The 57,671-nt window shown below is 62.2% G+C and carries 48 protein-coding genes (2 of these 48 only partly in view); 29 read left to right on the forward strand and 19 right to left on the reverse strand.

The genetic code is table 11. The features are described from left to right. Together JJB74_RS11985 and JJB74_RS11990 are read right to left on the reverse strand one after the other, a co-directional pair. A protein-coding gene (locus tag JJB74_RS11985) for a sigma-54-dependent transcriptional regulator family protein (protein WP_200592100.1) crosses the window boundary here: on the reverse strand, nt 1-200 show its 5' end (the start). It extends 1,006 nt beyond the left edge of the window; the window shows 200 of its 1,206 coding nt (coding positions 1-200); it begins with the start codon at nt 198-200; its stop codon lies off the left edge, out of view. Between the two features lie 18 nt (nt 201-218). Next, entirely contained in the window at nt 219-3,683 is a 3,465-nt protein-coding gene (locus JJB74_RS11990; RefSeq protein WP_234484125.1) for an EAL domain-containing protein, read from the reverse strand. A gap of 146 nt (nt 3,684-3,829) precedes the next feature. Between JJB74_RS11990 and JJB74_RS11995 the strand changes: the two genes are divergently transcribed. From JJB74_RS11995 to JJB74_RS12005, 3 genes are all read left to right on the forward strand, one after another. Then, entirely contained in the window at nt 3,830-4,261 is a 432-nt protein-coding gene (locus JJB74_RS11995; RefSeq protein WP_200592102.1) for a hypothetical protein, read from the forward strand. 68 nt (nt 4,262-4,329) lie between these two features. Continuing rightward, nucleotides 4,330-6,060, forward strand: coding sequence for a methyl-accepting chemotaxis protein (locus JJB74_RS12000; protein ID WP_200592103.1), 1,731 nt, complete (start codon nt 4,330-4,332; stop codon nt 6,058-6,060). Between the two features lie 168 nt (nt 6,061-6,228). After that, a complete protein-coding gene (locus JJB74_RS12005) occupies nt 6,229-7,968 on the forward strand; it encodes a tannase/feruloyl esterase family alpha/beta hydrolase (RefSeq protein WP_234484126.1) in 1,740 nt (579 codons plus the stop codon). A gap of 167 nt (nt 7,969-8,135) precedes the next feature. On the opposite strand, the gene JJB74_RS12010 is transcribed toward JJB74_RS12005, so the two are convergent. Then, a complete protein-coding gene (locus JJB74_RS12010; protein ID WP_200592105.1) occupies nt 8,136-9,236 on the reverse strand; it encodes a DUF2272 domain-containing protein in 1,101 nt (366 codons plus the stop codon). 238 nt (nt 9,237-9,474) lie between these two features. Between JJB74_RS12010 and JJB74_RS12015 the strand changes: the two genes are divergently transcribed. The 4 genes from JJB74_RS12015 (at nt 9,475) to JJB74_RS12030 (ending at nt 14,619) form a co-directional block, all read left to right on the forward strand. After that, nucleotides 9,475-9,774, forward strand: coding sequence for a hypothetical protein (locus tag JJB74_RS12015; RefSeq protein WP_200592106.1), 300 nt, complete (start codon nt 9,475-9,477; stop codon nt 9,772-9,774). 292 nt (nt 9,775-10,066) lie between these two features. Next, nucleotides 10,067-11,536: a glucose-6-phosphate dehydrogenase gene (zwf, locus tag JJB74_RS12020; RefSeq protein ID WP_200592107.1), complete on the forward strand. Its 1,470-nt coding sequence runs from the start codon at nt 10,067-10,069 to the stop codon at nt 11,534-11,536. Between the two features lie 1,241 nt (nt 11,537-12,777). Further along, nucleotides 12,778-13,008 carry a hypothetical protein gene (locus JJB74_RS12025; protein ID WP_200592108.1) on the forward strand — a complete coding sequence of 77 codons (231 nt, stop codon included), beginning with the start codon at nt 12,778-12,780 and terminating at the stop codon, nt 13,006-13,008. A gap of 66 nt (nt 13,009-13,074) precedes the next feature. Beyond that, nucleotides 13,075-14,619 carry a methyl-accepting chemotaxis protein gene (locus JJB74_RS12030; protein WP_200592109.1) on the forward strand — a complete coding sequence of 515 codons (1,545 nt, stop codon included), beginning with the start codon at nt 13,075-13,077 and terminating at the stop codon, nt 14,617-14,619. Nucleotides 14,620-14,738: 119 nt separating this feature from the next. On the opposite strand, the gene JJB74_RS12035 is transcribed toward JJB74_RS12030, so the two are convergent. The 3 genes from JJB74_RS12035 to JJB74_RS12045 form a co-directional block, all read right to left on the reverse strand. Further along, a complete protein-coding gene (locus JJB74_RS12035) occupies nt 14,739-16,043 on the reverse strand; it encodes an MFS transporter (RefSeq protein WP_200592110.1) in 1,305 nt (434 codons plus the stop codon). Nucleotides 16,044-16,138: 95 nt separating this feature from the next. Then, entirely contained in the window at nt 16,139-17,008 is an 870-nt protein-coding gene (locus JJB74_RS12040; protein ID WP_200592111.1) for a class II aldolase/adducin family protein, read from the reverse strand. A gap of 100 nt (nt 17,009-17,108) precedes the next feature. Beyond that, the gene (locus tag JJB74_RS12045; RefSeq protein WP_200592112.1) at nt 17,109-18,014 is read right to left on the reverse strand and encodes a LysR family transcriptional regulator; all 906 of its coding nucleotides are present in this window, start codon (nt 18,012-18,014) and stop codon (nt 17,109-17,111) included. A gap of 412 nt (nt 18,015-18,426) precedes the next feature. Here JJB74_RS12045 and JJB74_RS12050 point away from each other — a divergent pair, with 412 nt between their 5' ends. The 5 genes from JJB74_RS12050 (at nt 18,427) to JJB74_RS12070 (ending at nt 25,339) form a co-directional block, all read left to right on the forward strand. Beyond that, nucleotides 18,427-19,638, forward strand: coding sequence for an ABC transporter substrate-binding protein (locus JJB74_RS12050; RefSeq protein ID WP_200592113.1), 1,212 nt, complete (start codon nt 18,427-18,429; stop codon nt 19,636-19,638). Nucleotides 19,639-19,817: 179 nt separating this feature from the next. Next, the gene (locus JJB74_RS12055; RefSeq protein WP_200592114.1) at nt 19,818-20,087 is read left to right on the forward strand and encodes a hypothetical protein; all 270 of its coding nucleotides are present in this window, start codon (nt 19,818-19,820) and stop codon (nt 20,085-20,087) included. 371 nt (nt 20,088-20,458) lie between these two features. Next, nucleotides 20,459-21,511, forward strand: a complete 1,053-nt coding sequence (locus JJB74_RS12060; RefSeq protein WP_200592115.1) for a glycosyltransferase family 4 protein — start codon at nt 20,459-20,461, stop codon at nt 21,509-21,511. Next, entirely contained in the window at nt 21,508-23,676 is a 2,169-nt protein-coding gene (locus JJB74_RS12065) for an amylo-alpha-1,6-glucosidase (protein WP_200592116.1), read from the forward strand. Before JJB74_RS12060 ends, JJB74_RS12065 begins: the two co-directional genes overlap by 4 nt. A gap of 139 nt (nt 23,677-23,815) precedes the next feature. Further along, nucleotides 23,816-25,339, forward strand: coding sequence for a multicopper oxidase domain-containing protein (locus JJB74_RS12070; protein WP_407672341.1), 1,524 nt, complete (start codon nt 23,816-23,818; stop codon nt 25,337-25,339). Nucleotides 25,340-25,390: 51 nt separating this feature from the next. On the opposite strand, the gene pdxA is transcribed toward JJB74_RS12070, so the two are convergent. From pdxA to JJB74_RS12085, 3 genes are all read right to left on the reverse strand, one after another. Further along, complete coding sequence (pdxA, locus tag JJB74_RS12075; protein ID WP_200592117.1) at nt 25,391-26,386, reverse strand: 4-hydroxythreonine-4-phosphate dehydrogenase PdxA; 996 nt, start codon at nt 26,384-26,386, stop codon at nt 25,391-25,393. Between the two features lie 34 nt (nt 26,387-26,420). Next, on the reverse strand, nt 26,421-27,716 hold the full coding sequence (locus JJB74_RS12080; RefSeq protein ID WP_200592118.1) for a four-carbon acid sugar kinase family protein: 1,296 nt from the start codon (nt 27,714-27,716) through the stop codon (nt 26,421-26,423). Between the two features lie 365 nt (nt 27,717-28,081). Continuing rightward, nucleotides 28,082-29,071 carry a LysR family transcriptional regulator gene (locus tag JJB74_RS12085; protein ID WP_200592119.1) on the reverse strand — a complete coding sequence of 330 codons (990 nt, stop codon included), beginning with the start codon at nt 29,069-29,071 and terminating at the stop codon, nt 28,082-28,084. 343 nt (nt 29,072-29,414) lie between these two features. On the opposite strand from JJB74_RS12085, the gene araD1 reads away from it, so the two are divergent. From araD1 to JJB74_RS12165, 16 genes are all read left to right on the forward strand, one after another. Further along, nucleotides 29,415-30,410, forward strand: a complete 996-nt coding sequence (araD1, locus tag JJB74_RS12090; RefSeq protein ID WP_200592120.1) for an AraD1 family protein — start codon at nt 29,415-29,417, stop codon at nt 30,408-30,410. 54 nt (nt 30,411-30,464) lie between these two features. After that, a complete protein-coding gene (locus JJB74_RS12095) occupies nt 30,465-31,148 on the forward strand; it encodes an amino acid ABC transporter permease (RefSeq protein ID WP_200592121.1) in 684 nt (227 codons plus the stop codon). 9 nt (nt 31,149-31,157) lie between these two features. Beyond that, a complete protein-coding gene (locus tag JJB74_RS12100) occupies nt 31,158-31,808 on the forward strand; it encodes an amino acid ABC transporter permease (protein WP_200592122.1) in 651 nt (216 codons plus the stop codon). Beyond that, nucleotides 31,792-32,526: an amino acid ABC transporter ATP-binding protein gene (locus JJB74_RS12105; RefSeq protein ID WP_200592123.1), complete on the forward strand. Its 735-nt coding sequence runs from the start codon at nt 31,792-31,794 to the stop codon at nt 32,524-32,526. Before JJB74_RS12100 ends, JJB74_RS12105 begins: the two co-directional genes overlap by 17 nt. Nucleotides 32,527-32,555: 29 nt before the next feature. Beyond that, the gene (locus tag JJB74_RS12110) at nt 32,556-33,362 is read left to right on the forward strand and encodes a transporter substrate-binding domain-containing protein (protein ID WP_200592124.1); all 807 of its coding nucleotides are present in this window, start codon (nt 32,556-32,558) and stop codon (nt 33,360-33,362) included. 152 nt (nt 33,363-33,514) lie between these two features. Next, nucleotides 33,515-35,047, forward strand: a complete 1,533-nt coding sequence (locus JJB74_RS12115) for a UxaA family hydrolase (RefSeq protein ID WP_200592324.1) — start codon at nt 33,515-33,517, stop codon at nt 35,045-35,047. Nucleotides 35,048-35,118: 71 nt separating this feature from the next. After that, a complete protein-coding gene (locus tag JJB74_RS12120) occupies nt 35,119-36,294 on the forward strand; it encodes a fumarylacetoacetate hydrolase family protein (RefSeq protein WP_200592125.1) in 1,176 nt (391 codons plus the stop codon). 50 nt (nt 36,295-36,344) lie between these two features. Continuing rightward, complete coding sequence (locus JJB74_RS12125) at nt 36,345-37,280, forward strand: 2-hydroxyacid dehydrogenase (RefSeq protein ID WP_234484128.1); 936 nt, start codon at nt 36,345-36,347, stop codon at nt 37,278-37,280. A gap of 76 nt (nt 37,281-37,356) precedes the next feature. Next, nucleotides 37,357-39,096: an IlvD/Edd family dehydratase gene (locus JJB74_RS12130; RefSeq protein ID WP_200592127.1), complete on the forward strand. Its 1,740-nt coding sequence runs from the start codon at nt 37,357-37,359 to the stop codon at nt 39,094-39,096. 87 nt (nt 39,097-39,183) lie between these two features. After that, nucleotides 39,184-40,368 (forward strand): alpha-hydroxy acid oxidase, encoded by a 1,185-nt coding sequence (locus JJB74_RS12135; protein WP_200592128.1) that lies wholly within the window; start codon nt 39,184-39,186, stop codon nt 40,366-40,368. Nucleotides 40,369-40,482: 114 nt separating this feature from the next. After that, the gene (locus tag JJB74_RS12140) at nt 40,483-41,418 is read left to right on the forward strand and encodes a DMT family transporter (RefSeq protein WP_200592129.1); all 936 of its coding nucleotides are present in this window, start codon (nt 40,483-40,485) and stop codon (nt 41,416-41,418) included. A 39-nt stretch (nt 41,419-41,457) separates the two neighbouring features. Next, nucleotides 41,458-42,399, forward strand: coding sequence for a dihydrodipicolinate synthase family protein (locus JJB74_RS12145; protein WP_200592130.1), 942 nt, complete (start codon nt 41,458-41,460; stop codon nt 42,397-42,399). 3 nt (nt 42,400-42,402) lie between these two features. Further along, complete coding sequence (locus JJB74_RS12150; protein ID WP_200592131.1) at nt 42,403-43,341, forward strand: 2-dehydro-3-deoxygalactonokinase; 939 nt, start codon at nt 42,403-42,405, stop codon at nt 43,339-43,341. Nucleotide 43,342: 1 nt separating this feature from the next. Further along, complete coding sequence (locus JJB74_RS12155) at nt 43,343-44,014, forward strand: 2-dehydro-3-deoxy-6-phosphogalactonate aldolase (protein ID WP_200592132.1); 672 nt, start codon at nt 43,343-43,345, stop codon at nt 44,012-44,014. Nucleotides 44,015-44,025: 11 nt separating this feature from the next. Beyond that, on the forward strand, nt 44,026-44,214 hold the full coding sequence (locus tag JJB74_RS12160; RefSeq protein WP_200592133.1) for a hypothetical protein: 189 nt from the start codon (nt 44,026-44,028) through the stop codon (nt 44,212-44,214). Nucleotides 44,215-44,514: 300 nt separating this feature from the next. Next, nucleotides 44,515-44,817 (forward strand): DUF4148 domain-containing protein, encoded by a 303-nt coding sequence (locus JJB74_RS12165; protein ID WP_200592134.1) that lies wholly within the window; start codon nt 44,515-44,517, stop codon nt 44,815-44,817. Nucleotides 44,818-45,020: 203 nt separating this feature from the next. Here the strand turns inward: JJB74_RS12165 and JJB74_RS12170 are convergent, their stop codons facing one another. Together JJB74_RS12170 and JJB74_RS12175 are read right to left on the reverse strand one after the other, a co-directional pair. Continuing rightward, nucleotides 45,021-46,361 (reverse strand): M20/M25/M40 family metallo-hydrolase, encoded by a 1,341-nt coding sequence (locus JJB74_RS12170; protein ID WP_200592135.1) that lies wholly within the window; start codon nt 46,359-46,361, stop codon nt 45,021-45,023. Between the two features lie 138 nt (nt 46,362-46,499). Continuing rightward, complete coding sequence (locus JJB74_RS12175) at nt 46,500-47,141, reverse strand: 3'-5' exonuclease (RefSeq protein ID WP_234484129.1); 642 nt, start codon at nt 47,139-47,141, stop codon at nt 46,500-46,502. Between the two features lie 216 nt (nt 47,142-47,357). Between JJB74_RS12175 and JJB74_RS12180 the strand changes: the two genes are divergently transcribed. Then, nucleotides 47,358-48,122, forward strand: coding sequence for a transporter (locus JJB74_RS12180; RefSeq protein ID WP_200592136.1), 765 nt, complete (start codon nt 47,358-47,360; stop codon nt 48,120-48,122). Nucleotides 48,123-48,185: 63 nt separating this feature from the next. Here the strand turns inward: JJB74_RS12180 and JJB74_RS12185 are convergent, their stop codons facing one another. From JJB74_RS12185 to JJB74_RS12220, 8 genes are all read right to left on the reverse strand, one after another. Beyond that, a complete protein-coding gene (locus JJB74_RS12185) occupies nt 48,186-49,625 on the reverse strand; it encodes an acetamidase/formamidase family protein (RefSeq protein WP_200592137.1) in 1,440 nt (479 codons plus the stop codon). 88 nt (nt 49,626-49,713) lie between these two features. After that, a complete protein-coding gene (locus JJB74_RS12190) occupies nt 49,714-50,112 on the reverse strand; it encodes a RidA family protein (RefSeq protein ID WP_200592138.1) in 399 nt (132 codons plus the stop codon). Then, a complete protein-coding gene (locus JJB74_RS12195; RefSeq protein WP_200592139.1) occupies nt 50,109-51,707 on the reverse strand; it encodes an amino acid ABC transporter permease/ATP-binding protein in 1,599 nt (532 codons plus the stop codon). The genes JJB74_RS12190 and JJB74_RS12195 overlap by 4 nt, the downstream gene beginning before the upstream one ends. Nucleotides 51,708-51,725: 18 nt before the next feature. Beyond that, entirely contained in the window at nt 51,726-52,673 is a 948-nt protein-coding gene (locus JJB74_RS12200) for an ABC transporter substrate-binding protein (RefSeq protein ID WP_234484130.1), read from the reverse strand. A gap of 419 nt (nt 52,674-53,092) precedes the next feature. Then, complete coding sequence (locus tag JJB74_RS12205) at nt 53,093-54,082, reverse strand: isopenicillin N synthase family dioxygenase (protein WP_200592140.1); 990 nt, start codon at nt 54,080-54,082, stop codon at nt 53,093-53,095. Between the two features lie 77 nt (nt 54,083-54,159). Continuing rightward, on the reverse strand, nt 54,160-54,873 hold the full coding sequence (locus JJB74_RS12210; RefSeq protein WP_200592141.1) for an SDR family oxidoreductase: 714 nt from the start codon (nt 54,871-54,873) through the stop codon (nt 54,160-54,162). A 58-nt stretch (nt 54,874-54,931) separates the two neighbouring features. Continuing rightward, nucleotides 54,932-56,116: an ABC transporter substrate-binding protein gene (locus JJB74_RS12215; RefSeq protein WP_200592142.1), complete on the reverse strand. Its 1,185-nt coding sequence runs from the start codon at nt 56,114-56,116 to the stop codon at nt 54,932-54,934. Between the two features lie 132 nt (nt 56,117-56,248). Further along, a protein-coding gene (locus tag JJB74_RS12220; RefSeq protein ID WP_200592143.1) for a branched-chain amino acid ABC transporter ATP-binding protein/permease crosses the window boundary here: on the reverse strand, nt 56,249-57,671 show its 3' portion. Its footprint extends 1,148 nt past the window's final position; only the last 1,423 of its 2,571 coding nucleotides appear in the window; its start codon lies beyond the right edge, outside the window — the gene reads right to left on this strand; the stop codon is at nt 56,249-56,251.

The following is a 57,671-nucleotide window of genomic DNA, read 5'->3' on the forward strand; positions in this document are numbered from 1 at the left end:
AGGTTGCCTTCGCGCTCAAAGAGTTCTTTCGCCTGGGCCGAGGTGAGTTCCCTGGCCTGCATGATGAAGGGGCTGGCGCCGACCTGGTCGCAACGCTGCCACGCGCGCTGGATCGACTCCCGCAGCACATCGCGCGGAATTTTCCTTGTATAGACGTAGTGGTTCCAGACATTCTTGGTCGAGTGCTGGTCAGTTTGCATACGTTCTCCCGCGGCGACTCACTGGCTGTGCCCGGTGTTATTCATACCCTGTGCAGGCGTGGAGGCGGCGGGCGTGTTCATCGTGCACCATTCGAAGAATGCATTTCCGATCATCGGACGTCCGATGAAATAGCCTTGCGCCTGATGACAACGCTTTTCGCGGAGAAAGGCGAGGTCCTGCTGCGTTTCAACGCCTTCCGCAACGATTTCCAGATTCAAGGTGTGCCCCAATGCGATGATCGCTTCGACGATGGGAGGGCCGGCTCCGCCGCCTTCGATGCCTTTCACGAAGGAGCGATCGATTTTCAGCTTGTCCAGCGGGAGCCGGGCGAGCTGGCTCAGACTGGAATAGCCGGTGCCGAAATCGTCCAGGGCGACCGAGAGCCCGACCTCCCGCAATATCGAGAAGGTCTTCACCGACTCATCGATGTCCTTGATCAGGGCGCTTTCCGTCAGTTCCAGGGAGATGAGACCGGGATTGACGCCGGATTCACGCAGGATGTTCAGAAGCGACGGAAGGAAACCCTGATGGCGGAACTGGATCGGTGAAACGTTGATCGCGACGGTAATGGCGGGAAGACCGTCCGCCTGCCATTGCACGACCTGCTTGCATACCTCTCCGAATACCCAGCGGCCCAGGGACTGGATGACGCCGACCGACTCGGCAATCGGGATGAACAGCTCGGGTCCGATGGGATCGCCATCGGGCTGTGGCCATCGCAGCAATGCTTCGGCGCCGCGTACGCTGCCGGTATGCGTATCGACGATGGGCTGGTAGACGAGCTGAAAGCCTTGGCCTTCCACGCCGCGGCGCAAGCGTTGCTCGATGGACAGCGTCCGGCGTTCCAGAGGCGTCGGTGCGCCTGTATAGAAATGGAAATTGTTCCTGCCGGCTTCCTTGGCCTGGTACATCGCCATGTCGGCATGCTGGATCAGCGCGTCGAGAGACTGTCCATCCTGCGGGAACAGGCTGATGCCGATGCTCGGCGCACAGTACAGCTCGCGCTCGCCCACCCGGTACGGCTTCTTGAGTTCTTCGAGCAGATGGTCCGCGGCGCGCCCGGCGTCCGAGGCTTCCGAGAGGTCCGCCAATACCGCCAGGAATTCATCACCCGCCAGGCGCCCCACCATGTCCTCGGCGCGCGACGAGCTGCGCAGTCTCGCCGCTACCTGCTGCAGCAACTGGTCTCCGATTCCGTGTCCGAAACTGTCGTTGATCGACTTGAAGCGGTCGAGGTCGATGAACAGCACCGCCAGCATCTTTCTGGAGCGCCGGGTAGCGGCCAGCAACTTTTCGCCAAACTCGATCAGGCATGCGCGATTCGGTAGGCCGGTGAGCGCGTCATGATGCGCCAGGTGGCGAAAGCGTGACTCCGCTTCCTTGCGTTCGGTGATGTCGCTCGCGAGCATCACGATCCCCTCGGGGGACGGGAATATGCCGACATGCCAGCAGCGGCCGCCACGTTCGAGCTCTACCTGCGCACTTTCACGCCTGGCCATGGTTCGCTGCAGCGCCGATCTCAGCGCTTCTTCCATGTTTACCGGGAAAAACTGGGAGAGCGGCTTCTGCATCAGCGCATCGTCGTTCGTGCCGAGCCAGCTTGCCGCCCGGCCGTTCGCAAAAGTAATGCGCCACTGGCGGTCCACCGCGATGAACGCTTCGCTGACACTGTCCAGCACCATGCGCATGCGCATGCGTGCGGCTTCGGCTTCGGCGCGCAGCGTGCGTTCCTGCCGGCTGCGTTCGGCCTGATCGACCAGGATGCTTACGCGGGCCAGCAATTCGCGCGCGCTGAATGGTTTCACCAGGAAATCGTCAGCGCCAGCCTCCAGCGCATGGCTTCTCTGTTCATCGTCCGCTTTCCCGGATACCAGGATGATGGGAAGCGCGGAAACCAGCGGGTCGGTTCGTATGGCACGGACGAGGTCGAGTCCACCCATGCCTGCCATCAGAAGATCAGTGACCAATACGTCGGGTGGCCGCTCGTAAATACTTTCCAGCGCACGCGCGCCGTCGGTCGCGGTTTCGGTGCTGAAGCGTTCTCCCAGCAGGCGGGCGATGTAATGGCCAAGCTCGGCATTGTCGTCAACCACGAGAACGCGCGCTCTCTTCTGCAGCGATGGCGAAGTGTCCGGGAAGGGAAGGCTGACTGCTTCCTGCTCAAGAATCCATTCCTGCGCTTCAAGAGCATGATCGTTCTTCCGCCTGGGGTGGCTTTCCTTTTCGCCTTCGACAATGGCTGCTGGCGGAAGATGAGCTCGCCCCAAGGGTATTTCAACGCAAAATACGCTTCCTGCGCCGAGTTTGCTCTTCAATTTGACTTCGCCGCCGTGCAGCCGCGCGAATTCTTTGACCAGGGCAAGGCCTATTCCCGTACCTTGTTCACCATTGGAAGGTGCCCCGCGCGCGCGGTAGAAACGGTCGAATACTTTTGGTATATCGGCATCGGGAATACCGCTTCCCGTATCCCGGACCGAAAAATGAACACGTCCTTCTTTTTCGACAAGCGTGACTTCGATTTCTCCGTCGGAGGTGAATTTGACTGCATTGGATAGCAGATTCAGAACAATCTTTTCCCACAATTCATGGTCGACGAAAACCGCTTGATCGAGCGGTTCGCAATTGACCCGCAATTTCAGGCCAATCTGTTCCACCGCGGTCCGAAACTGATTTGCCAGCTCGGCGGTGAACGAGGCCAGATCGGTAGGCTGGAACGTCGCCGTGATGTGTCCCGAGTCGGCGCGCGCCAGCTCGAGCAGGCTGTTGACCAGCCGCAGCATGCGCCCGGCGTTGCGCCGGGCGCTGGCCACAGCTTTCTGCTGACCCTGGTCGCCATTGGACGCAGCGGAGCGCTGCAGCTGTTCCAGCGACCACATCAGCAGCGTCAGCGGCGTACGGAGCTCATGACTGACATCGTTGAAGAAATCCGTCCTGGCTTTGTCGAGTTGTTCCAGCGAAGCGTTCGCCTCGCGCAGCAGCGCATTTGCGGAATCGATCTCGCGCCCGCGTTGAAATAATTCAGTTGCCAATGCATGCGTCTGCGCATCGATCAAGCCCCGTGGCAGCTTTTCGATCAAGGCTGTTACGTCCTCGACGCGATGGATGATGGAGACGACTTCACCATAGGCGTCGAGCACCGGAACGTTTACCGGGCTCCAATGGCGCACTTCGAAACTGCCGCCAGGCAGGGGAATATCGTATCGCTGGAGCGGCATGGTGTCGGCGTGCTTTGTAGCCAGAACGCGTTCGAGAGAGGCTCGCAGGCGCGCTGTCCCGGTGCTGGACGGGTCTTCCGGATTTGCCGGAAAAACGTCGAATATGTTTTTGCCGCGAACCGCGTTCTCTTCAATGAATGTCGCCGCGCGATATGCGGCGTTAGATGTGACGATGCTGAAATCGGGGGCAAGAATCAGGCACGGCGAAGGCAAGAACTCAAAGATTTTATAGAAATCCAAATCTGGCGCTTGATCCGAATAAGCCATAAGTCACACGTAGTGTTCCTTAAAGGAACATAGACATTGCGAATGTTACCTTTGGTTCAAATTGAATGCGGTTATAAACCTTCCACGCGCAAGAGGAAAAACGTTGCGACGGTAGGTCGGATTCAGGGAATGGGATTGCAATTCCATTGCTGAATTCAAAAAGCGCTGCCCGCTTTTATGCATCGGATTTCCGTCCGGCCGCGTTGCGCCGCTCAGGCCCGCGCGCATTCATTATCGAATGCGATTCGTGTTTTTCAAAACGGCAATTTGAAGGCACGCTAGGACATCAGAAGAACGCCGACGTGATTTCTTACTTTTCCGGCTTGCCGTATTTTTTAGCGTTTAACCTGGACGGAAAATTGCACCAGAAGCCGCCGTCATGGACAGCCGTCAGCCGAAACGAATGCTTGAATCCATTCATCGCTCCGACTTCACCTGCACAGTGCGAACGCAGCAACTTGGGGAGCCGTTGCGCCGGGCTTCTGACGCGCACTGGCAATAATCCGGCTTCCATACCGGATATCGACCACATCTTGCCTGAAAGATATTTCCTAAAATCAGCATTAATGCGAAGATAGGGCGCGTTAAATTTCCTGACAGAAATTAACGGTCACAAAACTATTTTAAAGCTCTGTCCATTCGCGCCATGAAACTAACCTTCCGCAAGAAACTTTTCCTACCGCTCTTTATCAGCTGGCTTTGTCTGCTCGGCATCAGCAGCTTCAACGTCATGGACAGCAAGGCCAGGCGCTTCGAGGAAAGGCAACTGGCGCTGAAGTTTGCAACCGACGCCGGCATGTCGACGGTAAAGCGCTATGCCAGTCTGGCCGACTCCGGCAAGATGCCGCTCGACGAGGCAAAGAAGCGCGCGCTCGATGAACTGCGCGCAATGCGCTATGGCAAGGACGGCTATTACACGATCATCGATTCCACGCCGCGTGTGGTGATGCATCCGATCAAGCCGGAAATGGATGGCAAGGACATGTCCGATTTCAAGGACAAGGCCGGCACGCCGCTGTACATGAACGTCGCGAAGATTGCGAAGACCACCGGCGAAGGCTGGGTCGACTATGTCTGGCCCAAGCCGGGCGATGCGGACCAGAACCGCGTCTACCCGAAAGGCGCTTATGTGGCGACCTTCAAGCCCTGGGACTGGAGCTTCATTTCCGGCCTCTACATTGATGACCTCACCGATGCCTTCGTGCGCGACCTGTGGCAAGCGGCATTGCTGCTGGCGGTAGTCGGCGTGGCGCTGACCGCGGTGATGCTCGCGGTGATCCGCAGCCTCGGCAAATCGCTGGGCGGCGACCCGGAAGATGCCGCCACGGTTGCGCGCAGCATCAGCGCGGGCGACCTCGGCGTGGCGGTGCCCACCGCCGCCGGCGACGAAGCCAGCCTGATGGCTGCGATGAAATCCATGCGCGACAACCTGTCATCCATCGTCGGCGAAGTGCGTACCGGCGCCGATGCAATCGCCAGCGCCGCGCGCCAGATCGCGGCCGGCAATACCGACCTCTCTGACCGTACCGAACGCCAGGCCGGCTCCCTGGAGGAAACCGCATCGTCGATGGAAGAGCTTGCCGCCACCGTGAAGCAGAATGCGGACAATGCGCGCCAGGCGAATGGGCTCGCGCTGTCCGCGTCCGAGATCGCCATTCGCGGCGGCGAAGTGGTCGGCGAAGTGATCACCACCATGGCCTCGATCAACGAATCCTCGAAACGCATCGTCGACATCATCTCGGTCATCGACGGCATCGCCTTCCAGACCAACATCCTGGCGCTGAACGCCGCGGTCGAAGCGGCCCGGGCCGGTGAACAGGGACGCGGCTTCGCGGTGGTGGCTACCGAGGTCAGGAGCCTGGCACAGCGTTCGGCTTCGGCGGCCAAGGAGATCAAGGCTCTGATCGGCGACTCGGTAGAGAAGGTCGACGCCGGCGGCAAGCTGGTCGACCAGGCCGGCGCGACGATGCAGGAAATCGTTTCCAGCGTGCGCCGCGTGGCCGATATCATCGGCGAGATCAGCGCGGCAACCGGCGAGCAGACCGCCGGCATCGATGAAATCAACGGCGCCATCGGCGCGATGGACCAAGTCACGCAGCAGAATGCGGCCCTGGTGGAAGAAGCGGCTGCCGCATCGCAGGCAATGCAGCATCAGGCCGAGCGGCTGGTGCAAGTGGTGAATGCCTTCCGTAGTGGTGAGACCGTGGTGACGGCCGCGGTCGCGGCGCCGATGACGATGCCGGCGCTCGGACGGTCCGCGATGACGCGCACGAGTGCAAACCTGCCTGCCAGCCGGACGCAACATGCTGCGCTCGCCGCGCGCAAGCTGCCGGCCGCCAGCGCCGGCGCTACCGGTGCGGACTGGGAAGAATTCTGATCGGCGCGGCGCCGCAAGTCTGAACGCACGACGGGGTTTGGACGGCTCCGTCCCGGTGCGTTAAATCAATCCTGCTCTCCGGGAAGCTTCCATAATCGAAATGCTGCTGCGCTGGCGAACGCATCGCCATGCACGGCAGCATCCAGTATGGAAACGGAGACAGGAGACATGAAAAAAATCGCGATTCATCAACCGAGGCTGCTGCCGCTCGCTGCGGCAGCGCTCGCCAGTTTCGGCCTGGCCGCATGCGGCGGCGGCGACGATAACAATACCCCGGCCCAGCCGGCGCAACTGGCCATGAGCTGCGCACAGCTCAATGGCATGAACATCCCCGCTTCCTCCATCGGCCTGGCCACCACCGGCGCCACGGTGACCAGCACGCAGGTCGTGGCCGCCGCGGGCAGCGGCGCGACTGCCGTCGGCGAATACTGCAAGGTGCTGGGAGATATCAACCCGGTGGATGCGAGCGCGCCGAAGATCAAGTTCCAGCTCAATCTGCCCACTGACTGGAACAGCAAGGCGATGATGTTCGGCGGCGGCGGCTACAACGGCACGATCGCCACCGGCGCCGGCAACGTTCCTGCCGGACCGGCGGACAAGCAAATCCCTCTCGGCCGCGGCTATGCCACCTTCGGCAGCGATTCCGGCCACCAGGCCAATGCGAATGGCAGCCGTGACGGCACCTTCGGCGCCAATGATGAAGCGCTGCGCAATTTCTCCGGCGACGCGATCAAGAAGACCCGCGACGTGGCCATGGCCATCATCAAGGCGCGCTACGCCGCCACGCCGAAGAAAACCTATTTCGCCGGCGGCTCCACCGGCGGGCGCGAAGCGATCCTGGCGGTGCAGAACTGGCCGCAGGACTTCGATGGCGCCATCGTGCTGTATCCCGCGTGGAATGCGGCTGCGCTGGACTTGCAGTTCGGCCGCATCACGCGGCAGCTGGCGCAGCCCAACGCTTATCCGAGCCGCGCCAAGCGCAAGCTGCTGTACGACGCCGCGATGGCTGCCTGCGACACGCTCGATGGCGTGCAGGATGGCCTGATCAGCAACCAGGCCGCATGCAACGCGGCTTTCAATCCCGCGACCGCCACGCTCAACGGCGCGCCGCTGCGCTGCCCAAATGGCGTCGACGTCGGCGACAGCTGCCTGTCCGATGCGCAGATCGCCTCGTTCAACGTCATCAACAGCACGCTGACGCTGCCGTATGCGCTTGCCAGCGGGGAAACCACGTATCCCGGCTTCAACACCTGGGGCACCGACTTCGGCGTTCCCGGCACAAGCCCCTTGCAGCCGACCGTGCTGACGCTGTCCATGGGCACCGAGCAACCGGCCAACCCGATGCCGCCGGTGACGAGCACCACGATGCCGCCGTATGGCAGCACCTTCTGGGACCAGTGGGTGAAGTACTTCGTCACGCGCGATGCGAACTACAACTCGCTGTCGCTCGATCCGCAGGCGCCCGGACCATGGCAGAGCCGCATCGTGGCCCTGACTGGCATCCAGGACGCCAACAAGACCGATCTGTCTCCCTTCGTCGCGCGAGGCGGCAAGATCCTGATGGCGCATGGCATCCATGATGCGCTGGTCAGCACCCGCGCCACCGAGCAGTACTGGACCCGTCTGCGCAATGCGATGGGCGCCAACACGGTCACGTCCTTCCTGCGCTATTACGAGATACCGGGTTACGGCCATTCCACCAGCAGCGTCTTCAATGCCAGCTGGGATTCGGTGACGGCGCTGGAGAACTGGGTGGAAAAGGGCGTCGCGCCGACGAACCAGATCGTCGCCGATACCGCCGGCGTACCGGGCAGGACGCGGCCGCTGTGTGAATACCCGGCCTGGCCGAAGTATTCCGGCACCGGCGATATCAATAGCGCGAACAGCTATACCTGCGCGACGCAGTAAGCGCAGCGGCGCCGGCCCGGAAGCCTGACGTGAGCTTCCGGCGTCTGAGGTTCATCGTCGGGATGCGGGCCAGATCCTCGGCAAGCTCCTGACGATGAGCGAATGGCAGATCGGCGACCAGACACATCATCAGGCGCTGTAGACCGAGGCAGGCGCTGACCCTCAGCCTACCGTGCGTGCCGCGCGATGCCGCGGTCCGACGCTTCAGTGGTGTCGTCAGTCTCATGGCCCGGCTTCGCCGTGTCGGATTTCGGGTCGGGCCTAAGGTCCGGACGCAGCTTCAGCAGCACGCTCCAGTACTGCATGTTCAGATTGGCGGCTTCACAGCTCGGATCGCGCGCGCATTCACGAATGCGCGAGCTTGAACTCCGGTCCGGATCGTAGCTGCGCGACAGCAGCATCGCACTGTTGAGCTTGAGCTTGCGCCGCGCTACCGACTGCAGCACGTTGCCGCCCACGGTTTCCATCTTGCGGGCATCCGCGTCAACAAGGGTGACGACTTCACAATGCGCCGGCGCCGCAATACCGCGCAATGCCACGGCATCGCGCCATTCTGCGTAGCGCTTCAGCGGCGCGGTGCCGCGCGAATAGCACAGCAGGTCGCCAACGGCTGGCCGCGCGCTTTCGGGATCGCAAGCGACCCAGGCGTAGTCCAGCGACGGTGCAAACGCGCGCTGCACATATTTCCAGTGCGCGGCGGAATACCTGAACTGAGCGGCGCTCAGGCCGGCGCGGTCCATCACAAAGGAAATGAATGCGGCCGACCATGGCGTATCGTTCATTGCTGCGCGCACCGCTGCCTGGCGCAAAGGCTCTGCGATGTCCGCTTCGAGGTCTTCGGTTTGACGCAGCAGTTCGCCAAGCCGATAGGTCGTTGCCGCGCCGGCGTCGGCTGGCGCATCGAGCAGGCCGGGCGCGACCATGAGCATGCGGTCCTCATCCGCGCCGGGAACATGCTGCGCCAGCGTGCGCCAGTATTCCCAGACGCGTCGCCAGGCATAGCGGCCGGGTCGACTCGCGTCGCGCCGGCCGGTGCCGGGATCGAGCAGCACCGAGAACTCGGATTCAGTGGCGCCGAATTTCCACAAGCGTCCTTCGGCGTCGATGCGGTGGCCATCGAATTCCGCATATTCGCGCAGGGCAATCGCGGCGATGCTGGTGCCCAGCGGAGAGGGCGCAGTGGCGCGACACGCCGCGGTTGACGCATGAGCAGCGACGTGGCTGGCAAGCAGAAGCAGAGCGAGGGAACGTATCGGTTTCAGCGGCATCGTTTTATCGGTGGGGCAGGGCGCGTCATTATGCGTCGAATACCTCGACGGCCGGCACAAGGTCTTATGCGGGGCGTGCCGTGTCGGAAAAACTCCGTGCCGGGACAGGAACAGTCATGTATGGCGATTTGGCTTGCTCAGTGTCAAAGCCGACATCTGCCTGCGTGCGGACCGGGTTGCCGCACCGGCAATCGCATGATACTGTATGCGCATACAGTACTCGCATATGGCCAGCATCATGTCCCGACTTACCATGCAAACCGTCGCCTCCTTGCCGCAGGATTTTCCGCGCGCCGACCTGGTGCGCGAAGTCCTCTCGAACTATGAGATGTGCAGCGAACTCGTCGCGCAGATCGTCGCCGAGGTGCGCAAGGAACAGTTGCGCAGCCCGCTGATTTCCACACCGGAGATTGTCGAGATGCGGCTCGATCTGGCCCGGCGCTTTGGCTGGGGCTGTTTTCCCGGCGAGCTGGAATGGATCTTCCGCAATGTCGTGCGCGAACTGGGCTGCGATATGCCGAGCTCGCTGGTGCCATAGATGGACCGGCTCCCTCATCACGCGGGCAAGGCAGGCTCATGATGCTGCTGCTCTTTTCTGCGGGCGTCGCATTTGTCCTCATCGCCATCGGACATCGTCTTCGCAAAGGCACGCGCTCGAACCGTCGCCGGGCCTGGAAGGAAAGCGAATACTCCTGAGGCCTTGCCGCAAGCATGCGCATGCTTGCGACTTGAGCCGTCGCGGATCGCGCTATCATCGCGGTTTTCCGATTTGCCGCCAGGCGTCCACGGCGGCAAAGCCATGCGATCCAGCCCGACCTTCCAGCCATCCCATGCAAACGAAAGCCAACCTGCCGGAGACGGCGCTTCCTCTCGACATGATCATCTTCGGCGGCGCGGGCGACCTCGCGGTGCGCAAGCTCCTGCCCGCGCTGTACATGGCGCATGCGCACGGCAATCTGCCGCGCTCGACGCGCATCATCGGCGTCGGCAGGCATGAGTTCAGCCGCGAAGCGTATGTCGATTTTGTCGCCCAGCAGTCGCGCCTGTTCATTCCGCCGCAGCACATGGAGCCCGAAGCCTGGTCGCGCTTTCTCGACCTGCTCGACTATGTGGCGATGGACGCCACCGACGCCGCCGGTTACCAGCATCTTGCCGCCCGGTCGCGCGCCGGCGTGGAGCGGGTGTTTTACCTTGCCACGTCGCCGGCGCTGTTCATGGGCATCTGCGACCGGCTGGCCGCATGCGGCATGGTCGATGAAGCCAGCCGCGTCGTGCTCGAAAAGCCGCTGGGCCACGACCTGGAATCGGCACGCGAGATCAATCTCGCCGTGGGCAGGCATTTCAGCGAATCGCAGATCTATCGCATCGACCACTACCTCGGCAAGGAAACCGTGCAGAACCTGATGGTGCTGCGCTTCGGCAACGGCATACTCGAGCCGCTGTGGCGCGCGCCGAGCATCGAAAGCGTACAGATCACGGTGGCCGAAACCGTAGGCGTCGGCAGTCGCGCCGGTTTCTATGACGGCACCGGCGCGCTCAGGGACATGGTGCAGAACCACTTGCTGCAGCTACTGTGCATCATCGCGATGGAGCCGCCGGTCTCGCTCGATCCGGACGCGGTGCGCGATGAGAAGCTCAAGGTGCTGCGCTCGCTGCGGCGCATGAGCCTGGGCGATATCGCACGGGACACGGTACGCGGGCAATACACCGTGGGAGCCGTTAATGGCGAGGCGGTAAAGGGATATCTGGATGAGCCGGGCATACCGGCGGACAGCGCGACCGAGACCTTCGTCGCCTTGCGCACCCACGTCGATACCTGGCGCTGGGCGAACGTGCCATTCTTCCTGCGCACCGGCAAGCGCATGCAGAAGCAGCTGTCGCAGATCGTCATCGACTTTGCCAATCCGCCATTCTCGATCTTCCCTGATGCGCCGCGCACGCGGGCCAACCGGCTCGTGATCCAGCTGCAGCCTGAAGAATCGATACAGCTGCAGATCATGGCCAAGCAGCCGGGCAGCGGAATGAGCATGCTGCCGGTCGATCTGAAGCTTGATCTGCAGTCCGCGTTCGCGCAACGCCGCGCGGAAGCCTATGAGCGTCTGCTGATCGACGTGGTGCGCGGCAGACTGACGCACTTCATGCGCCGCGACGAACTGGAAGCGGCATGGTCCTGGGCCGATCCGATACTGGAAGGCTGGCGCGAGCTTGAAGAAAAGCCGCTGCGCTATACCGCGGGCAGTTGGGGGCCGGATGCCTCTTCGGGTCTGCTCGCGCGACAGGGCATGGCCTGGCACGAATGAGCGCGGCGCGCTGAACAGCGCGCATGCGGGCCGCTGCGGAGTGAGCCCGATTCGCTTTCCTGGCAAGCGCAAGTTGCAATGCAGCTTGGCATTGCTCTGGCTCGTACCCGACTTCCGAGTCGCCGAACTCGGTCGCCGCGCTACCTGAACAATCTGGATGATTTCGGGAGCACGCGGTAACCGGGGCATGCAAGCTGCGCTGGGATTCCTGCCCTCCGGCTCATGCAGCGATCCCGCCGATAAGAAAGAGCGCTCCGCAATCCGCAGCAAGCAACTTCCCCCTTACGCATTCCCGCGAGGGCAAAACGCGTATTTTCAATATCGATACACATTACATAGCAATACAATCCGTACTAACAGCAAGAACGTTTTGTCTTATGCTGCTTTGAAGGACTTGTTTCACTATGGCTTCACACAGATGAGGCACGCCAAGTTGTGGGGCGCCTTGGCCGCGGTGGAGAAACTGCTACTGCAGTTAGTACGAATATATCTCGTCAAAGTTTAGAACGAACAGACAGGCTTAACGCTGCATTGCCATCAGCTTTGAAATGGAAAGGAAGAACCATGCGTTGGCGATTGAATACGGTTCGCACACTGCAAGAACGTGCGCATCGGGCCCAAAGGCTTGACCAAAGCAATCATCAGCGATGATGCCGGCGACCAATCGGTGGGATCTAAGCACAGCGGGGGCCGACCGGGGTAGGGATGTGTCGTGTCTCGGAGTCGGCATACGCGCCTGACCGGATGCGAGATCCGCCCTCGTATGAGACGGCAGGGGCCAAGGGTTCCACGGCCAGTTACCGCATGTCCGGCGGACACGCCCGCTGCCCTCTGGCGCAGCTCGGACATCTCCATGTATCTCGCTAAGCACGTCCGGCACGGTGGATACCATGTCCTGGCTCAAGAAGATTTGGTGCTCCGCTTCTGCCTCTGCGGGGATTGCGAAATCAGCCTTCCGGATTCAATGCTGCGTGGTACACGCCAAACATGGCGGCCACGACACGGACCGCCAAGACCAGTTCTCTGCATCCGAACCGGCATCGACGAAACCAAACGCACAGACTCCCCCGCAAAAGCAACTCAACGGCTTAACTTGCCGAGTAGGTGGACTACGCAATACAACACAATTGATGATATTGCCGACAACTGTTGACGCGAGGCAACTGTTGCTCGAAAATTCATTCGTTTCGTTGCTTTGACCGCAGCATTTTCATAAACAGCGCCTCGATATGGGTTAAGCCATGTTCCTGAAAGGCATCAGAATCAGCGTGGCCAGCAGTCTTGCCTATGCGCTTGGACTGTCGAAGATGCTGATACGGGGAACGACGGGTCCGAACTGCACGCAGCAGCTTGTAGGCCAGCACGCGGACGTTTCATCGCGGGAGGCGCAGCAGCAGGTAATGAGCGGCAAAGTCAAGCTCCCGAATCGAGACAGGCAATCAGATTCTGCAAAGGCATTCAACTTGTCCTGACTCAGGGCGGCGGGACAACACGACGACAACCATCTGCCCTCCTCGTAGCTCCAAGAAACCTCGAAAATGAATCCAATTGCTCGTCGCATGCAGGCGCACTATATGTTGGCCGACCGTTTGATGCTCGGAATATTGTCGGCTCTGCTTCTCATCTCTTTTTGCATATCCGGCATGCATGACACCCTCATTTGGTCGTGCATCGTCGGTCTTCCCGCGCTTGCCGTACCGGCCGTGTTTTATGTGCTTCGTCCCGGTGAGCGCATCACACGCTGCGTGGTCGCCACTGCAATGATGGTCTTCTGCGCCCTGCAGATTCATCAGGCGGGAGGTCTCACCGAGGTGCACTTCGGCATTTTCGTAGCGCTGGCGTTTCTGCTCTTCTATCGGGACTGGACGGTCATTGTGACCGCGGCAGTGGTGGTCGCGGCACACCACCTGAGCTTCGATTTTCTTCAGGAGCGGGGCTATGGCGTGCTGTGCCTGACCAGGCCGAGTCTCGGCATGGTGTTGCTCCACGCAAGCTATGTGGTCGCTGAAGCAGCGGTGCTGATCTATTTGGCCGTGATTCTGCACAGGCAAGCGGTAGAGGAGGTGGAGCTCAACGCGCGCGTGGAGGGATTGAACAACGCAGGTGATGGACTGATTAACCTGGCCGAACAAGAGCATGGCCGCTCAAGCCAGGCCGGACGCAATTTCGATGTGATGCTGGGGATATTGAGCGAGTCGATCATGCGGATTCGCCAGGGAACGGAAGTGATCCATCAGGCCAGCCAGGAAATTGCAGCGGGCAACATGGACCTTTCTACACGCACTGAGTCGCAGGCCTCGTCGCTGCAGCAGACCACGTCTTCGATGGAAGAGCTGACCTCGACCGTGCGGCAAAACGCGGAAAACGCTGATCATGCCAATCAGCTTGCCTCGAACGCTTCGCAGGCGGCGATGGCAAGCGGCGCGGTGGTTGCGGACGTCATATCCACCATTGGAGAGATAGATGCGGCGTCGAAGAGGATCGCGGACATCATCACCACGGTCGACAGCATCGCTTTCCAGACCAACATCCTGGCCCTGAATGCCGCGGTCGAAGCAGCGCGAGCCGGCGAGCAGGGACGGGGCTTTGCCGTGGTTGCGACAGAAGTGCGCAACCTGGCGCAGCGCTCTGCGTCGGCGGCACAGGAGATCAAGACCCTGATCTCCGCCTCGGTTGAGAAAGTGCAGGCTGGCACCGTCCTTGCTGCGCAAGCGGGCAATGCGATGGAGGATGTGGTCAGCAGGGTACAAAGCGTCACCGCCGTGATCAACGAAATCACCGCGGCAAGCCGTGAACAGCGCAATGGCATCGAGCAGGTGAACCGGGCCGTGATGCAACTCGATACCGTGACACAGCAGAACGCGGCGCTGGTGGAACAGGCGGCCGCCGCAGCGGCGTCCTTGCAAGACCAGGCAGGCAACCTGGAACAGGCAGTCAGCGTATTTCGTATGGGGCAGGAGCATCACACGAGCGCAGTGCCTGCGTCACGTGTCCCGCTCCAGCTGAACCGGGACAATGGAAATACCATTCCCCTTGCCATGAATCGTCAGACGAAGGCGCTGTCGAAGTCGCCTGCTTGCTGATTTGCCTTTGTACAGTGCGAGCGCACTTGCTACTTCGCCGGATGCTCGCGCGATGAAGCGGGCATGCAGGGAAAACGGTCCCCGCTGACGCCCGCTCCATCGTTCCGCCGAGGCCGAACTCAGCGGTTCACGACGCGTTTCGGCATGGTCAGCACGATCGCCGCTGCAGCAATCAGCGAGATTGCCACGCAGTACAGGCCCATGTCCGTGCTATGCGTCACATCCTTGATCCAGCCAACCAGGTAGGGGCTGACGAAACCGGCCAGATTGCCGACCGAGTTGATGAGCGCGATACCGGTGGCCGCAGCAGCGCCGCCCAGGAAAGCCGGAGGAATCGACCAGAACTGGCACAGCGCCCCCAGGATGCCGATCGTCGCAAACGTCAGCGACACAACCGCAAGCGTCACGTCATGCGGCACCAGCGTGCTTGCCACCAGGCCGGCTGCGCCAAGAATGGCCGGTATCGCGACGTGCCAGCGGCGCTCCTTGCTCTTGTCCGAGCTGCGTCCCAGCATCACCATCGCGACTGCGGCGGCGCCATACGGGATCATCGTCAACAGGCCGACATCGAAAGCATCTGTCACGCCGGAAGCCTTGATCAGGGTCGGCAGCCAGAATCCGATGCCGTACAAGCCCATGATGATGCCGAAGTAGCAGGCGCACAGCACCCATACTCGGCTATTGGTGAAGGCGCCGCTGGCGCTGTGGACCTCGATATGCCCGGACTCGCTGGTCAGGCCCTTCTCCAACACCACCTTCTCTTCCTCGTTCAGCCACTTGGCCGAGCGTATGCCGTCGTCCAGGTACAGCAGCACCACGATACCGCCGATGATGGACGGAATCGCTTCGATCAGAAACAGCCACTGCCATCCTGGCATGCCGCTCACGCCGTTGAACTGATTCAGGATCCAGCCGGAAAGCGGGCCGCCGACGACACCGGCGATGGGGATGCCGGTCATGAACATCGCGGTGATCTTGGCGCGGCGTGAAGACGGGAACCAGTAGGTCAGATAGAGGATGATGCCGGGGAAAAAGCCGGCCTCGGCCACACCCAGGAAGAAGCGCAGGATGTAGAAGGTCGTTGGCGTCTTCACGAAAATCATTGCGCCGGAGAGCAGGCCCCAGCTGAGCATGATGCGCGCGATCCACTTGCGTGCGCCGAAGCGATGCAGCGCGATATTGCTCGGTACTTCGAAGATGAAATAGCCGATGAAGAAGATACCGGCGCCGAGGCCGTAGATGGTCTCGCTGAATTTCAGGTCCGCCAGCATCTGCAGCTTGGCGAATCCAACGTTCACCCGGTCAAGGTAGGCGAACACATAGCAAAGGAATAGGAAGGGGACCAGACGCCACGTCACCTTGGCATAGGTGCTGTCCACGGTATTGGACTGCGCGGCGACATCGCCATAGGCGGTCTTTAACATTGTTATCTCCTGTGTGTTGCCGGCGCGCTCATCGTCGCGCCGATCATGCTTATATGGGCGGCCCTTGCTGCCGGCCGCCTCTCTTCCCTGGCAGCTCAGTCGAACATATCCGGGCTGGTTTGGACGAGCTGCTCGTAAATCGGCTGGAAGTGCAGCCAGCCGATGTACTCGCTGCCCACGTGTTCACGGCTGTAGCGCGAGCTGTGCTCCGGAACCATGATCGGTTTGATGCCGGTGGCTTCCACCAGCAATTGCTGCTGGCAGCAGCGCTCGAGCGCGATGAACCAGAATGCCGCGGCTTCGATGCTGTGACGGCTCACGGTCAAGAGACCGTGATTCTGGTGTATCGCTGCCTTGACGTTTTTGAAGTAATCGGCGACCGACATGCCTGCCTTTTCTTCGACGGCCACGGCGCCGGCCTCATCACCGATGACGACATGGTCCTCAAAGAACGCGGCGGCGTCCTGGGTGATCGGATCGAGCGGACGGCCGAGCGCCGCGAACGCAGTGCCATACACCGTATGCGCATGGCACATCGCGACGATGTCAGGGTTGGCTTCATGCACCGCGGCATGCAGCACGAATCCGGCGCGGTTCAGCGCGTGGGTCCCTTCCACGACCTTGCCCTTGTGGTCAGCCAGGATCAGGTTCGACACCTTGACCTGCGCGAAATGCACGGCCATCGGGTTGGTCCAGTACAGATCGGGGAACTCCGGATCGCGCACAGTGAGATGGCCGGCAAAACCGTAGTCGAGGTTGTGCAAGGCAAAGGCGCGGCACGCGGCGACGAGGCGCTCCTTGCGATGCTGGCGTTCCTGCGCGAAGGTCGAGAAGTCCGGCAGTTCGGGGAATTTCAGGCCGTCCTGCTTGGGGCGATAGATCGAGTTATTGGAAGGATGGGAAATCGTACGGCGCAGTTCTGTCTGTTGCGCGCTGGTATTGACTTGCGTAGTGCCGGTGCTCATGCCTGTCTCCTGTGTCGGGTTGCCAAAGAATGGCCGCAACGATAAGACAGCATGCGCCGGCGATCCAGACGCGCCGGGCAATAAGATTTATTTCACCGGCTTATAAATGCCACGGCGGCTCGCGAAACACCTCGACGAAGTAATCGATGAATGCGCGGATGCGCGGCACGACCTGGCGCTCCGGGAGATAAACCACATGGATGGCGGTATCGTCCTTGGCCTGATAGTCGCTCAAAAGCGGCACCAGATCGCCACGACGGATTGCCGGCACCGCGAGATGTTCGGCCAGGCGCATGATGCCCATGCCTGCCATGCACAGTTGAAAGAGAGTCGTGCCATCGGTGCTGCGGAAGTTGCCCTGCACGGTGAGCGTTTCGGCTTGGCCGTTGACCATGAACGGCCATTGGTTGAGATGCTCACGCGGTGCTTCCCACGTCAGGCAGGTGTGCCGGGACAGGCCGTGCGGCGTCACCGGCTGGCCATGCCTGGCAAGGTAATCGGGCGAAGCCACCACGACACGCTGCAGATCGCAGAGCTTGCGGCTGCGCAGCGAAGAGTCCTGCAGCCGCCCCATGCGTATCGCGACGTCGAAGTTGTCTTCGATGAGATTGACGTTCGAGTCCGACAGCGAAAAGTGCATGCAGATCTTCGGGTATTTCGCCATGAACCCCGGCAGCGCCGGCACCAGCTGATCCATGCCGAATGCGTGCGGTGCACTGATGCGCAGATTGCCGGAGGGCTCGCTTGCCCGCACTTGCGCTTCGGCTTCCTCGAGACTGTCGAGGATGCTGTTACAGGACAGCAGAAAGCGCTCGCCCTCGCTGGTCAATCGTTGCATGCGCGTCGATCGGTGCAGCAGCTGAACGCCAAGCCGTCGCTCGAGGCTGCTCATCATCTGGCTGACAAAGGGCTGGCTCACACCGAGCAGGTTCGCGGCGGCGGTAAAGCCGCCAGCCTCGACCACTGCCTTGAACACGCGCATCTCCAGCAAGCGCTCATCTCTCATCGCGCGATTTCCTCCTCGTGGAATCCAATGACCAGTCCGATGTGAAAGCGGATATTCTCAAACGCCTCTAGCGATTCATGCATCCTGTTACATTGCATCTCACTCATCTCTTGCCGGCCCGCCAGGGCTGTGACAAACACACGGGACCGTCAATATACAGGTCCGCTTCCCCGCAAGATTTCCGATCTGCACGAACGGCGCGCTCATAAGCCTTCTTTCTTCGTTGAGCTCATTGTGACTGCGACGCGAGATATGCCTGGGCACGGCGGCTCATGCGCCGCTTGTGACTGCGCAATGCCGAAGCAATCCCTTTTCAGGATTACATTCATACAAACTAGAATGGCCCTGCCGCCGATCCGGTGGCCGATCCGGTATCCCGGATGAATAACTAAAACGCGATCAGGAGACACAAATGACACGGCACAACAACGTACTTGCGGTACTGGCATCGACGCTGGCGCTCGGCCTCGCCGCTCCTGCCTCGGCGCAGATTTCAGGCGACTCGGTGAAGATAGGCTTCATCACCGACCTCTCGGGCTTGTATTCCGATACCGACGGCACCGGCGGCATCGAGGCGATCAAGATGGCGATCGCGGATTTCGGCGGCAACCTGGACGGGAAAAAAATCGAGCTGCTTACTGCCGATCACCAGAACAAGGCCGATATCGCGGCCGGCAAGGCGCGCGAATGGATAGACCGCGAAGGCGTGGACATGATCATCGGCGGCACCAATTCCGCGACCAGCCTGTCAATGGCAAAGGTCGCCGCCGAAAAGAAAAAACCTTTCATCTCGGTCGGTGCGGGTACGGCGCGATTGACCAATGAGGAATGCACGCCGTACACGGTCCACTATGCGTACGACACGGTTGCGCTCGCCAGGGGAACAGGCGGCGCAGTGGTGAAGCAGGGGGGCAAGACCTGGTTCTTCCTGACCGCCGATTATGCGTTCGGCACCTCGCTGGAAAACGATACTGCCGCAGTGGTGAAGGCTTCGGGTGGCAAGGTGCTCGGTTCGGTGCGGCATCCGCTGTCGGCTTCGGATTTCTCTTCCTTCCTGTTGCAGGCGCAGGCGTCGAAGGCGGAGATCCTGGGCCTGGCCGATGCCGGCGGCGACACGATCAATGCCATCAAGTCCGCCAACGAGTTCGGCATTACCAAGACCATGAAGCTGGCCGGCCTGCTGATGTTCATTACCGACGTGCATTCGCTCACCCCGGCGCTGGCCAAGGGCATGTACCTGACCGACAGCTGGTACTGGGACCGGGACGATGACAGCCGCGCCTTCGCCAAGCGCTTCTACGCAAAGGAACACAAGATGCCGTCCAGCCTGCAGGCAGCCGATTACTCTTCCGCGCTGCAATACCTGAAGGCAGTCAAGGCGGCCGGCACGGACGATGGCGACAAGGTGATGGCGCAGTTGCGGTCGATGAAGCTCAACGACATGTATGTCAAGAACGGAACGGTAAGGCCGGACGGCACGATGGTGCATGACATGTATCTCATGCAGGTCAAGGAACCCGGGCAAGTCAAGCAGGGCTGGGACCTGCTGAATATCGTGCAGACGATCCCGGGCGAGCAGGCCTGGACCACCAAGGCGGAGACCAAGTGCACGTTATGGAAATAATCTGGCGGCCCGCCTGAAGCCGCATGACGCGGTGTTCGCCGACTGTCGACTTTCATGATGGCTTTCCCTGGAAAGTCGACGTGAAAAGACAAGACAGGTGAACATCGCTTCAACGACTTGCGTACCTGCACATTTTCGATGACCAGGCACCTTGCCTGATTAAACCAAAGGAAGCTTCGATGAAGTCCATACTCGCCATCACTGTAGCGACACTGTTTTGCGCCGGCTCGGCGTTTGCCCAGGCACCTGCTGCCCCTGCGAAGCCCGCAGCGACAGTTGCAGCGCCTGCGATCCCGCCGCAGGGAAACACGGCAGCCGCGTCAGCAGCCGCAGCTTCTCCCGCCGCATCGATCTGCGCAACCAAGGCAGTTGACAAGAACGGACGCAAGCTGCACGGCGCCGCGAAAGCTTCGTTCATGAAAAAGTGCGAGGTCAATACGCTGAAGTAAGCGGCAGCGACTTGGAGGCGTTTGAAAACGGATTGAAGGCCTTCAATCCCGGTGCCTGATGGACGTATGGCGCAGGCGGCACTGCCGTGTGTTCCAGTGAGCGCCGGGCAAGAGCGCTGACCCGGATCGGGAGCACAAGCGCTATGTGCATGATCTGCGCGGGCCTGCCTCCCTGCCAGGGACATCTCACGCATCCGGGTTGGCGTTTTCCGCTGGCAACGCCTCTCTCGGCAGGAGCGGTGTCCGTGTCAAGTTCACCTGCCGCTGGATTGGTCCGCGTCAATGTGGCGTTTCAGCTCACGCACACAATGAAATTCCGTCAGTGCTGCGCGTGCGACGGGTAGCGATACACATGCGCAAGGATGGTATCGATGACGCGGATCGCACAGGTCGCGCCACTGTTCGAGAGCGTGCCGCCGAAGGCCTATGGCGGCACTGAAAGAGTGGTGTCCTACCTGACAGAAGAGCTGGTTCGACTCGGACATGAGGTAACGCTGTTCGCTTCCGCGGACTCGGTGACCGCGGCGCGCCTGCTCGCGCCTGTTGCGAGCAGCATCCGCCCGGTTCCCGGCAACCAGGAATGGCTTGCCTACCACGCGATACAGATGGATGAGGTGCGCCGGCATGCGCATGAGTTCGACATCATCCACTTTCATACCGATATGCTGCATTTCCCGACCGCGTTGCAGTTGGGCGTGCCGCATCTCACCACCCTGCATGGCCGGCTCGACCTGCCGCAGCTGACGCCGCTATTGCGCCATTTTTCGGGCTCGCCGCTGGTGTCCATTTCAGATGCCCAACGCCGTCCGCAGGCCGCCGCGAACTGGGCCGGCACCGTGCATCACGGCTTGCCGGCGGATCTATACCGGCTATCCGAGACAGCCAGCGAATATCTGTTGTTCATCGGCCGGGTTTCGCCGGAAAAGCGCGTCGACCGGGCTATTGATATCGCATGCCGCTGCGGCATGCCGCTGTACATAGGCGCGAAGGTCGATCCTGCCGATGCCGCCTACTTTGAACGCGAGATTGCGCCCCTGCTGCGGCTGCCCGGCGTGCACTTTCTCGGCGAGATCAGTCAGTCGCAGAAACGTGAATTGCTCGAGCATGCGAAGGCACTGCTTTTTCCCATCGATTGGCCAGAACCATTTGGCCTGGTCATGATCGAAGCGTTCGCGTGCGGCACGCCGGTGATTGCTTACGACCATGGATCGGTATCGGAAGTTGTCGAGCACGGCGCTACCGGCTTCATCGTTCATGACCAGGAAGAAGCGGTCGAGATGACGCGCCGTATCGGCATGCTCGATCGCCTTGCATGCCGCGCGGAATTCGAGCGACGCTTCACCGCGACGCGGATGGCAGAGGGCTATCTGCGGATCTACGAACAATTGCTGTCTTCGGGATCAGCCTCAAGGAGCACGCCATGATCCAAAAAGTCCGGCTTGGCGAGGAGTGGTACATCCTCGCAGCGGCATCTCCGGTGGACGAGCGCCGCCGCGTGCTGAAAGACAATGAAACCTTCGCCGTCTTCGACCGCTTCGGGGATGCCCAGTCCATCGGCCTGGGCGAGGAAGGCATCTATTACGGCGACACCTGCTTCCTGTCCCATCTCGAAATGCAGATCGGCGGCATGCGGCCGATGTTCCTGAACTCGACAGTCCGCGGCGACAACGGCCTGTTCGTCATCGAACTGATGAACCCGGACCTGCATCCCGGCACCGATGAAGCCATACCGAAAGGCGTGCTGCATCTGTTCCGTGCCAAGCTGCTGCGCAATAACGCTTCCTACGAGCACGTGCGCATCGTCAACTTCGGACTGGAACGCATACGCACCTCGCTGACCTTCCTGTTCGGCTCGGACTTCAAGGACATCTTCGAAGTGCGCGGTTTCAATCGCACCAGGCGCGGCGTCGATCTGCCGCCGCAGGTTAGCGTCGCCGAGGTCCTGCTCGGCTATCGGGGCCTGGATGAGATCGTGCGGCACACCCGCGTGGAATTCGATCCGGCGCCGCAGCGACTGGTGCAGGACCAGGCCGAGTTCCAACTGGACCTGGCGCCGAAGGAGGAAGCGCATTGCTACCTCACGATAGGCTACGAGGAAGGCCAGGCCAGCGCTGCGCCGCGGCCTGCATACTTCGAGGTCTACCGCCGTTGCGATGAAGAGATGCGCGCGCGGCAGCAGCAGCGCTGCCGGATATCGAGTTCCGACCCGCTGTTCAACAGCTGGGTCGACCGTTCCACTTCGGACCTGATCATGCTGAGCACCCGGCTGCGGGACGGCGAGTATCCGTATGCCGGCTTGCCCTGGTATTCCACCACCTTCGGCCGCGACGGCATCCTGACCGCATGGGAAATGCTATGGGTCGAGCCGCAGATGGCGCGCGGCGTGCTCGGCTTTCTGGCGGCGAACCAGGCAAGCGACATGGACCCGGCGCGCGATGCCGAGCCCGGCAAGATCCTGCATGAAGCACGCAATGGCGAGCTGGCGCGGCTGGGCGAGACGCCATTTCGTCGCTATTACGGCACCGTCGACGCCACGCCGCTGTTTGTCGGACTGGCCGGCGCCTATCACCAGCGCACCGGCGACCTCGAGTTCATCCGCTCGATCTGGACCAATATCCTCGATGCGCTCAGCTGGATCGATGAATACGGCGACCGCGACGGCGATGGCTTCGTCGAATATGCGCGCCATACCGAAAAGGGGCTGGCGCAGCAGGGTTGGAAAGATTCGCATGATTCGGTGTTTCATCACGATGGCCAGCTTGCCGAGGCGCCGATTGCGCTGTGTGAAGTGCAGGGCTATGTCTATGATGCGAAAGTCCAGGCGGCACGGCTGGCGAACCTGCTCGGCGACCATGAAATGGCGCGGCGGCTGGAAAGCGCCGCAGCCGAGTTGAAGCGCGAATTCAATCGTCGCTTCTGGTGTCCTGAAATTCGCATGTATGCGCTGGCGCTGGATGGCAGCAAGCGCCAGTGCGCAGTTGGGGCCTCGAATGCCGGGCATGCGCTGTGGAGCGGCATTGCCACCGAGGAGTATGCGTCGCAAGTGGCGCAATCCCTGGTGTCGGCAGACTTCTTCTGCGGCTGGGGCGTGCGCACGCTGCGCGCGGACGAGGTGCGTTACAACCCGATGGCGTATCACAACGGCTCGGTATGGCCGCATGACAATGCATTGATCGCGGCCGGCATGGCGCGTTACGGGATGACTGACAAGGCGCTGCAGATCTTCACCGGCATGCGCGAAGTGAGCCTGTACATGGATCAGCATCGCATGCCCGAGCTGTTCTGCGGTTTCGAGAAGCGGCCGGAAGAAGGGCCGACACTGTATCCCGTCGCCTGTTCGCCGCAAGCCTGGGCGGCAGCAAGCGTTTTCTATCTGTTGCAGGCATGCCTGGGTCTGTCCTTCGATGCGGCGCAGAACCGCGTATGTTTCCGCAACCCGCGCCTTCCCGACTTCCTCGACTCGCTGAGCTTCCGCGACCTTGCGGTCGGGAATGCGACCGTCGACCTGCAACTGCAGCGCTACCCGCACAACGTCGGCATCAATATCGTGCGCAAGGATGGCAATGTCAGCGTCGTGAATCTGGCCTGATGTCACGGTAAGCGCAAGAATGCGGCCGGCATCGCACTGATGGCCTTGGGCGGCAACAGCAACTTACAGGAGACGGGAATTGCGCCAAGGTTCGTTTCCCGTCCTGCAACTGATCGGCCCGCTCATTGCGGCGGGCGGACTGCTACTTTCGGGATGCGCTCGATGGAGAGCGGATCCGGCAGAAACGCCGCGCAGCATGGCGTCGGTCACGGCCGAAGCGCATGGCGCGGACCATTACGATATCGGCCGGATGAATTTCAATAGCCCGCCCGCGGTCGTTACCACGGAGCGCCACACCGGCCCGTTCGCGGCTGGCCGCGCGCTCAGCTACGCGGCCGCTCTCCAACCCCTGGATCCGGATCCGGTCAAGGAAATCCGCATCGACGCCATGCATCGGATCATTGAACTTGCACCGGGCGTGCAATATGGCGCGTGGACTCTGGGCGGCACCGTACCTGGGCCAACGATACGCGCGCGCGTCGGTGACCGTATCAGGTTTTCGATGACGAACCGCTCGGATGAGTTGATGCCGGGCGTCCAGATGGTGGCCGCTCCCCTGATGCACTCGATGGATTTCCATGCCGCCATGGTGGCGCCACAGGACAAGTACCGTTCCATCGCTCCCGGACTAAGCATCTCGTTCGAGTTCACCCTGAACTACCCCGGGGTGTACATGTACCACTGCGGTACGCCGATGGTGCTGGAGCATATCGCCTCCGGCATGTACGGCATGGTGGTTGTGGAGCCGCGCGCGGGCTATCCCACCAAAGCCGATCGCGAGTATGCCGTGATCCAGAGCGAGTTCTACACGAAGCCCGATCCGGACAATCGGCGTATCGACGGGCAGCCCCTCCATGTGCTGGACGGCGACCGGGTACGCTCAAGAGCACCGACCTATACGGTGTTCAACGGCCGATACAACGGCATGGTCGACCAGCCCCTGGTGGCCAAGCCCGGCGAACGGGTACGCCTGTTCGTGCTGAACGTGGGACCGTCGAATACGTCCAGCTTCCATGTGGTCGGCACGATTTTCGATCGTGTCTGGCTCGAAGGGAATCCCGACAACCAGCTGCGCGGCGCGCAGACCGTTCTGCTTGGCTCGTCCAATAGTGCCATCGTGGAGTTCGTGGTGCCGCAAGCCGGCATCTACACCATGGTGGACCACGAGTTCGCCAGCGCGTCCCAGGGAGCCGTCGGCCTGATCGACGCGGGCGGCAAATCTGAGCAAGGCACGCATGGGGCAGAGCACCACAACATCCCGGCGACAGCGGTCCCCACAGATCCGGTTGCGGTCAGGGGCAAGATGGCTTTCGACTCGAAATGCCTGGCATGCCACTCTATCGGCGGTGGCCCCAGGTTGGGGCCGGATCTACTCGGCGTGACCGGACGGCGTGATACCGCCTGGCTGAAACGGTGGCTGAAATCACCGGAGAAAATGCTGCAAGGCGATCCGCAGGCGCAGGAACTGCTCGCGCAATGGAAGGTGCCGATGCCGAATCAGAACCTGGCGGACCGCGACATTGACCAGTACCTTGCGTATCTCAGGTGGGCCGATGAAAACCTGCAGCCGCGTGGCAAGGTGCAGCCCCAGCCTGGCGCCCCGGGTGCTGCCTTGCCGCCGGACCGGAAGCAATTGGTAGAGCCCATGCCGGCGAGAAGGTAGAAGAGCAGGATGCATCCGGCACCGCATCGCATCACATCGTGCGGACCGGCTTCAGCCGCGCCGCGTCGCCAGAGTAATTGCCTGGCGCATGGCTTCCAGCATGCTGCCTTCATCGGCGATGCCTTTGCCGGCGATGTCGAAAGCCGTGCCGTGGTCCACCGAGGTGCGGATGACCGGCAAGCCAACCGTGATGTTGACCCCGGCCTCGAGTCCCATCACCTTTACCGGCCCATGGCCCTGGTCGTGGTACATCGCGACCACCAGGTCGAAGTCTCCGCGCCCCGCGCGGTAAAACAGCGTATCGGCCGGCAACGGTCCTTCGACCATGCGCCCCAGCGCCTGTTGCGCCCGCACTGCGGGGATGATCTTCTCTTCTTCCTCGCCGTGGCCGAACAAGCCGTTCTCGCCGGCATGCGGGTTGATGCCGCATACGCCGATGCGAGGGTTCGCGATCCCGGCGCGCACCAGCGTCGTATACCCGCGTTCGATCGTACGCTCGACCAGTCCCGGCTCGATCTTGCGGATGGCATCGAGCAGCCCGATGTGCGTGGTTACATGGATCACGCGCAGCTTCGGCGCCACCAGCATCATCGATACTTCGGGCGTGTTGGTGAGCTTGGCCAGCATTTCAGTGTGGCCGGGAAAAATATGTCCACCGGCGTGCAGGGCTTCCTTGTTCAGCGGGGCGGTGCAGATGGCATCGATTTCCTCCCTGAGCGCCAACTGCACCGCGCGCTCGATATAGCAGTAAGCGGCATGGCCGCACAGGGCGGACAGCTGGCCGAAAGGAAGATGCGGCGGGATCAGTCCCAGGTCGATGCATTCGACGACGCCATATTCGTAACTTGCGGCATGCACATCCTCGATGGCATGCAGCTTGAGCTTGCTTCCAACGATTTCTCCTGCCTCGCGCAAACGGTTGATATCGCCGATGACCAGCGGCCGGCAGTGTTCGTACAAATCCTTGGCGGCCAGGCATTTCATGATGACCTCTGGACCGACGCCCGCGGCGTCGCCCATGGTGATGGCAATGATCGGACGGTACATGATGAGCTTTCCTTTGAATGGCTGTTGGGCCGGATCAGGTTCCGGCGGGATTGACTCGCGCGCGCTGGTCTATGCGCGCCTGCCGCAAGGTGTGATAACAGCGCAGTAGGGTTTCGCGCGACCCGAATGCGCCAGCTTTGGTGATGACCGGTACGGAGTGCACGCCGGCGGCAACGGACAGGGGCACGCCCGACTCGACTTCTCCGACCAGGTACAGGCCTTGCGACCCCATGGCGGACAGCAATGCGCGCGCCGTCTCGCCTCCCGTGGAGACGATGGCACCGATATGTCCGGCCAACGGAGCGATCATATCGGCGAGCGCCTGGCACAGCTGCAAGCCCTCATCCATGATGACCGTCCCTTCCTTCCCGATCAGCAGCAAGGTATCCCGGTTTGCAAGCAGCGAATCCGCGACGGCACGGCGGATCTCGGGCCACTGGGGATGAGATTGGCCCTCGCGCAATGCGGCCACCGGGACTTCAATGCGGTTCAAGTCGGCATTGTCGAATAAATGCTCGGCCTGTCCTCTCGACACGCTCGACAGGCTGCCCACCACCGTGAGGATGGCTCCTTCAACAAACACCGAAGGAGCTGCCGGCGGCGGTCCGGCGGCAGGCAGCATGGCTGAAAGATGCGTGCTTAGGCCCGCGGAGCCCACCCAGAAACGGCGAACCCGGAGGTCGAGCGTCGCGCGGGCAATGCTCTGCAGATCCTGTTCCCGCCCGACGTCCAGCACCACTGCCTGAACACCGTCGGCCGCATGCTGCTCCAGAATGGCGCGCAGGCGGGGCGGCCCCAATCGAATGGTTTCGATGTCGATCGACACGGCATGGATACCGTGGCGGTTCAGCATGGCCGGGATATCCGCAGTGCCTGTCATGCCTTCGTTGCGCCAGATTTCCGTTTGCTCCAGCGGCACGGCATTCACATATTGGCGACCCCGTGAAGTCAGGCGGCCGGCGCGCGGGAACGCCGGGGCAACGATAGCCAGGCCCGCAACGCCGATGATGGCAGCCAGCTCCTGCACGAAGTTACCGCGCAAGGTCGAATCGATTTTCTTGTACAGCAGTTCGGCGGGCGTCCAATAGCGATCGAGCAGCTCGGCATGGATTGCCGCTGCCTGTTCCGGCGGCAGGCGCCGCGTATCCGCATCGATTGCGATGACTGCAGCGGATTGGCTGTCGCTGCCGTGCGCGGCTTCGCGGTCAAGGACCACCAGGGTTTTCCGCCCGGACCTGACGAAGGCACTGGCACAGTCCGCCGCTCCTGAAAGATCATCCGCAATGATCACGATGCGCGACATGATGGCCTCAGGCTGATTCGATGACATGGGCCGGTATGCCGACGAATGCCATGACAGGGACGCGCCTTCCCGCGCGGAGCAGTGAAGGCGCGATCAGCATGCCGCCGTGAATGCAATCCAGGGGGCGCTGGGTAGGGAATCGACCCATGTCTCCATCTCCGTAAGCCATGGCTATGACTGCTTGATATGCCTGGAATGCGCATATTGGAGGGGAATTTAAACGATTTGCGCAGCACGAGCGAGAAATAAGGTGTCAACGATGTGTGTATGCGCAATGGGAGCATTTCACCTGATCGTTCCGATGGCAGACCATCCCGGCCAAAGCGACGGGATCGGTGCCCGGTCCGATATGTGATCCGGCGCGAGTTCGCGCGCCCTCGTGCCGGGCTCACTCACGCCATGGCGTTCTGCTGTCCGAGGATGGACACGAACATCTTTCCGGCAGATGACAATGTGACGTTTTTCCGCCAGACGACGCCATACGGCTCCATCTTCGATTTGAGATGGGTCGGCAGAATGCACAGGATGCCTTTTGCGGCGAAGAAGTGCGCTATGTCCAGCGGCATGACGGCGACCATCTCCGAATCCTGCAGGAGGGAGGTGGCAACGAATGTCGACGAGGTCTCGATCACATTCTTCGGAAGCATGACGCCCGCCTGCCTGAACTCGTGCTCGACCAGCACGCGCAAGGGCGCATTGGCGGTGTACAGAACCCACGATTGCCTTCCTAGCTCATGCAGGCTCACGTCGCGCGCCTGCGCCAGCGGATGATTGCTCCCGGCGACGATGCAGATGGGCTCTTCGCGCAGCACCGTGTAGTCGTACAGATGCGGCTGGAGCGAAACGGTAGGGCGGCCGATGACCACATCAAGACGGCCTTCATCCAGCAGCTGGAGCTGCTTCGTGCTGGTTTCCTCGAAGATTTCGATCGACAGCTCCGGCTGCAGGCTTCTCAGTTTGGCGAGGGCTCGCGTGAGCAGGATAGGCACCGCTCCCATGATTGTTCCCACTGCCAACCGGCCGCCCTGGCCATTCATGATGTCCGTCAGCTCCTCGCGCAGATTGCCGAGGTCGCTCTGGATAAGCCGCGCATAGCGGATCACGCATCGGCCAAGCTCCGTTGCTTCGATCCCTCTCGACGAACGATCGAACAACGTGATGCCGAAGGATGTCTCCAGCTCATGCAAGGCCTTGGTGGCGGCGGGCTGTGTCATGCACATGACCTCGGCCGCCTTGTGCAATGAGCCCTGTTCATCCAGCGCGGTGAGCAGCGCGATCTGGCGCAGGCGCAGACGGCCGATGATGAAGCTCAGTGGAGGGAGGGAATGCGACGTGTCTTCCAAAAAGTTATCGCCCGATAAAATTTGATCATTAGACGGCATGCAACAAGCCTCATATATTCGACAGCAACAACAAACAAATGCGGTGGTCCAGTTTGCCTGGCCCGACACGATACAACGGAGACACTCCTCAAATGCATAGAATCCCGAAAAAAGTGCCCGGGCGCAGTCCTTGATGCGCTGAGGCATCGAGCCTCGTCATCCATAACCCAAGCCGCATCCGCAATCCAACGATCGAGATACCGCCCAGGTAGCTGCCATGCTGCGCGCATGCGGCCGGGCCACGTCTGATCATGCGAACGCAGACTAGGTGCGCAGCGCTTGCCGAAGGCAGGCGTCTCATCGATTCACTGGTCCCTATTCGGGCTTTAGGAGCATTACCGAGATGAGACTGATCCAGTTCGAAACCCCGCAGGGAAGTCGCAAGGTCGGGAAGATACGGGGATGGGATATCGAAGTCATTCCGCATGCTTCGTCGGTGCGCGAACTGGCACTCGCCGCGATCCGAACCGGTGAACCGCTGGAGCGCCATGTGCATGCGCTGGGCATCGAAGGTCATGAGGATTATCGGATCGTGCTGAGCGAAGGGCGGGTGCTGCCGCCGCTGGACCATGCGGACCATGCGCATTGCCTGGTATCAGGCTCGGGCCTGACCCACCTGGGTAGCGCATCCACGCGCGACAGCATGCACCGCGGTGCCGGCCGCAGGGAAACCGGTCCGAGCGACGCGATGCGCCTGTTCAAATCGGGCATGGCCGGCGGGCGTCCTGCCGAGGGCCAAGCCGGCATCGCGACGGGATGGTTCTACAAGGGGGACGGAGCCATCGTGGTCCGTCCGGGCGCGGCGATCCCTGTTCCCGATTTCGCCGACGACGCTGGTGAAGAGCCTGAACTGGCAGGGTTGTACGTCATCGGCGACGACGGTGCGCCGTACCGCATAGGCTTCGCGATCGGCAACGAATTCGCCGACCACGGAACCGAGGGCAAGAATTACCTGTATCTCGCCCATTCCAAGCTTGGCTACTGCTCATTCGGACCGGAACTCTATGTCGGCGCCTTGCCTGCAACCCTGATCGGCATGAGCCGCATCCGGCGCGAGGGGCGCGTGATCTGGGAAAGGGAGTTCATCAGTGGCCAGGACCATATGAGCCATTCGATCGAAAACCTGGAGTACCACCATTTCAAATACAACCAGTTTCTGCGACCGGGCGATGTCCATGTCCATTTCTTCGGAGCGCCCGCACTGTCCTTCGCGGACGGGGTTCATATCCAGTCCGGCGACACCTTTGAAATCAGTATTCCGGAGTTCGGCGAGCCGCTGACCAACGCCGTCACGAGCAGCAGGCCACGCGTGGCCATGAACGGTGTCGCCGTCCTTTGACGTCGGACCACAGCGCAGGCAACTAACAGGAATAAGGGAAGGCTCAGGAGTGCCATGACTTACACCTTCGATTTCAATGCAGTATTCGCCAGTTGGCCCCGACTCCTGGAAGGGGCATGGCTGACCATCGAACTGTCCGCCATTTCGATCGCTCTGGGCTTTGTGCTCGGCACCTTGTGCGCCATTGCCAGCAGGAGCCGCATCAAGCCGCTGCTCTGGCTGATCAATGCGTACATCGAAGTGATCCGCAACACGCCCTTGCTGGTACAGGTGTTCCTGGTGTTCTTTGGCCTGGCCAGCATCGGCCTCAAGCTGTCCGCCGAAGTCGCCGCCGTGATTGCATTGGTCCTCAACGTTGGCGCCTACACCACCGAGATCATGCGCGCCGGGATCAACTCCATCCATCCGGGTCAGATTGAAGCAGCGGAATGCCTCGGCATGTCCAAGGCGCATGTCTACTGGCATGTGGTGCTGCTGCCGGCGGTCGAGCGGGTGTATCCGGCGCTGAGCAGCCAGTTCATCCTGCTCATGCTCGCTTCAAGCATCGTTTCCCAGATATCGGCGGAAGAGCTGACCGCGACCGCCAATATCGTCCAGTCCGAAACCTTCAGGAGCTTCGAGGTGTATTTCGTGGTGGCCTTTGCCTACCTGCTCCTGTCCTTCCTGTTCCGCGGCGTGTTCTGGCTGATCGGCAACGGCGTATTCGTGCGCAGGCGCAAGCTCGGCACGCCCATCTGAGGAGCGTTCATGACCCAGTTTTCTTCCACCCACGTCATGTACCTGTTGCAGGCGGCGCTCTGGACGATTGCGCTCTCGCTCATCGCGTTCGCCGGCGGCGGCCTGTTCGGATTCATCATTGCTCTGGCCCGGACTTCGCGTTCCACGTTGGCCAGGAGGCTGGCCAGCGGCTATATCCAGATCGTGCAGGGTATCCCGCTGCTGGTGATCCTGTTCATCTCGTATTTCGGCCTGAGCATCGCCGGTCTCGACCTGTCGGGACTGGTCGCAGCCGGCATCTCGTTCACCATTTATTCCGCGGCCTTCCTGGGCGAGATCTGGCGCGGCTGCATCGAAGCGGTGCCTCGTACGCAATGGGAAGCTTCCGAATGCCTGGGCTTCAACCGCTTCGAGCAATTGCAGAAGGTAATCCTGCCACAGGCCGCGCGCATTGCCATACCGCCGACCGTGGGCTTCATGGTCCAGATCGTGAAGAACACTTCGCTGGCATCGATCATCGGGTTCGTCGACTTGTCGCGTGCCGGGCAGATCGTCAACAACGCAACGTTTCAGCCATTCACGGTGTTTGGCTGTGTCGCCGTGATCTATTTCTTCATGTGCTATCCGCTCTCAGCGCTGAGCAAGTCCCTGGAAAGGAAATTGAATGTCAGCCATCGTTAGTATCCGCAATCTGCACAAGAGCTTTGGCCCGGCCAAGGTGTTGAACGGCGTATCGCTGGAAGTCAAGAAGAGCCAGATGGTGGCCATCATCGGCCGCAGCGGCTCGGGGAAGAGCACGCTGCTGCGTTGCCTGAACGGTCTCGAAAAGGTCGACTCCGGCGATATCGAAGTCTGCGGCTACCAGGTCAGCCGGCCGGAAGGCCTGGACCTGCGCCAGCTGCGCAAAAAGGTCGGCATCGTGTTCCAGAGCTACAACCTGTTTCCGCACCTGACGGTCGAGCGCAATGTCACGCTCGCGCTCACCACGATCAAGAAGATGCCGCTTGCCGAGGCGAAGAGCACGGCCGACTCCGTGCTGCAGATGGTCGGCATGGAACACAAGAAGGACGCCTATCCGGAACAGCTCTCGGGCGGACAGCAGCAACGGGTGGCGATTGCGCGCTCGCTGGCGATGGCGCCGGAACTGATGCTGTTCGATGAGGTGACGTCAGCGCTCGACCCCGAGCTGACCGCCGAAGTCCTGAAGGTCATGGAAAACCTTGCCAGGAACGGCATGACGATGGCCCTGGTCACGCATGAGATGGCCTTCGCCCGCAAGCTGGCCGATGTGCTGGTGTTCATGCATCAGGGGAAGGTATGGGAAGTGGGACCGCCGGAAGAACTCTTCGAACGTCCGAAGACATCCGAGCTGGCCAAATTCGTAAGCAGTGAACTTTAACAAGCGTCGCAAACCATCTGGAGACAACAATGAAATCGATATTCAAGGCCACACAAAAACTCGCCGCCGTCGTACTCGGCATGGCTTTCCTGGCGCAGGCGGCGCAGGCCGTCACGCCGGCCGAGATCAAGCAGCGCAAGAAGGTGCTGGTCGCGATCGATCTCGGCACGCCGCCGTTCGGATCCACCGACGCGCAGATGCAGCCGCAGGGATCCGATGTCGAAGTGGCGCGCATGATGGCCAAGGACCTGGGTGTGGAGCTGGAAATCGTGCCCGTGACCGGTCCGAACCGGATTCCGTTCCTGATGACGAACAAGGCCGACATGGTCATTTCCTCGTTCAGCATCTCTCCCGAGCGCGCGAAAGTGGTGGCATTCAGCGCTCCGTATGGCGCGATCCAGTTCGTGGTTGCGGCGCCGAAGTCGGTGCCGATCAAGGGAATCGATGATCTGGTGGGCAAGCGTACCGGCGTCGTGCGCGGAAACATCCAGGACAATCTGCTGACCCCGATGGCCCCGAAAGGCGCCACGGTCGTGCGCTTCGATGACGATGCCACGGTGACCGCCGCTGTACTGTCCGGGCAGGTCGATGCGCTGTGCACGCCGAGCATCCTGTCCGCGGCCATTGCGAAACAGAATCCGGACAAGCAGATCGAAACGAAGTTCGCGATCAAGACCGGTCCCTATGCGGTCGGACTGCGCAAGAGCGATACCGAGCTCAAGCAGTGGGTCGACACCTGGATCGCGGCGAACCTGAAGAATGGCCGCCTGGGCGAAGCCTATGCGCGCTGGGTCGGCCAGCCGCTGCCTGATCTGACGCCCTTCATGACCAACTGAAGCCGCGGGCGGCCGGAGTCGCTCTGGCTGCCCATCGTTTCTCCCACGCAGCGATTCCCCGTTCCGCTGCGCACCGGCTGTGGTCGGCATGCGCAAGGGAATGAGGTGATCGCATGCCCGCCGCACGAATCACAACAAGCTGTCGAACCATGATGCAAACCCTCTCTCCAGTCATTCGGCTCCATCCCAACGACGATGTCGTCATCGCCCGGCGGCAGCTCCTGCCCGGCACACGCATCGATACGGAAGGCGTGACGGTGGCTTCCCTGATCCCCGCGGGCCACAAGATGGCGACGCGCCGCCTCGACTCCGGGCAGCCGGTCAAGCGCTACGACCAGGTCATCGGCACCGCGAGCCGGGACATCGAGCCCGGCCAGCATGTGCACACGCAGAACCTGGCGATGGCCGATTTCGCGCGCCGGCATGAGGCAGGCGCCGACGCGCGGCCCACCGATTACCTGCCCGAACCCGCGACCTTCATGGGCATCGTACGGCCGGATGGCCGCGTTGCCACGCGCAACTACATCGGCGTACTGACCTCGGTGAATTGTTCCGCCACTGTGGCGCATGCCATTGCCGACCATTTCAGGAGGGACTTCAATCCCGGCGCGCTCGCGGCTTTCCCCAATGTGGACGGCGTCGTGGCATTAACGCATGGCCTGGGTTGCGCGGTCGACTCAGAAGGCGAAGCGCTCGCAATGCTGCGCCGAACGCTCGCCGGCTATGCCAGGCATGCCAACTTCGCCGCGGTATTGATCGTCGGCCTGGGCTGCGAGACCAACCAGATCGCCGGCATGCTCGACGCGCACGGATTGAAGGAGCATGAGTTCTTCCACACGTTCACCATCCAGGGCAGCGGCGGCACCGCAAAGACGGTACGCCTGGGTGTGGAGAAGATCATGAGCATGCTGCCCAAGGCGAACGACATCCGGCGCGAACCGGTGTCGGCGCGCCATCTGACGCTGGGGCTGCAATGCGGAGGATCGGACGGCTATTCGGGCATCACCGCCAATCCGGCTTTGGGCGCCGCGGTGGATCTGCTGGTGCGCCATGGCGGTACAGCCATCCTGTCCGAGACCCCGGAAATCTATGGCGCTGAACACCTGCTTACGCGCCGGGCCGTGTCGCCCGTGGTCGCCGACAAGCTGAACGAACGCATCGCATGGTGGGAGCAGTATTGCGCGCACAACGGCGCCGAACTGAACAACAACCCTTCCGCAGGCAACAAGGCCGGCGGCTTGACCACCATCCTGGAAAAATCGCTGGGCGCCGTGGCCAAGGGCGGCACCACCAATCTGGTCGAAGTCTATCGCTATGCCGAACCCGTAAACGCACGCGGGCTGGTCTTCATGGACACGCCCGGGTATGACCCGGTCTCGGCCACCGGCCAGGTCGCCGGCGGCGCCAACATGATCTGCTTCACCACCGGCCGTGGCTCCGCCTATGGCTGCGCGCCGGCGCCGTCGCTGAAGCTCGCGACCAATACGGCGCTGTGGGAAAGGCAGGAAGACGATATGGACATCAATTGCGGCGGCATTGCCGACGGTACGGAAAGCATCGAAGAAGCCGGCGCGCGCTTTTTCCAGATGATCCTCGACACCGCTTCCGGCGCGAAGACGAAGAGCGAAATGCATGGATATGGCCAGAACGAATTCGTGCCCTGGAACACCGGCGTGCTGACCTGAACCAGGCCGGATTGCTTCAGGGCGCGCCGCATACCGCGGCCCGCAAGTCAAAGAACTGCAAGAGGAAAAAATTGGAACAGAAAATCAGCGTGGCAGCCTGCCTGCCCGAGGACCATCATCAGGCCATTCTCGTCGGCCGCATTTGGCAACCCGATGTCGGCCCGACCCTGGTCAGGGTGCAGCAGGACGGCATCTATGACCTGAGCACGATTGCGGCCACGTCCAGCCAGCTGTTCGAACGGCAGGACGCGGCACAGGTGGTGCGCAGCGCGCGCGACATGCCGCGCCTCGCCGACCTCGACGCCGTGCTGGACAACTCCATTGCCGCCAGGCGCGATCCAACCCTGCCCTGGCTGCTGGCGCCGTGCGACCTGCAGGCCGTCAAGGCGAGCGGCGTCACCTTCGTTTCCAGCATGCTCGAGCGGGTGATCGAAGAGCAGGCGAGGGGCGATGCGTCGAAAGCGGAGAAGGTGCGCGAGTCCATCGTCGCGATCATCGGCGACAACCTGGCAAGCGTGGTGCCGGGCTCGGCGCAGGCGGCAAAGCTCAAGGAAGTGCTGATCGGGCAGGGCGCCTGGTCGCAATACCTGGAAGTCGGCATCGGTCCCGATGCGGAGATCTTCACGAAGACCCAGCCGATGTCGAGCGTCGGCTTCGGCAGCGAGATCGGCATCCATCCGAAATCGGAATGGAACAACCCCGAGCCCGAGATCGTGCTCGTCGTCAACAGCCGTGGAGAAACGCTGGGAGCGACGCTGGGCAATGACGTCAACCTGCGCGATTTCGAAGGCCGCAGCGCCCTGCTGCTGGGCAAGGCCAAGGACAACAATGCGTCGTGCGCGATCGGCCCGTTCATCCGCCTGTTCGACGACAACTACTCCATCGATGATGTGCGCCGATGCGACCTGGCCATGCGCATCGAAGGCAGTGAGGGTTTTGCATTGACGGGCAATAGTCCGATGTCCCTCATCAGCCGCGATCCGCTCGATCTGGTCAGCCATGCGATCGGACCCAACCACCAGTATCCGGATGGGCTGGTGCTCTTTCTCGGCACCATGTTCGCGCCGACCGAGGACCGCGGCGCGCCGGGCCTGGGCTTTACTCATGCGATAGGCGATGTCGTCACGATTACCACGCCCGGGCTGGGTGCCCTGGTCAACCGCGTCAATCACTCGGACCGCATCGAGCCGTGGCGCTTCGGCGCCGTGGCGCTGATGCAGAACCTGGCACGCAGGCATCTGCTCTGATCCGGCCGCTGCCAATGCAAGACCGACCACCACTCGTGACGACCCCAAGCATGAAACCGCAAATTCTCCTGGCCGCCAAGGTGCCGCCATTTCTGGTCGAAGCCCTGGCGCAGCGCTACATCGTGCATGACATGCTGGCGCAGCCGGACCCCGGATTCGTCGACCGTGTCGCACCGCAGGTGCGTGCCGTCGTCGCCAACGGGGAATCCACCATCACGGCGGACTTTCTGGCGCGCCTTCCGGCCGTCGAGCTTGTCAGCGTATTCGGCGTGGGCTATGACGGCGTCGACGTTCAGGCGGCCCGCCAGCGCGGCATCCAGGTCACCAATACGCCGGATGTGTTGACCGACGACGTGGCCGATATGGCCATGGCGCTGCTGCTGGCGGTCGCCCGCAAGGTGCCGCAGGCGGATCGATACGTGCGTGACGGCCAATGGGGCAGGGCGGCGTTTCCCTTCACGCGCAAGGTCAGCGGCGCGCGCCTGGGCATCGTCGGGCTCGGTCGCATCGGCAGCGCCATCGCGCAGCGAGCGCGCGGCTTCGGCATGCATATCGCCTACACGGCACGCAGCCGCAAGGACGGCATCGATTATCCGTATTACCCGACGCCGCGCGACCTCGCGGAACAGGTGGACATGCTGATCGTCAGCACGGTCGGCGGCCCGGCAACCCATGGGCTGATCGATGCCGAAACGCTGCGCGCGCTCGGACCACAGGGGATCCTGGTCAACATCGCGCGCGGCACGGTGGTCGACGAGGATGCCCTGGTCGAAGCGCTTGCGACGAAAGCGATCGCCGGCGCAGGCCTCGACGTGTTCGCCAGCGAGCCGCGGGTGCCAGCGGCGCTCGCCAGCATGGACAACGTCGTGCTCACGCCGCACATGGCAAGCGGCACGCTCGAGACACGCACCGCCATGGCGAACCTGGTTCTCGACAATCTGGATGCGCACTTCGCCGGCCGGCCCTTGCCGACGCCGGTGCCGTGACGAGTCGACAGCTTGAGCACCCGCCATTCATGGCTCTGTAGATCAACAGAACGCTAACAACGGAAAGAATGCTTCGATGTCGCATACGAAATCACGCCCCCTACGTTCCGCGCAATGGTTCGGCACCGCTGACAAGAACGGCTTCATGTATCGAAGCTGGATGAAGAACCAGGGCATTCCCGACCATGAATTCCAGGGCAAGCCCATCATCGGCATCTGCAACACCTGGTCCGAACTCACGCCGTGCAACGCGCACTTCCGCAAGATCGCCGAGCATGTGAAGCGCGGCATCTTCGAGGCCGGCGGCTTTCCGGTGGAGTTCCCGGTGTTCTCCAACGGCGAGTCGAACCTGCGCCCGACCGCGATGCTCACGCGCAACCTGGCGAGCATGGATGTGGAAGAGTCCATCTGCGGCAACCCGGTCGACGGCGTAGTGCTGCTAACCGGCTGCGACAAGACCACGCCGGCTTTGCTGATGGGAGCGGCCAGTTGCGATATCCCGGCCATCGTCGTCACCGGCGGGCCCATGCTCAACGGCAAGCATGAGGGCAAGGACATTGGCTCCGGCACGGCGGTCTGGCAGTTGCATGAAGCGGTCAAGGCAGGGCAGATCACCCTGCATGAATTCATGTCGGCCGAAGCCGGCATGTCGCGTTCGGCCGGCACCTGCAACACCATGGGCACCGCCTCGACCATGGCATGCATGGCAGAAGCGCTGGGCACATCGCTGCCGCACAACGCGGCGATTCCCGCGGTCGATGCGCGCCGTTATGTGCTGGCCCACATGTCGGGCATGCGCATCGTCGACATGGTCTGGGAAGACCTTCGGCTGTCCAAGGTCCTCACGCGCCAGGCTTTCGAGAATGCGATACGCGTGAACGCCGCCATCGGCGGCTCGACCAATGCGGTGATCCACCTGAAAGCCATCGCCGGGCGCATCGGCGTGCCGCTGGAATTGGAGGATTGGACGATCACGGGGCGCGGCACGCCGACCATCGTCGACCTGATGCCGTCGGGCCGCTTCCTGATGGAAGACTTTTACTACGCCGGCGGTTTGCCGGGAGTGTTGCGTCGGCTGCTCGAAGCCGGCCTGCTGCCGCATCCGGACGCGCTGACCGTCAACGGCAACACTCTGGGCGAGAATACGCGCGGCGCGCCTATCCACAATGAAGAGGTGATACGCCCGCTGGACCGCCCGCTGGTTGCCGACGGCGGCATCTGCATCCTGCGCGGCAATCTGGCGCCGCGCGGCGCGGTGCTCAAACCGTCGGCGGCATCGCCCGCATTGATGCGGCATCGCGGTCAGGCCATCGTCTTCGAGGACTTCGACCACTACAAATCCCGCATCAACGATCCCGACCTGCCGGTCGATGCGAACTCGGTGCTGGTGATGAAGCATTGCGGGCCCAAGGGCTATCCCGGCATGGCCGAGGTCGGCAACATGGGACTTCCTCCGAAACTCCTGGCGCAGGGCGTCACAGACATGGTGCGCATTTCGGATGCGCGCATGAGCGGCACCGCGTATGGCACCGTGGTGCTGCATGTGGCGCCGGAAGCGGCCGCCGGCGGCCCGCTGGCGATCGTGCGGGACGGCGACTGGATCGAGCTCGATTGCGGCGCCGGGCGTCTGCACCTCGATATCAGCGCCGAGGAAATGGCGGCACGCCTCGAGCGGATACAGAACATGCCGGCTGCGCCGAATCGTGGCGGCTACCAGAAGCTGTATGTCGACCATGTATTGCAGGCCGACGAGGGATGCGACTTCGACTTCCTCGTCGGTTGCCGCGGCGCGGAGGTGCCGAAGCATTCGCATTGAGGCCGCATTTCCGGCGTAAGGGCGGCAACGGCTCATGCGCCGGCTTGCGTCCACCCATGAACAGACCAGCAGAAAGACGATCCATCCATGAAAACAGCCAACATCGCGGATCTGAGAGAACAGGCGCGCCGGCGCCTGCCCACCATGTTTTTCGACTACATCGATGGCGGGTCATTCAGCGAAAGGACGATGCGCGCCAATGAAGCCGACTTCGACGACTGGCTGCTCGACCCGCTGGTCCTGCGCGACGTTTCCCACCGCGATCTATCGGCATCCTTCCTGGGCGGCGAGCATGCATTGCCCATCGTGCTCGGCCCGGTCGGCTTTGCCGGCCTGTTCGCCGGAAATGGCGAAGCGCAGGCGGCGCAGGCCGCCGCCGCGGCGGGAATTCCGATGTGCCTGTCCACCTTTTCAATCTGCTCGATGGAGGAAGTCGCGCGCGCGGCCGACATGCCGCTCTACCTCCAGCTCTACATCCTTCGCGACCGCATCCTGTGTGAAGAGATGATCGAGCGCGCGAGGAATGCCAACGTGAAGGCGCTGGTGCTGACGGTCGATTCAGCGGTCTCGAGCATACGCGAGCGCGATACGCGCAATGGCTTCCGAACGGCGTCCAGGCTTAGGCCGGGAGCGGCGCTGGATATGGCCCTGCATCCGCGCTGGGCTGCCGACATGCTGCTGTCCCGGCGTCCCAGGCTGGGGAATATCTCGCCGCGCTGCAGCGCCGGCAGGAACTTCATGGACCAGGTCAGCTTCCTGTCGAATCAGCTCGATCCGACGCTGCGCTGGGAAGACATCCGCTGGCTGAAGGAGCGCTGGAATGGGCCGCTGGTCATCAAGGGCATCCTGACGCCGGACGATGCGCGGCGCGCAGTCGACCATGGAGCGACCGCCATCGTCGTCAGCAATCACGGCGGCCGCCAGCTCGACGGCGCCATGTCCACCATTTCCGCGTTGCCCAGCGTCGCCGCCGCGGTCGACGGCGAAGTCGAAATTTTCCTCGATGGCGGCGTGCGACGCGGCACGCACATCGTCAAGGCCCTGGCGCTCGGCGCCGACGGCGTGTTTCTCGGGCGCGCCTGGGTGTACGGACTTGCTGCCCATGGCCGCTCGGGAGTGGCCGATGCCATCAGCCTGCTGCGCGCCGAGTTCGATCTCACGCTGGCGCTGATGGGCGTCACCAGCATCGCCGAGTTGCGCAAGACAGGCACCAGGCTGCGGCGCACGCAGCCCGGCATCGGCAACGCAGCGGTATTGCGGCGAGCATCCTAGCCATGTTCGAACATGCATTACGGCGCGCCGATCCGAAAGGTCGACCATGAACCTGCCATGCGCCTTCCGGCGATTGCACGCCTTCGGGCGGCGGCACAAGCGTGCAGTTGGCCTATGACTGCGTCATGCGGACGGCGCCATGCTGCCACGGCGATCGTCATGATCCTGTTCTCCGCCCTGTTCCTGGCGACGATGGATGCGGCGACCAAGCAGGTGAGCGGCGCGCTGTCGGTCGCCTTCGTGATGTGGGCGCGCTATACCATCCAGGCCATTGTCATGGCCGTCTGCATCGCCAGGGCAGTGGGCCGGGACGGGTTCCGAACGGCGCATCCGCGCTTTCAGATCCTGCGCGGCACGGCGCTGGTAACCGCCAGCGGCATGGCATTCATCAGCCTGCGCTACATGCCGCTGGCCGAGGTCACCGCCATCGTGATGCTGTCTCCGGTGCTCGTGACAGCCGCATCGCGCAGGATGTCGCGCGACGGTATCGGTGCTATGCGCTGGCTGCTGGTCTGCGGCGCATTCCTCGGCACGCTGGTCATCATTCGGCCCGGCAGCGGCGCCTTCGGCCCGATCGTGATCGTGCCCCTGCTCGGCATGCTGGTGGTTTCGGCATACAGCCTGCTGACGGGCCGCCTGGCCCTGCTCGAACAGCCCAGCACGACCCAGTTCTATTCGGGCGTGACAGGCAGCGTGCTGTCGGCATGCGCCATGCTGTTTGTCGACGCGGGATTCCCCGATGCGCTGCCCGCGTCGATCGCTGTTCATGTCACGCTGCTGCTGTTGATCGGCGCATGCTCGACGCTCGGCCACCTGCTGCTTGCCATGGCATTTCGCCGCAGCAATCCTGCGTCGCTGATGCCGTTCACCTATGCGCAGATCGGCTTCGCCGCCATCCTGAGCTGGGTGGTGTTTCATCATGCGCCCGACTTCTGGACCTGTGTCGGCATGGGCACCATCGCGGCTTGCGGCGCCATCACTGCCTGGATCAATATGCGTTCGAAGACCGCTGCGGCCCTGGAAACGTCAAGCCTGGAAATCACTTCCTGATTGGCGTCATCAGCTTCCATCCACCAGAAAGGAAACCCAATGACTGACATAGCAAGACAAGCCTCTCGCACCGCGTACAAGGGGGTGTTCCCGGTAGTCCCGACGATTTTCAATGACCAGGGCGAGCTCGATCTCGAAGGACAGCGCCGCTGCGTGGACTTCATGATCGATGCCGGATCGAACGGACTGTGCATCCTTGCGAATTTTTCCGAGCAATTCGTATTGACCGATGAAGAACGTAATCAGGTGATGGACACGGTGCTCGAGCATGTCGGCGGCAGGGTGCCAGTGATCGTTACCACGACCCACTTCGCAACGCAGATCTGCGCGGAGCGCAGCCGCCGTGCCCAGGAGCGTGGCGCCGCCATGGTGATGATCATGCCTCCGTATCACGGCGCGACGATCCGGGTTGGTGAACGCGGTATCCATGAATTCTTCAGCCGGGTCTCGGATGCGATCCGTATCCCGATCATGATCCAGGACGCGCCCGTGGCCGGCACCACGCTGTCGGCGGCCTTCCTCGCCAGGATGGCAACCGAGATCGCCAATGTCGCGTATTTCAAGATCGAAGTGCCGCAGGCCGCGGCCAAGCTGCGCGAGCTGATCGCCCTGGGCGGCGACGCCATCGCCGGACCGTGGGATGGCGAGGAAGCCATCACCCTCATGGCCGATCTGGATGCCGGGGCGACCGGTTCCATGACCGGCGGCGGCTATCCGGACGGCATCCGGCAGATCATGGACGCGTATGCGGGCAACCGGCGTGAAGAGGCTGCTCGCCTGTATGAAAAGTGGCTGCCGCTGATCAATTTCGAAAACCGCCAGTGCGGCTTGATCGCTGCCAAGGCGCTGATGAAAGAGGGCGGCATCATCGCCTCCGAGGCGGTCAGGCATCCGCTCCAGCCGCTGCATCCCGCCACGCGCGCGGACCTGATCGACATTGCCAGGCGCCTCGACCCGGTGGTGCTGCGCTGGGGTAAGTAAGACATGATGAACAGCTCCACGCTACGCCCTGACATGTCACGTGCGCGCTTCGTGGCGGTCGATTGGGGGACCAGCAGCTTTCGCGCCTGGCCGATGTCCGCCGATGGCATGCCGCTGGCGCAAAGCCGGGGCCCCGAAGGAATGCTGCACTGCATGACTGAAGGCTTCGAACCCGTGCTGCGCCAGCACCTCGAGCGGCTGGGGGCGCCGGCCCACCTTCCGATCCTGATCAGCGGCATGGCGGGAGCAAGACAGGGCTGGAAGGAAGCGCCGTATCTGCAGACGCCGACGCGTCCGGATGAACTGCATCGCGGCGCGGTGAAGATCGATGCGCTTGGGGACGTTCGCATTCTTCCTGGCATCGCGCAGCGTGATGCGTCGCGTCCGGACGTCATGCGCGGCGAGGAAACGCAGCTCCTTGGCGCGGTGCGCGGCGACTTCTCCGGTCTGGTCTGCATCCCTGGAACCCATAGCAAGTGGATCAGGCTCGAGACAGGCTGCGTCATGACATTCTCGACTTACCTGACGGGCGAGCTGTTCTCGGTCCTCGGCAAACACAGCATCCTGGCGCATGCGGTGGAGCCGGACCAGCCGCCATTGCCGGATGCGCCTGCCTTTCGCAGCGGGCTCGACGCCGGGATGCACCGGGGATTGCAGGAACAGTTATTCCGCCTGCGTGCAGCGCAGTTGCTCGGCTTTGAACAGCGTGGGGATGGTGCCGCCCGCTTGTCCGGTCTGCTGATAGGGGCCGAACTTGCCGATGCCGGGCGGCAGTATGGTGGCAACGGACCTATCCTGCTGATTGCAGCCGGCATGCTGGGTCAACTGTATGAGGCTGCGCTACGGCAAGCGGGCTGGGATGTCGAAACCGTGGACGCGGAAAAGGCCGCGCAGGCCGGCCTGGCAAGAGCTGCAGCCAATCTCTGGGGGGAACACTTCTGACATGAGCACTTTTGAATTGAAGGCATCCGTGCCCTGGCCCGATACGAGGCGAGCGCTCGTCGCGATCATGCGTGGCATCCGGCCGGAAGAGGTCGAGGCCATTGGTGAAGCATTGATCGACAGCGGTTTCGAGATCATCGAAGTGCCGCTGAATTCCCCCGAGCCGTTCGCGTCGATCGAACGCCTGGCGCGGCGCTTTGGCGCAGATTGCCTCATCGGTGCGGGAACGGTGGTGAGCGCGGCGCAATGTGACAAGGTCGCCGCCGCGGGCGGACGATTGATGGTCAGCCCCAATGTGAATGCCGAAGTCATGGCCGCTGCGCAGGCGCATGGCATGGTTACCATGCCGGGCGTGTTCACTGCCACCGAGGCCTATCTGGCGCTGAGCCTGGGCGCTTCGGCATTGAAATTCTTTCCCGCTTCGGTGCTTGGTCCCAGCGGCATCGCCGCACTGCGCGCCATCCTGCCGCAGGATGCAGTCCTTGGCGCCGTGGGTGGCATCTCCGAAATCAATTTCGGCGCTTACGCTGCCGCCGGCATCCGTACCTTCGGGCTGGGCAGCAGCCTCTACCGTCCGGGAATGTCGGCCGAGGAGGTCAGGCGAACCGCTTCGGCCTCCATCAAGGCATATGAGCTCGCGATGCATGAGAATGCGCGTGCGGCGCAGGGTTAATGAGGTGAAGCATGGACAATAACGGCACGCTGAAAGAATGTACGTTGGCACACCCGATGCCAGCGGCAGAGGCGGAAGCGGGAGGATGGGTTCACCAGGACGTCGATGAGCTGCGCGACCTCGATGTATTTGGTGTTGAGTACCGCTGCCGAGCGTGCGGCCTGACATTCATTGCTGAAAATACGCGCTACACGCGCTAGAACCACCGGGGCACGAAGAGCTGGTGGCAGCAATAAAGGTCATCGTCTGGATGATCAGATTCAACACCTTCATCAAGCCATGAAGACCTCACCCGACACCGGCAGGATTATTCCAGTATCTGGAATGAATATTTGACGTATGTGCTGTTTATTGCCACCGATCTGGTAAGTAAACTGTGCTTCATCGATGAACACACAAATAAACAAGTGCGCTTCAGCGAGGCAGGACCCGACGGGCGACAACCATTGCCTGACCGCCGAGCCTGAAAAACACGGATTAACCTGATCTTGGAGAACAACATGAACGTCAAACAACTGATTGCCGCTGCTGCCGTTTTCGCTGCCGCTGGTTCCGCTTTTGCACAGCAGACTGAATTTGTCGCACCGGATGCCGGCTTCAAATCGACGCTGACGCGTGCCGAAGTGCGCCAGGACCTGGCCCAGGCGCAAGCGCAAGGCCAAACCGCAATGCGCGAGCATGATGGCCAGGACACCATCTACGCACGTAGCGACAAATCACGCCAGGACGCAAAGATCGAGCAAGCCAAGGCCGTTAAGGAGCAGCACAGCAAGTCGCCGGTCAATAGCTTGTATTTCGGCTAATCCTGATAAAACCGCACCAGCCGCCGTTCTCGGCCTGGGATAGCACAGCCGGCATGACGCCGGCTTTGTCATTGGTGCGGCATGGTCGCCAGAGCAGACCATGCTGCCGGAGCGAGATGAGGCCGCGTGGGCCTATCCATGACCCATGAGGCGGCACGCTCCGAGCAATTGGTGATTGCCGTGCCGCCGCATGTCCTTGCAGTTCAGTGAGTCACATCCAGCAACGATGCCTGGATGCCTTGCACACCTGATAGACCAAGAATGGTGAGCAGCACGTTTTGCGGGCCGATATGGGCATTTACCGGAGCCCACCATTCGTTTTTCGCCGAGTGTATGCCTGATGAAGAACCGCCGCCGCTCATCGTGATCGCGGGGATTCCCAGGCTCATCGGCAAATTGGCATCGGTGGAGTGGGCACTGTCGAGAGCGGGCTTTCTGCCCTGTGCTGCCGCCGCGGCCAACGCTACCTGGACAATTGGCGAGTTCACGGACATCTTTCCTGCCGGCCGATCTCCAATCAGCACCGGTTCAGCCTTGATCGCCGTGCTGTTCCACCGCTGATTGGTGTCTTCCACGCCTTGTTGCACAGCAGCCAGAATCTGCTTTTCTATCCGCTGCAACGCCGTCTTGTCTTCCGAACGCATGTCGACCAGCATGGAGGCCGACCCTGCGATCGTATTGACGGACTGGCCTCCCTCAATGACCCCGACATTGAACGTCACCTTCGGATCGGTGGTGACGCGCAAATCATCGATTCTGGCCACGGCTCTTCCCAAAGCATGAATTGCGGAAGGCAGGCCAAACGCCTCATAGCTATGTCCGCCCGGCCCCTTGAAGTTGATCTTGTAGCGACGGCTGCCGGTGGCAAGGTAAGTCACCGGCTCGCCTGCGTCGCCACCCAGGGCTGGCTCCAGGCCGACAAACGCCTTGATCTCCTTGTGCTCTGCAAAGATATGCTTGACGCCTTTCAGGTCACCCAGGCCTTCTTCGCCCACATTGCCGCAAAAGATAATGTCGCCGTCCGTTTGAATCTTTGCCGCCTTCATCGCCTCGACGATCGTCAGGATCGCTGCCAGCGATCGCGCATTGTCCGCAATGCCGGGGGCGTACAGCCGGCCATCCCTTTCCGAAAGGGTCAGATCGGTATTCGTGGGGTACACCGTATCGAGATGCGCTGCCAGCATGATGGTAGGGCCGCTCCCATTTCCCTTGTAGGTCCCCATCGCATTTCCTGCGTCATCGATATGTACCTGCTCCAGGCCCAGCGCCTTGAAACGTTCAGCGACAGCGCTTGCGCGCTTTCCTTCCTGGAAGGTGGGTGCGGGAATGGCATTGAGGGTCTTTGTATTGGCGACGGTCTTCGCCTCATTCTTTTCAATGAAGTCCAGCGCCTGCCTGATTGAAGGCTGCTGAACGAGTTTATTCATCGGCTCGTTGATTCCCGGCAGAAGAGGAGGGGACGCTTCTGCGGCAAAGGCGAAAGATGCGACCAAGGTTCCTGTGACAAGTGTGGAAAGTGCGGCAAGTCGTACGCTGGCATGCATTACTGCGGTCTCCTTTTGGTTTGAATGATGGCTGCGAAGCTGCGCTCGACAATACACGGTTTGGGATGCCGCCATCGGAAAAGCTTAGTTCCGCCTTGGAGCCGAGGCACCCGCAGAGCGCTTCAGGGAAGTTGCTTGTCAATGCCCGGATTCTTCTTGCCGATGCCGTTGTATGCACTGGTTCAGCTGGTGCTTCGGGGCACGTTGAATCTTGCACAGCAGCGCATGCGAAACCTCGTGGACCTCGTATCGTTGTCCCAATTCCCCTATCAGCTTGACAAATAGACTGGCAGCCATTTCCGCGTCAGCCAGCGCCCGGTGAGCGCGTCCAGCCACAGGAAGATTCGCATACTCGACAAGTGCGCCAAGCCTGTGACTCGGTGCCTGCGGGAACAGACGCCGTGACAGCAGCAAGGAGCATGCGAACTGCTGAGGTCTGACTCGGTCGATATGCGCCAGCTCGGCGTCCCAGAATTTGCTGTCGAAAGACGCGTTGTGGGCAACCAATGGATAGTCGCCTACGAAATCCGATACTTCCTGCATGACTGCGGCAGCTTTTGGCGCCTTGCGTATCATCGCGTCGGAAATTCCGGTGAGGGTTTCGATGTAAGAAGGGATGCGTACTCCCGCATTCATCAGACTCTGGTAACGGTCCACGACCTTTCCATTCTCCAGGAGGACAGCGGCAATTTCAGTAGCGCGGTCTCCTTGCGCGGGTGACAACCCGGTTGTTTCAAAATCGATTACAGCCACAATTTCCACAGTACGTTCCTCTGGCATTCACATTCCAATGTCCGGATTGTCTCATCCGAAGCGATGTCGATAAGGACTTTGGGACAGTTTGTGGCAAACCATCTCCCAGGCCGAAAAGACCATTGCTGGCACAAGAGCGGCCCTATGATTGCTCATTCGATACATGGACTTGCTCGCGATGTCGCTTCGAGCCTGGTACCGGCATATCGAGAAGCAAGACCCGTCATTGGAAAGGAAGCATGAATGATTGCAGCAAAAGGGCTTGTGGCGGCAGTACTCGCGGTCGTGGTATCGCTTTCCTGGGCAGAAGAAAATACGGGCGTTACGCCATACCGGCCCTCCCTATCCAATCCGGCACAATTGCCGAAGCCGGGCCAGCTCGAGCTGGAATTCGGTGGCTTGCACTCGAAGACCGGAAATGCCCGGGAAGACAGTCTGCCTTACCTTTTGAAGCTTGGATTTTCCAAAGAATGGGGAATCCTCATTGGCGGCGAAGCCTACGTCTGGTCCCGCGATGAAGAAGGTTCACGAGAACACGGCGTAGGTGACACGAGCTTCATTCTCAAACGCGCATTCATTGTGAATAGCAAGACGGCTTTTGGATTGGAGCTCGATGCAAAGGTGCCGACTGCGAAGGAAGCCATTGGCAGCGGAAAGGCCGAGTACACCTTGAACGGCATCTACAGCCAGGACATGGGCAGCATGCACCTGGACGCGAACCTCAATACGACTCGGGTCGGCGTCATCGAGCCCGGCACGGCACGCATGCAGACCGGCCTGTCTGCATCGCTTTCCATGCCATTGGTGAAGGGATGGCGGGGCGTCACTGAACTGTCCGGGACACGGCGCAGCGGTACACCAACCACGGCGCAACTGCTTGCTGCGGTCGTGTACAACCCAAGTAAGTGGTATGCCATCGACGTCGGCATGGCCAAGGGTCTCACCAGCAAGTCACAGGACTGGTCCATCTTTAGTGGTTTTGTCATTCCCATTGCCAGGCTTTGGTAGCACGGATGACCAGTCACACTTCGCTAGTGTTCGTGCCGGTGATGGTGTTCGCACCGCCATGCGTCAGCTGACGAATACCATCTTCTTCAGCAATGCATGCACGCCCCAATTGCCATCCACGACCTGGGTGACGCCGAAGTCGACCCCCACGGACATCAGCGAGATCGCTTCGTCCTCGGTGAGTCCCTTCGCCGTCATCAGGAAATGACGCATCTTGCGATACGCATCGCGCATCGCTCGTTCCAGGGAAGACTTCTGGAATATCTCGCTTTGCGCCTGCTCCCCGAGTTCGGCGAGATAGTTCGCATAACTGAAGCCATGCACCACCCATTCATCGCGGGTCTCGAGCAGCGGGTAATGCAGCCCGGCCAGCGCCGTTCCATCGAGGTCTGCGCGCTTGTGCAGGATCAGCTGGAAGGTGCCGGTGAGAGAGCATTCGATGGCCGTGCCGCACAGTTCCGCATCGCCTTGCGACGCATGCGGATCGCCGACCGAGAACATGGCGCCGGCCACGGCCACCAGATAGTAGACCGTCGCCCCCTTGCCGATGCGCCAGTTGTCGATGTTGCCGCCGGTGTAGCTCGGCGGAATCGATGAAGCCATCTCGGCTTCGGCCGGCGCCACGCCTATGGTGCCGAAGTGCGCCCGCACCGGCACACGGACGTTTTTCAGCACATCATGGTTCTTGACGATGGTGCTGTGATCCACGGGCACGCCCGGGTAGTCGATGCTCGCATGCACGACGCCGAAGGGATCGGTCTGCGGCGTCCAGCGATAGTTGTAGACGGCGCGCGCCCAGTGGCTGTCGCCCGATGCGTCAAGCTCGTAGATCGTGATGACTTCGCGCTGCCTGGGCTCGGTAAGCATGTCACCGTAATGGAAGCCCCAGTTCGCCGCGGCGTTGCTGCCATAGGTTTTGCCGCGATACAGCGGATTGGCGCTGGGGCGCGGCTTGACATCGATGATGCGCACCTCCAGCACGTCGCCGGGTTGCGCATTGCGGACATGGACCGGGCCGGTGCAGATGTGCACGCCCAGACCGCCGCCAGCGCCGGCCGGATGCTGCATGTCGCCCGTGCCGCGACGATCCACGTTCTTGCCCTTGCTGTCCCAATGGAAGACGCTCTCGGCGCCCGGGTCGCCCTGCACCATGCGCTCGATATCGTCCGCGGCATGATGCGTCAGCGTCTCGATGGTGACGTAGTCGCCGGAATTGACTTCCAGTACCGGCGCGGCCGAACGGCTGAAGTAACCCCAGAGCACCGTATCCTTCGTCGCCGGAATGTAATGATGCGCACGGGGCTCGTCGACCAGCGTCGCGGAATCGGCGCGGGGCGCCGCTGCTTCACTGCGCAGCGCAGGCATGCCCGCAGGCGCTGCCTTCGCGGCGCCGTCTTCCTTCAGGCATGCCTGCACGGACTCCTTCAAGGCTTCGGCGGCATCGGCCAGGTCATCGGGCGATGCGCCATGCGTGCACATGGCAGTGCAGATGTGTTGGTTCATGGTTGGTGATATTTCCTGTCGAAGTTTTCCGGGAAAAGCGGGCGTGCCGCTTCCCGCAAGAGCAAGGCATACGCGGGCGCAGCAAGCGTCATTTGCGGATGCCGACGATCAAGTCGATTTCGACCAGGGCGCCGACCGCCAGTCCGGTCACGCCGACGCAGGTGCGGCTCGGCAAGGGGCCGCTGAACCAGGAGGCATAGGCGGCATTGAAGGCGTCGTAGTCGGCGAAGTCGGTCAGGTAGACACGCACCATCAGCGCATCGTCGAGCGTGAGCCCGAACTGCGCGAGCACCGCCTCGAGATTCCTGCGAACCCGTTCGGCCTGGACGACGACGTCTCCCTCGATGATGTCGCCAGTCGCCGGATCGGTCGGCATCTGCCCGGTGACGAAGAGCAGGTCGCCCCATTGGGTGGCGTGAGAAAACGGGCCCACCTGGGGAGGAACACCCTGCTCGGGCCGGAAGCTGAAGCTCTGCTTGCCAATCATGCTGTGATCGTCTCCGGATAGTCGCCTTGCATCACGCTGAGGAATCGCGCGGTCAGCGGGTGCCTGGGGCGGGTAAGGACTTCGTGCGCCGGTCCTTCTTCAGTGACCGCGCCGTTGCTGAGGAAGACGACACGATCGGCGACTTCCTTCGCGAAACGCACCTGGTGGGTGGAAATGATCATGGTCAGACCGTCCTCGGTGGCCAGCTTGCGGATCACCTCGAGCACCTCGTTGACCATTTCCGGGTCCAGCGCGGAAGTCGGTTCATCGAGCAGCAATACGCTTGGCCTGGGCGCCAGCGCGCGCGCAATGGCGACCCGCTGCTGCTGTCCGCCGGACAGATGCCGTGGCAGAGCATGCGCGCGGTGCCGCAAGCCTACGCGGTCGAGCAATTCCATGGCCCGGTGCTGCGCATCGGCGGCGCTCATGCCATGCACCCAGCGCAGCGGACCGGCAACGTTTTCCAGCGCCGTCAGATGGCCGAACAGGTTGAAGTGCTGGAACACCATGCCGACGCCCGCATACGCCCTCTGCCGGGCAATCTCGCTCATCGACATGGCGCTGCCATCGGCGTGGAATCCAACCCGCTGTCCGGAAATCCGGACCTCGCCCGTGTCCCAGTCCTCGAGGCGATTGATGCAACGTAGCAGGGTGCTTTTGCCGGATCCGCTGGGCCCGAGGAGCGCCACGACCTCGCCCTGGCGCACTGTCAGCGACAGCGAATGGAATACCGGGTGGTTGTCGTACTGCTTGCCCAGGCTGCTGACCTCGACCATGGCCTGTGCCGGCGACGGCTTCACCGGCGCCACGGGCGCAGCCGGCCGGCTGTCGCGCTTGACGACGGCCGAACCCGCGGCATGCGCATCCGATGCCTGCTGCTCGTCATGGTCCGGGGCCGTTGCGCCTTTGCCGAAGAAGCGGCGGGAGAGCCCGCGCCGCGACGAGGCGCGATCCAGGTCCAGCCAGCGCTCGGTCAGCAACTGGATGCCGGCGACGGCGCTGGTCAGGATGAGATAGAGCACGCCCGATGCAAAAAAGACCGAAAAGAAATCGAAGGTCGAGGAGGCCAGCTGCGTGCTGCGCAGCGTCAGTTCCTGCACCGAGATGATCGAGGCGAGGGAACTGTTCTTGAGCGCGCTGACGGCTTCGCTGCCGAAGGCGGGAATCATCGTGCGGATTGCCTGGGGCGCGACGATGCGGCGCATCAGCATCGCCGAAGGCATGCCCAGCGCCTGACCGGCCGCCACCTGGCCGCGGTCCACGCTGCGGATACCGGAACGCAGTATCTCGGCGAAGAACGGGCCTTCGTTCGCGGCCAGCGCGATCCCGCCGGCGACCAGGGCGCTGAACTTGATCCCGATGTGAGGCAGCGCATCGTAGACGAACACCATCTGCAGGATCAGGGGCGTGCCGCGGAAGATGACGGCATAAGTGCGCGCGAAGCCGGATAGCCAGCGCTGGCGGGACATCTGCATAGCCGCCAGCGCCATGCCGAGGAACAGGCCACCCGCAAGCCCCAGCGCCGTCACCTGCAGGGTCAGTAAGATACCCTGCAGGAGATACGCAAGGCTGAGGTAATGCAGGAAGAGTTCCATGGATGCGCTCGCAGAAGCTTACTTGCCGGTGGTCGAGATGATGCGCGGCGCTTCCTGCGCGCCTTCGTCGAGTCCCCACTTCTTCAGCAGCGCCGCTTCCGCGCCGGTGTTCTGGATCTCGGTCAGCGCGGCGACCATGGCATCGCGGAAGCGCGGCTTGTTCTGCGGGATGCCTATGCCGATGTAATACGGCAGCGTGACCGCGACAGCCTTGCTGAGCTTGTCGGGATAGGCCTTGACCGCCTGGTCGACCGTATTGATGTCATTGATATAGGTGTCGGCGCGGCCGGCCAGGATGGCCTGGATGCAGTTGGCGTTGTTGTCATACAGCTGCACCGTCGGCGCCGGCTTGCCCGCGGCCTTGCAGGTATCCGCCAGCTTCTCGATCAGCGGCACCTCGACGAAACCGGTGTTCTCGGCCGCGGTCGCGCCGCACAGGGAGAGATTGATGCCGGTGATGTTCTTCGGATTGCCCTTGGCAACGAGCACGCCGTCGGACACCTTCGAGTAGGTGATGAAATCGACGGCTTTTGCGCGGTCTTCGGTGGCATAGATATCGGAGATCACGAAATCGGCCTGACCACTTTGCAGCGTCGGAATCAGTGCGGCGAAGGTGACGGGCTTGTAGTTCACGGCAAAGCCGAGGCAGCGTCCCATCTGTTCACCGAGCTCGATATCGAATCCGATGTACTTCGACGGATCCTTGGGATCGGCGGATTCATAACCCGGCGTATGCGGATTGATCGCATTGATCAATGTCTTGCCTTTGAGCTCCGGGTATTTCGCTTGCAGCGCGGAGCAGGCCGCGGATACGGCTGGCGCATCATTGGCGGCGAAGGCCGGACTGGCGAAGCCCGCCGCGACAAACATGCCGATGGCGCATTGCTGCAATCGCTTGAGAGATGAACGGGCGCAGTGCTGGTTGGCGGCGCGCTTCGGATTAAAGGACTCGTAGGCCTGGTTCATTACGGACAGCTCCCTGTGAGAAGGCATGCCAAGCGCATGCATCGAAGGAAGTGCAAGACCTATGCCAAGACGAAATGCGCGATACGTGCCGCCCCGGACCGCACATGCTGCGCAAACGCCTCACGGCTGCGCCTGCGCGCGGGCATTTGCGGACCATGCGCCATTCCGAGGTGCGCGCAGTGCGCGGAGACAGTGCAAGGTCCGGGAGGCGGCGAGCCGGATTGATCAGCCATCCTGGTTGCAAACCATGAAGCCAATGGCAAGCGCCGACGCATTGCGTCCGGCATGCGCATGCCATCGGCGCTTCATTGCTGCGGGGAGAGGAGAGGGGTCTGCAGGCCAGCGGCGCCGGAGAGGAAGCGCCGCAGTCAGGGATGGTCACGGCATGCCTTGCGCTTCGGCGCCGCGGCCCGCTGCGTTCAGTTCTGCGTCGTCACGAATGCATTGCGCAGGTATTCGCCCGAGGTGATCGGCTGGTACCTGGGTACTTCACCTTCCGCGCGGCATGTCGGTATGCAACTGATCTCGGCGTCGTAGTTCGGGTTGTGGAAGAACACCAGTGACTGGCGCCGGCTGTCTTCACCGGAGCCGGCGGGCGGATTGACTACCCGGTGCAGCGTCGATACCCAGGTATCGTTGGTCCAGCGTGCCATCAGGTCGCCGATGTTGATGATGTAGCAGTCCGGCACGATCGGCACGTCGACCCATACGCCTTCCGCATTGCACACCTGCAGGCCGCCCGGCCGATCTTCTGCGGCAAGTATGGTCAGGCTGCCGTAATCGGAATGCGCGCCGGCGCGGATCTGTCCGGGCACGGGCTGCGCGATCTGTGCCGGATAGTTCCGCACCCGCAGCCGGCTGATGTGCCTGTCGATCTTGTCATCGAAGAAGGTCTCTTCCAGGCCCAGTCCAAGCGCGAAGATCCGCATCAGGGTCTGCGCGAGCTTGCCCATCTCCCGGTAATACGCGGACCACACCTCCCGCAGTTCGGCGGGCTGCTCCGGCCAGAGATTCGGCGCGAAGTGCTTGCCCGCTTCCGGTGCGAAGGCATAGGCTGCCGGCGGCAGGTCGACCGGGCCTATCATCAGGCTTTCATTCAGGTCGCCCGCCTTCGCATTGGCATCGCGCAGGCGGCCCACCGATTCCTCTTCCATGCCGATATATCCCCGTGTCACATCGGGGGCCGGCCTGGCGACGCGCGCCTTTTCCGCGTGCGGCAGATCGAAGAAGGCGCGCGACACCCTGCGCATGTCGGCGATGCGCTCCGGCGACACGCCGTGCCCGGAGATCACCAGGAAGCCGATATCCCGGCAGGCCTGGTCCACTTGCCGGGCAATGTGCTGTTTCTCCTCGGCGGTCCCCGCAGAAAAGGCGGAGATGTCGATCACTGGTACCTGTAGCAGTTTCATGGTTGAACCGTCCGTATGTTCATGGCAAGGAAAGAAAGTCGGCCGCGCTGCTACGGCAGGCCTGCGAGTGCGCATCGCTAGACGAGCGCATCGCCGCCGTCGACGCATATCGTCGCGCCGGTCGAGTAAGGATTGGCGGCCGCATACAGGATGGCGGCCGCGATGTCTTCCGGCTGTCCGATCCGGCCGGCGGGAAACCGTGCCGCCGCATCGGCATACTTCGCCGCGCGCGCCGCCTCATCGAGCTTGTTCCACAGCGGCGTATCGGTCACGCTCGGCGACACCACGTTGACCCGCACCGGCGCCAGTTCCAGCGCAAGCCCGCGCGCGAGTCCTTCCAGCGCGGCATTGATCGCTCCCTGGAGCACGGCGTTCCTGCTCGGCCTGCGGCTGAAGACGCCGGACACCAGCGTCAGCGAGCCGCCCGGCCCGATGCTGCAGGCGCGGGCAACGTGATAGGCGCCCCAAAACTTGCTGTCCATCGCTGCGTACGCATCCTCGATATCGAGTTCGCGGATGGTCCCGCTCTTCGTCGCCGCTGCGGTGACCACGACATGGTCCCAGGCGCCGCATGCACGGAAATAGTCCTGCACCGCGTGGACGTCAGTGATGTCGAGCCGCGCGCCCAGGGCTCGTGGTCCGAGCGCGCGTACCGCTGCGTCGAGCTTGTCCGGGGAGCGCGCGGCGACCGTCACGCAGGCGCCGGCGTCCGCGGCCGCACGCGCGGTCGCAAGCCCGATGCCGGAGCTGCCGCCGATGACCAGGACGCGGGAGTTCGTGAATGTCCTCATGCTTGTCCTCTCTGTGCTACGACGCCGTCCGGCACCAGTGCCATGGTCGATGACTTGCCTATTTCGTCATCCCGACCGGAAGGATGCGGTTGTCGATGAACTGGGCCCACACATAGTCGTTCTCGTTGAGCGCGTCATGGTTGGACGCGTTGAACGGCTTCACATAGGTCTTGATCACGCCTTCATACCGATCGATGTTGTCCAGGCCTTCGCGGATCGCCTCATGCTCGGCCGAGCCCTTTGCGGCGATGGCCTTGGCCACCAGATGCATGCCGTCATAGGCGTTTGCCACGCCGATCGCGGCCGGGATGTCGTCCGGACCCTTGATGGCGGGATACTTTGCCTTCAGTTCCGCGAGCAGCTTTTCGCCCTGCGGCGACTGCTTGCCGAAGAAACTGTAGGTCTGCACGAAGTGGACGTTCTTCGCGCTCGGGCCCGCGAGCTCGGTGAAACGCCCGGTGGCCGGGCCCCAGTGCGATACGACCGGCACCTTCCAGCCCATGCGGTCCAGGGACTTCACCACCTGCGCCGCAGGTCCGACATTGCCGACGAGGTACAAGGTATCCGCGCCGGCGGCCTTCAGCCGGGTCAGCTGCGGCACCACATCGACGTCGCTGCCTTCGAACTTCTCGATGCCCGCGGGCTTCATGCCCTTTTCGGCAAGCGCGGCGGTCAAGCCTTTCTCATTCGACTCGCCCCACGGATTGTTCACCAGGATCAGACCGGCTTTGGACGCATGAAAGTTCTTTTGCGCGTATTGCACCATCGCCTTGTCCACCAGCTCGTCCACCGCCGACACGCGGAACGCGTAGTTCGGGTTGGCGCCGTTCCTGGTGATGCCGGTGCCTGCGGCCCATGGCCCCATGAACGGGGTCTTGGCCTGATTCATCAACGGGACGATCGCCATCGATACCGGCGTATCCAGGCCGCCGAAGACGACCGCGACCTTTTCCTTGTAGATGAGTTCGCGCGCGGCGATCACTCCCTTGGCCGGATTGCTCTCGTCATCGCGGCTCACCAGCTCGAGCTTGCGTCCGCCCAGGAGGCCGCCGCTGGCATTGATGTCATCGATCGCCACGGCCAATCCGCGCGCGATCGCTTCGCCGCCCTGGGCGGATTGCCCCGACAGGGCAGTGACGAGGCCGATACGGATCGGTTCGGCGGCATGCGCGGCCGGCAGCACGGCGGTGGCGACGAGAGCCGCGCAGGAAGCGATGAAGGTGCGACGCGGTAGAAAGCTCATGATGACTCCTCGGGCAAGTGGAAAGGAAAAAAGGGACTGCCGTCGCTTCATGGGAGCGCCATGGCATCGCGACAGAATCGTGCAGGCATGCACATGCACCGCACCGGAAACGACAGTGCCGGAGCATGGAGTTCAGTGGCCGCCAAGATAGGCCTCGGCAAGCCGGTTGTTCGCGGCGATTTCCATCGCCGTTCCCTGCGCCGCGACGCGGCCGCCTTCAAGCACATAGGCACGGTCGGCGAGCGCCAGCGCCAGGGCAGCCATCTGGTCGACCAGCAGGATCGTCATGTTCTCCGCACGCAGGCGGTCCAGCGCGGCAAACAGTTCGGCGATCACCTTGGGCGCCAGGCCGAGCGAGGGTTCGTCGAGCAGCATCGCCTTCGGGCGCGACATCAGGCCGCGCGCCACCGCGAGCATTTGCTGTTCGCCGCCGGACAGCAGCCCGGCACGCTGGTGCAGTCTTTCGCGCAGGCGTGGAAAGCGCTCCAGCATTTCCTCGACCCGGCTTTCCCTGTCCTGCGGGTACAGGAAGGCGCCGAGGCGCAGGTTGTCGAGCACCGACAACTCCTTGAACACCTGCCGGCCTTCGGGCACCAGCACCAGGCCGCGCGCGACGATGGCATCCGGCGAGAGGCCGGAGATATCCGCGCCATCGAAATGCATACCGCCCTTGACCGGGCGGTGCAGCCCGGCGAGCGAGCGCATCAATGTCGATTTGCCCGCGCCATTGGCTCCCAGCAGCGCCACCAGTTCGCCCTGCCTGACCTGCAGGCTGACTTCCTCGAGCACCGGAGCGGCACCGTAGCCGGTGACCAGCTTGCCCACGCCCAGCAATTCCCTGCCGATCGCGGCCGTGCCCGTTCGCGAGCGCAGCGCGCCGACGCCCATAGCCGGATCGCCGAGATAAGCCTGGCGCACCGATGCATCGTTCTGTATCTCGGACGGGCTCCCCGCAGCCAGGCGCTGGCCGGCGTCGAGCACCACGATGTGCTCGCAGACTTCCATGACCAGCGGCATATCGTGTTCGACCACCACCACGCTGACGCCCGCGGCCGCGACGCGGCGCAATAGCGCGGACAGGCTGCGCTTGTCTTCGGCCGACAGGCCCGCCGCGGGTTCGTCGAGCAGCAGCACGTCGGGATCGGTGGCCAGCGCGCGCGCGATTTCCACCAGGCGCTTGTCGACATGGGCCAGATCTGCCGCCGGCAAATCCGGCGCGCCGCGATAGCCGCAGAACTGCAGCAGCGCGCGGCTGCGTGCGCGCACGTGCGGCGCGTGAAAGCGCACGGCATCGAGCAGATGTCCTAGGCGGCCTCGGCACATTGCCAGCGCGACGTTGTCTTCCACGCTCAGGCTGCTGAACAGCTCGGAGGTCTGGTAGGTACGGGCAATGCCGCGCCGCGCGATGTCGACCGCGCTCCTTCCCTGCAGCGCTTCATCGCCGAGATGAAAGCCGCCGCCGCTGGGCTGGTAATAGCCGCTGAGCATGTTGAGAACGGTAGTCTTGCCCGCGCCATTGGGCCCGATCAGCCCATTGACGGCGGCGGGTCGCATG

Source organism: Noviherbaspirillum pedocola (assembly GCF_016632335.1).
Lineage (GTDB): Bacteria > Pseudomonadota > Gammaproteobacteria > Burkholderiales > Burkholderiaceae_D > Noviherbaspirillum_A > Noviherbaspirillum_A pedocola.

Bases quoted from the DNA above. Each gene is read 5' to 3' on its own strand.
- JJB74_RS11990 (WP_234484125.1), bottom strand. From the start codon at position 3,683: ATGGCTTATTCGGATCAAGCGCCAGATTTGGATTTCTATAAAATCTTT.
- JJB74_RS12000 (WP_200592103.1), top strand. From the start codon at position 4,330: ATGAAACTAACCTTCCGCAAGAAACTTTTCCTACCGCTCTTTATCAGC.
- JJB74_RS12005 (WP_234484126.1), top strand. From the start codon at position 6,229: ATGAAAAAAATCGCGATTCATCAACCGAGGCTGCTGCCGCTCGCTGCG.
- JJB74_RS12010 (WP_200592105.1), bottom strand. From the start codon at position 9,236: ATGCCGCTGAAACCGATACGTTCCCTCGCTCTGCTTCTGCTTGCCAGC.
- JJB74_RS12015 (WP_200592106.1), top strand. From the start codon at position 9,475: ATGTCCCGACTTACCATGCAAACCGTCGCCTCCTTGCCGCAGGATTTT.
- zwf (WP_200592107.1), top strand. From the start codon at position 10,067: ATGCAAACGAAAGCCAACCTGCCGGAGACGGCGCTTCCTCTCGACATG.
- JJB74_RS12025 (WP_200592108.1), top strand. From the start codon at position 12,778: ATGTTCCTGAAAGGCATCAGAATCAGCGTGGCCAGCAGTCTTGCCTAT.
- JJB74_RS12030 (WP_200592109.1), top strand. From the start codon at position 13,075: ATGAATCCAATTGCTCGTCGCATGCAGGCGCACTATATGTTGGCCGAC.
- JJB74_RS12035 (WP_200592110.1), bottom strand. From the start codon at position 16,043: ATGTTAAAGACCGCCTATGGCGATGTCGCCGCGCAGTCCAATACCGTG.
- JJB74_RS12040 (WP_200592111.1), bottom strand. From the start codon at position 17,008: ATGAGCACCGGCACTACGCAAGTCAATACCAGCGCGCAACAGACAGAA.
- JJB74_RS12045 (WP_200592112.1), bottom strand. From the start codon at position 18,014: ATGAGAGATGAGCGCTTGCTGGAGATGCGCGTGTTCAAGGCAGTGGTC.
- JJB74_RS12050 (WP_200592113.1), top strand. From the start codon at position 18,427: ATGACACGGCACAACAACGTACTTGCGGTACTGGCATCGACGCTGGCG.
- JJB74_RS12055 (WP_200592114.1), top strand. From the start codon at position 19,818: ATGAAGTCCATACTCGCCATCACTGTAGCGACACTGTTTTGCGCCGGC.
- JJB74_RS12060 (WP_200592115.1), top strand. From the start codon at position 20,459: ATGACGCGGATCGCACAGGTCGCGCCACTGTTCGAGAGCGTGCCGCCG.
- JJB74_RS12065 (WP_200592116.1), top strand. From the start codon at position 21,508: ATGATCCAAAAAGTCCGGCTTGGCGAGGAGTGGTACATCCTCGCAGCG.
- pdxA (WP_200592117.1), bottom strand. From the start codon at position 26,386: ATGTACCGTCCGATCATTGCCATCACCATGGGCGACGCCGCGGGCGTC.
- JJB74_RS12080 (WP_200592118.1), bottom strand. From the start codon at position 27,716: ATGTCATCGAATCAGCCTGAGGCCATCATGTCGCGCATCGTGATCATT.
- JJB74_RS12085 (WP_200592119.1), bottom strand. From the start codon at position 29,071: ATGCCGTCTAATGATCAAATTTTATCGGGCGATAACTTTTTGGAAGAC.
- araD1 (WP_200592120.1), top strand. From the start codon at position 29,415: ATGAGACTGATCCAGTTCGAAACCCCGCAGGGAAGTCGCAAGGTCGGG.
- JJB74_RS12095 (WP_200592121.1), top strand. From the start codon at position 30,465: ATGACTTACACCTTCGATTTCAATGCAGTATTCGCCAGTTGGCCCCGA.
- JJB74_RS12100 (WP_200592122.1), top strand. From the start codon at position 31,158: ATGACCCAGTTTTCTTCCACCCACGTCATGTACCTGTTGCAGGCGGCG.
- JJB74_RS12105 (WP_200592123.1), top strand. From the start codon at position 31,792: ATGTCAGCCATCGTTAGTATCCGCAATCTGCACAAGAGCTTTGGCCCG.
- JJB74_RS12110 (WP_200592124.1), top strand. From the start codon at position 32,556: ATGAAATCGATATTCAAGGCCACACAAAAACTCGCCGCCGTCGTACTC.
- JJB74_RS12115 (WP_200592324.1), top strand. From the start codon at position 33,515: ATGCAAACCCTCTCTCCAGTCATTCGGCTCCATCCCAACGACGATGTC.
- JJB74_RS12125 (WP_234484128.1), top strand. From the start codon at position 36,345: ATGAAACCGCAAATTCTCCTGGCCGCCAAGGTGCCGCCATTTCTGGTC.
- JJB74_RS12130 (WP_200592127.1), top strand. From the start codon at position 37,357: ATGTCGCATACGAAATCACGCCCCCTACGTTCCGCGCAATGGTTCGGC.
- JJB74_RS12135 (WP_200592128.1), top strand. From the start codon at position 39,184: ATGAAAACAGCCAACATCGCGGATCTGAGAGAACAGGCGCGCCGGCGC.
- JJB74_RS12140 (WP_200592129.1), top strand. From the start codon at position 40,483: ATGACTGCGTCATGCGGACGGCGCCATGCTGCCACGGCGATCGTCATG.
- JJB74_RS12145 (WP_200592130.1), top strand. From the start codon at position 41,458: ATGACTGACATAGCAAGACAAGCCTCTCGCACCGCGTACAAGGGGGTG.
- JJB74_RS12150 (WP_200592131.1), top strand. From the start codon at position 42,403: ATGATGAACAGCTCCACGCTACGCCCTGACATGTCACGTGCGCGCTTC.
- JJB74_RS12155 (WP_200592132.1), top strand. From the start codon at position 43,343: ATGAGCACTTTTGAATTGAAGGCATCCGTGCCCTGGCCCGATACGAGG.
- JJB74_RS12160 (WP_200592133.1), top strand. From the start codon at position 44,026: ATGGACAATAACGGCACGCTGAAAGAATGTACGTTGGCACACCCGATG.
- JJB74_RS12165 (WP_200592134.1), top strand. From the start codon at position 44,515: ATGAACGTCAAACAACTGATTGCCGCTGCTGCCGTTTTCGCTGCCGCT.
- JJB74_RS12170 (WP_200592135.1), bottom strand. From the start codon at position 46,361: ATGCATGCCAGCGTACGACTTGCCGCACTTTCCACACTTGTCACAGGA.
- JJB74_RS12175 (WP_234484129.1), bottom strand. From the start codon at position 47,141: ATGCCAGAGGAACGTACTGTGGAAATTGTGGCTGTAATCGATTTTGAA.
- JJB74_RS12180 (WP_200592136.1), top strand. From the start codon at position 47,358: ATGATTGCAGCAAAAGGGCTTGTGGCGGCAGTACTCGCGGTCGTGGTA.
- JJB74_RS12185 (WP_200592137.1), bottom strand. From the start codon at position 49,625: ATGAACCAACACATCTGCACTGCCATGTGCACGCATGGCGCATCGCCC.
- JJB74_RS12190 (WP_200592138.1), bottom strand. From the start codon at position 50,112: ATGATTGGCAAGCAGAGCTTCAGCTTCCGGCCCGAGCAGGGTGTTCCT.
- JJB74_RS12195 (WP_200592139.1), bottom strand. From the start codon at position 51,707: ATGGAACTCTTCCTGCATTACCTCAGCCTTGCGTATCTCCTGCAGGGT.
- JJB74_RS12200 (WP_234484130.1), bottom strand. From the start codon at position 52,673: ATGAACCAGGCCTACGAGTCCTTTAATCCGAAGCGCGCCGCCAACCAG.
- JJB74_RS12205 (WP_200592140.1), bottom strand. From the start codon at position 54,082: ATGAAACTGCTACAGGTACCAGTGATCGACATCTCCGCCTTTTCTGCG.
- JJB74_RS12210 (WP_200592141.1), bottom strand. From the start codon at position 54,873: ATGAGGACATTCACGAACTCCCGCGTCCTGGTCATCGGCGGCAGCTCC.
- JJB74_RS12215 (WP_200592142.1), bottom strand. From the start codon at position 56,116: ATGAGCTTTCTACCGCGTCGCACCTTCATCGCTTCCTGCGCGGCTCTC.